At 65.7% G+C, this 56,546-nt stretch carries 57 protein-coding genes and 2 tRNA genes (1 of these 59 running past the window's edge); 22 read left to right on the top strand and 37 right to left on the bottom strand.

The features are described from left to right. Window positions 1-4,053: NosD domain-containing protein (locus tag VHK65_11250; GenBank protein HVS06724.1), on the bottom strand; the 4,053-nt coding region annotated here is incomplete at its 3' end. Window positions 4,054-4,221: 168 nt separating this feature from the next. After that, on the bottom strand, window positions 4,222-6,348 hold the full coding sequence (locus tag VHK65_11255; protein HVS06725.1) for an HD domain-containing phosphohydrolase: 2,127 nt from the start codon (window positions 6,346-6,348) through the stop codon (window positions 4,222-4,224). Window positions 6,349-6,468: 120 nt separating this feature from the next. Here VHK65_11255 and VHK65_11260 point away from each other — a divergent pair, with 120 nt between their 5' ends. After that, a complete protein-coding gene (locus VHK65_11260) occupies window positions 6,469-7,794 on the top strand; it encodes a ferritin-like domain-containing protein (GenBank protein HVS06726.1) in 1,326 nt (441 codons plus the stop codon). A gap of 4 nt (window positions 7,795-7,798) precedes the next feature. On the opposite strand, the gene VHK65_11265 is transcribed toward VHK65_11260, so the two are convergent. Next, window positions 7,799-8,320 carry a DinB family protein gene (locus VHK65_11265; GenBank protein HVS06727.1) on the bottom strand — a complete coding sequence of 174 codons (522 nt, stop codon included), beginning with the start codon at window positions 8,318-8,320 and terminating at the stop codon, window positions 7,799-7,801. A gap of 89 nt (window positions 8,321-8,409) precedes the next feature. Between VHK65_11265 and VHK65_11270 the strand changes: the two genes are divergently transcribed. Then, complete coding sequence (locus VHK65_11270) at window positions 8,410-9,216, top strand: ABC transporter ATP-binding protein (protein ID HVS06728.1); 807 nt, start codon at window positions 8,410-8,412, stop codon at window positions 9,214-9,216. After that, entirely contained in the window at window positions 9,213-10,919 is a 1,707-nt protein-coding gene (locus VHK65_11275; protein ID HVS06729.1) for a putative ABC exporter domain-containing protein, read from the top strand. Before VHK65_11270 ends, VHK65_11275 begins: the two co-directional genes overlap by 4 nt. An 18-nt stretch (window positions 10,920-10,937) precedes the next feature. Here the strand turns inward: VHK65_11275 and VHK65_11280 are convergent, their stop codons facing one another. Genes VHK65_11280 through VHK65_11310 form a run of 7 tightly spaced genes read right to left on the bottom strand, consistent with a single transcriptional unit; the run spans window position 10,938 to window position 16,979 of the window. After that, window positions 10,938-11,432, bottom strand: coding sequence for an SRPBCC domain-containing protein (locus tag VHK65_11280; GenBank protein HVS06730.1), 495 nt, complete (start codon window positions 11,430-11,432; stop codon window positions 10,938-10,940). Window position 11,433: 1 nt separating this feature from the next. After that, window positions 11,434-11,958 carry a VOC family protein gene (locus VHK65_11285; protein HVS06731.1) on the bottom strand — a complete coding sequence of 175 codons (525 nt, stop codon included), beginning with the start codon at window positions 11,956-11,958 and terminating at the stop codon, window positions 11,434-11,436. Then, window positions 11,955-12,293 carry a metalloregulator ArsR/SmtB family transcription factor gene (locus VHK65_11290; protein HVS06732.1) on the bottom strand — a complete coding sequence of 113 codons (339 nt, stop codon included), beginning with the start codon at window positions 12,291-12,293 and terminating at the stop codon, window positions 11,955-11,957. Before VHK65_11290 ends, VHK65_11285 begins: the two co-directional genes overlap by 4 nt. 52 nt (window positions 12,294-12,345) lie before the next feature. Beyond that, complete coding sequence (locus VHK65_11295) at window positions 12,346-13,500, bottom strand: crosslink repair DNA glycosylase YcaQ family protein (protein ID HVS06733.1); 1,155 nt, start codon at window positions 13,498-13,500, stop codon at window positions 12,346-12,348. A gap of 4 nt (window positions 13,501-13,504) precedes the next feature. Beyond that, window positions 13,505-14,101: an ATP-dependent endonuclease gene (locus VHK65_11300; GenBank protein ID HVS06734.1), complete on the bottom strand. Its 597-nt coding sequence runs from the start codon at window positions 14,099-14,101 to the stop codon at window positions 13,505-13,507. Window positions 14,102-14,124: 23 nt separating this feature from the next. Further along, complete coding sequence (locus VHK65_11305) at window positions 14,125-14,706, bottom strand: exosortase/archaeosortase family protein (GenBank protein HVS06735.1); 582 nt, start codon at window positions 14,704-14,706, stop codon at window positions 14,125-14,127. After that, window positions 14,703-16,979, bottom strand: coding sequence for a glycosyltransferase (locus VHK65_11310; GenBank protein ID HVS06736.1), 2,277 nt, complete (start codon window positions 16,977-16,979; stop codon window positions 14,703-14,705). Before VHK65_11310 ends, VHK65_11305 begins: the two co-directional genes overlap by 4 nt. Before the next feature lie 527 nt (window positions 16,980-17,506). Between VHK65_11310 and VHK65_11315 the strand changes: the two genes are divergently transcribed. Continuing rightward, window positions 17,507-17,974, top strand: a complete 468-nt coding sequence (locus tag VHK65_11315; GenBank protein HVS06737.1) for a hypothetical protein — start codon at window positions 17,507-17,509, stop codon at window positions 17,972-17,974. Between the two features lie 1,140 nt (window positions 17,975-19,114). On the opposite strand, the gene VHK65_11320 is transcribed toward VHK65_11315, so the two are convergent. From VHK65_11320 to cofD, 6 genes are all read right to left on the bottom strand, one after another. Next, a tRNA-Gly gene (locus tag VHK65_11320) sits at window positions 19,115-19,187 on the bottom strand. A gap of 40 nt (window positions 19,188-19,227) precedes the next feature. Then, complete coding sequence (locus tag VHK65_11325; protein HVS06738.1) at window positions 19,228-19,899, bottom strand: molybdenum cofactor biosynthesis protein MoaE; 672 nt, start codon at window positions 19,897-19,899, stop codon at window positions 19,228-19,230. Window positions 19,900-19,903: 4 nt separating this feature from the next. Beyond that, entirely contained in the window at window positions 19,904-20,389 is a 486-nt protein-coding gene (locus VHK65_11330; protein HVS06739.1) for a metallophosphoesterase family protein, read from the bottom strand. Then, entirely contained in the window at window positions 20,386-21,135 is a 750-nt protein-coding gene (gene cofE, locus VHK65_11335; GenBank protein ID HVS06740.1) for a coenzyme F420-0:L-glutamate ligase, read from the bottom strand. Before cofE ends, VHK65_11330 begins: the two co-directional genes overlap by 4 nt. Then, window positions 21,132-21,800, bottom strand: a complete 669-nt coding sequence (gene cofC / locus VHK65_11340; GenBank protein HVS06741.1) for a 2-phospho-L-lactate guanylyltransferase — start codon at window positions 21,798-21,800, stop codon at window positions 21,132-21,134. Before cofC ends, cofE begins: the two co-directional genes overlap by 4 nt. Continuing rightward, window positions 21,797-22,747 (bottom strand): 2-phospho-L-lactate transferase, encoded by a 951-nt coding sequence (gene cofD / locus VHK65_11345; GenBank protein HVS06742.1) that lies wholly within the window; start codon window positions 22,745-22,747, stop codon window positions 21,797-21,799. The genes cofC and cofD overlap by 4 nt, the downstream gene beginning before the upstream one ends. Window positions 22,748-22,766: 19 nt before the next feature. On the opposite strand from cofD, the gene VHK65_11350 reads away from it, so the two are divergent. From VHK65_11350 to VHK65_11365, 4 genes are read left to right on the top strand one after another with little or no spacing between them, the layout of a single operon-like run. Next, complete coding sequence (locus VHK65_11350) at window positions 22,767-23,609, top strand: undecaprenyl-diphosphate phosphatase (GenBank protein ID HVS06743.1); 843 nt, start codon at window positions 22,767-22,769, stop codon at window positions 23,607-23,609. Window positions 23,610-23,624: 15 nt separating this feature from the next. Further along, the gene (locus tag VHK65_11355) at window positions 23,625-23,879 is read left to right on the top strand and encodes a hypothetical protein (protein ID HVS06744.1); all 255 of its coding nucleotides are present in this window, start codon (window positions 23,625-23,627) and stop codon (window positions 23,877-23,879) included. A 16-nt stretch (window positions 23,880-23,895) separates the two neighbouring features. Continuing rightward, window positions 23,896-24,876, top strand: coding sequence for a TIGR03557 family F420-dependent LLM class oxidoreductase (locus VHK65_11360; GenBank protein HVS06745.1), 981 nt, complete (start codon window positions 23,896-23,898; stop codon window positions 24,874-24,876). A gap of 43 nt (window positions 24,877-24,919) precedes the next feature. Beyond that, a complete protein-coding gene (locus tag VHK65_11365; protein HVS06746.1) occupies window positions 24,920-25,648 on the top strand; it encodes a DNA alkylation repair protein in 729 nt (242 codons plus the stop codon). Here VHK65_11365 and VHK65_11370 read toward each other — a convergent pair. After that, on the bottom strand, window positions 25,536-26,417 hold the full coding sequence (locus VHK65_11370; GenBank protein HVS06747.1) for a class I SAM-dependent methyltransferase: 882 nt from the start codon (window positions 26,415-26,417) through the stop codon (window positions 25,536-25,538). The two genes, VHK65_11365 and VHK65_11370, sit on opposite strands and share 113 nt — an antisense overlap. 54 nt (window positions 26,418-26,471) lie before the next feature. On the opposite strand from VHK65_11370, the gene VHK65_11375 reads away from it, so the two are divergent. Further along, window positions 26,472-27,413, top strand: a complete 942-nt coding sequence (locus VHK65_11375) for an NAD(P)H-binding protein (GenBank protein HVS06748.1) — start codon at window positions 26,472-26,474, stop codon at window positions 27,411-27,413. 19 nt (window positions 27,414-27,432) lie between these two features. On the opposite strand, the gene VHK65_11380 is transcribed toward VHK65_11375, so the two are convergent. From VHK65_11380 to VHK65_11390, 3 genes are all read right to left on the bottom strand, one after another. Beyond that, on the bottom strand, window positions 27,433-29,424 hold the full coding sequence (locus tag VHK65_11380; GenBank protein ID HVS06749.1) for a VWA domain-containing protein: 1,992 nt from the start codon (window positions 29,422-29,424) through the stop codon (window positions 27,433-27,435). Beyond that, window positions 29,425-30,819: a magnesium chelatase gene (locus tag VHK65_11385; GenBank protein ID HVS06750.1), complete on the bottom strand. Its 1,395-nt coding sequence runs from the start codon at window positions 30,817-30,819 to the stop codon at window positions 29,425-29,427. Between the two features lie 84 nt (window positions 30,820-30,903). Further along, a complete protein-coding gene (locus VHK65_11390) occupies window positions 30,904-32,010 on the bottom strand; it encodes a DUF1786 domain-containing protein (GenBank protein ID HVS06751.1) in 1,107 nt (368 codons plus the stop codon). A gap of 62 nt (window positions 32,011-32,072) precedes the next feature. Between VHK65_11390 and VHK65_11395 the strand changes: the two genes are divergently transcribed. After that, window positions 32,073-33,566 carry a glycosyltransferase gene (locus VHK65_11395; protein HVS06752.1) on the top strand — a complete coding sequence of 498 codons (1,494 nt, stop codon included), beginning with the start codon at window positions 32,073-32,075 and terminating at the stop codon, window positions 33,564-33,566. Window positions 33,567-33,580: 14 nt separating this feature from the next. Here VHK65_11395 and VHK65_11400 read toward each other — a convergent pair whose 3' ends face one another. The 3 genes from VHK65_11400 to VHK65_11410 are packed head-to-tail and all read right to left on the bottom strand — an operon-like array spanning window position 33,581 to window position 35,904. Further along, a complete protein-coding gene (locus VHK65_11400) occupies window positions 33,581-34,054 on the bottom strand; it encodes a hypothetical protein (protein HVS06753.1) in 474 nt (157 codons plus the stop codon). After that, a complete protein-coding gene (locus VHK65_11405) occupies window positions 34,051-34,950 on the bottom strand; it encodes a diacylglycerol kinase family protein (GenBank protein HVS06754.1) in 900 nt (299 codons plus the stop codon). Before VHK65_11405 ends, VHK65_11400 begins: the two co-directional genes overlap by 4 nt. 3 nt (window positions 34,951-34,953) lie before the next feature. Beyond that, the gene (locus tag VHK65_11410; protein HVS06755.1) at window positions 34,954-35,904 is read right to left on the bottom strand and encodes a cation diffusion facilitator family transporter; all 951 of its coding nucleotides are present in this window, start codon (window positions 35,902-35,904) and stop codon (window positions 34,954-34,956) included. Between the two features lie 19 nt (window positions 35,905-35,923). On the opposite strand from VHK65_11410, the gene VHK65_11415 reads away from it, so the two are divergent. Then, window positions 35,924-36,904, top strand: a complete 981-nt coding sequence (locus VHK65_11415; protein ID HVS06756.1) for a phosphotransferase — start codon at window positions 35,924-35,926, stop codon at window positions 36,902-36,904. Here VHK65_11415 and xylB (VHK65_11420) read toward each other — a convergent pair. From xylB (VHK65_11420) to VHK65_11435, 4 genes are all read right to left on the bottom strand, one after another. Next, window positions 36,901-38,352 (bottom strand): xylulokinase, encoded by a 1,452-nt coding sequence (xylB, locus tag VHK65_11420; GenBank protein HVS06757.1) that lies wholly within the window; start codon window positions 38,350-38,352, stop codon window positions 36,901-36,903. The two genes, VHK65_11415 and xylB (VHK65_11420), sit on opposite strands and share 4 nt — an antisense overlap. After that, window positions 38,331-39,923 carry an alpha-amylase family glycosyl hydrolase gene (locus tag VHK65_11425; protein HVS06758.1) on the bottom strand — a complete coding sequence of 531 codons (1,593 nt, stop codon included), beginning with the start codon at window positions 39,921-39,923 and terminating at the stop codon, window positions 38,331-38,333. The genes xylB (VHK65_11420) and VHK65_11425 overlap by 22 nt, the downstream gene beginning before the upstream one ends. 66 nt (window positions 39,924-39,989) lie before the next feature. Next, entirely contained in the window at window positions 39,990-40,637 is a 648-nt protein-coding gene (locus tag VHK65_11430) for an ATP-dependent Clp protease proteolytic subunit (protein ID HVS06759.1), read from the bottom strand. A gap of 12 nt (window positions 40,638-40,649) precedes the next feature. Continuing rightward, a complete protein-coding gene (locus tag VHK65_11435) occupies window positions 40,650-41,078 on the bottom strand; it encodes a helix-turn-helix transcriptional regulator (GenBank protein ID HVS06760.1) in 429 nt (142 codons plus the stop codon). 46 nt (window positions 41,079-41,124) lie between these two features. Here VHK65_11435 and VHK65_11440 point away from each other — a divergent pair, with 46 nt between their 5' ends. The 5 genes from VHK65_11440 to VHK65_11460 all read left to right on the top strand — a co-directional run bounded on the left by VHK65_11440 (window position 41,125) and on the right by VHK65_11460 (window position 44,253). After that, a complete protein-coding gene (locus VHK65_11440; protein ID HVS06761.1) occupies window positions 41,125-41,364 on the top strand; it encodes a hypothetical protein in 240 nt (79 codons plus the stop codon). Between the two features lie 37 nt (window positions 41,365-41,401). Next, a complete protein-coding gene (locus tag VHK65_11445) occupies window positions 41,402-42,391 on the top strand; it encodes a YCF48-related protein (protein HVS06762.1) in 990 nt (329 codons plus the stop codon). Continuing rightward, a complete protein-coding gene (gene xylB / locus VHK65_11450; protein ID HVS06763.1) occupies window positions 42,392-43,867 on the top strand; it encodes a xylulokinase in 1,476 nt (491 codons plus the stop codon). Between the two features lie 11 nt (window positions 43,868-43,878). Continuing rightward, window positions 43,879-43,956, top strand: a tRNA-Pro gene (locus VHK65_11455). A gap of 21 nt (window positions 43,957-43,977) precedes the next feature. After that, window positions 43,978-44,253, top strand: coding sequence for a hypothetical protein (locus tag VHK65_11460; GenBank protein ID HVS06764.1), 276 nt, complete (start codon window positions 43,978-43,980; stop codon window positions 44,251-44,253). Here the strand turns inward: VHK65_11460 and VHK65_11465 are convergent. The 8 genes from VHK65_11465 to hemC form a co-directional block, all read right to left on the bottom strand. Beyond that, on the bottom strand, window positions 44,206-45,033 hold the full coding sequence (locus VHK65_11465) for a proline dehydrogenase family protein (protein ID HVS06765.1): 828 nt from the start codon (window positions 45,031-45,033) through the stop codon (window positions 44,206-44,208). The genes VHK65_11460 and VHK65_11465 overlap by 48 nt on opposite strands. Before the next feature lie 97 nt (window positions 45,034-45,130). Next, window positions 45,131-45,751 (bottom strand): non-canonical purine NTP pyrophosphatase, encoded by a 621-nt coding sequence (locus tag VHK65_11470; protein HVS06766.1) that lies wholly within the window; start codon window positions 45,749-45,751, stop codon window positions 45,131-45,133. Next, the gene (gene rph / locus VHK65_11475) at window positions 45,748-46,476 is read right to left on the bottom strand and encodes a ribonuclease PH (GenBank protein ID HVS06767.1); all 729 of its coding nucleotides are present in this window, start codon (window positions 46,474-46,476) and stop codon (window positions 45,748-45,750) included. Before rph ends, VHK65_11470 begins: the two co-directional genes overlap by 4 nt. A 6-nt stretch (window positions 46,477-46,482) precedes the next feature. Next, window positions 46,483-47,220: a twin-arginine translocase subunit TatC gene (gene tatC / locus VHK65_11480; GenBank protein ID HVS06768.1), complete on the bottom strand. Its 738-nt coding sequence runs from the start codon at window positions 47,218-47,220 to the stop codon at window positions 46,483-46,485. A gap of 28 nt (window positions 47,221-47,248) precedes the next feature. Next, window positions 47,249-47,515, bottom strand: coding sequence for a twin-arginine translocase TatA/TatE family subunit (locus VHK65_11485; protein HVS06769.1), 267 nt, complete (start codon window positions 47,513-47,515; stop codon window positions 47,249-47,251). A gap of 66 nt (window positions 47,516-47,581) precedes the next feature. Next, the gene (locus VHK65_11490; GenBank protein HVS06770.1) at window positions 47,582-48,283 is read right to left on the bottom strand and encodes a peptidylprolyl isomerase; all 702 of its coding nucleotides are present in this window, start codon (window positions 48,281-48,283) and stop codon (window positions 47,582-47,584) included. Beyond that, window positions 48,280-49,272, bottom strand: a complete 993-nt coding sequence (hemB, locus tag VHK65_11495; GenBank protein HVS06771.1) for a porphobilinogen synthase — start codon at window positions 49,270-49,272, stop codon at window positions 48,280-48,282. The genes VHK65_11490 and hemB overlap by 4 nt, the downstream gene beginning before the upstream one ends. Beyond that, complete coding sequence (gene hemC / locus VHK65_11500; GenBank protein ID HVS06772.1) at window positions 49,269-50,921, bottom strand: hydroxymethylbilane synthase; 1,653 nt, start codon at window positions 50,919-50,921, stop codon at window positions 49,269-49,271. The genes hemB and hemC overlap by 4 nt, the downstream gene beginning before the upstream one ends. 54 nt (window positions 50,922-50,975) lie before the next feature. On the opposite strand from hemC, the gene VHK65_11505 reads away from it, so the two are divergent. Then, entirely contained in the window at window positions 50,976-51,707 is a 732-nt protein-coding gene (locus VHK65_11505) for a methyltransferase domain-containing protein (GenBank protein HVS06773.1), read from the top strand. On the opposite strand, the gene VHK65_11510 is transcribed toward VHK65_11505, so the two are convergent. Beyond that, window positions 51,704-52,687: a polyprenyl synthetase family protein gene (locus VHK65_11510; protein HVS06774.1), complete on the bottom strand. Its 984-nt coding sequence runs from the start codon at window positions 52,685-52,687 to the stop codon at window positions 51,704-51,706. The genes VHK65_11505 and VHK65_11510 overlap by 4 nt on opposite strands. Further along, window positions 52,684-53,523, bottom strand: coding sequence for a glutamate racemase (gene murI, locus VHK65_11515; protein ID HVS06775.1), 840 nt, complete (start codon window positions 53,521-53,523; stop codon window positions 52,684-52,686). Before murI ends, VHK65_11510 begins: the two co-directional genes overlap by 4 nt. A gap of 29 nt (window positions 53,524-53,552) precedes the next feature. Between murI and VHK65_11520 the strand changes: the two genes are divergently transcribed. The 5 genes from VHK65_11520 to VHK65_11540 form a co-directional block, all read left to right on the top strand. Continuing rightward, window positions 53,553-53,750, top strand: a complete 198-nt coding sequence (locus VHK65_11520; GenBank protein HVS06776.1) for a hypothetical protein — start codon at window positions 53,553-53,555, stop codon at window positions 53,748-53,750. Window positions 53,751-54,034: 284 nt separating this feature from the next. Then, a complete protein-coding gene (locus tag VHK65_11525; GenBank protein HVS06777.1) occupies window positions 54,035-54,700 on the top strand; it encodes a C39 family peptidase in 666 nt (221 codons plus the stop codon). A gap of 459 nt (window positions 54,701-55,159) precedes the next feature. Then, entirely contained in the window at window positions 55,160-55,429 is a 270-nt protein-coding gene (locus tag VHK65_11530; GenBank protein HVS06778.1) for a hypothetical protein, read from the top strand. A gap of 110 nt (window positions 55,430-55,539) precedes the next feature. Then, window positions 55,540-55,812, top strand: a complete 273-nt coding sequence (locus tag VHK65_11535; GenBank protein ID HVS06779.1) for a YtxH domain-containing protein — start codon at window positions 55,540-55,542, stop codon at window positions 55,810-55,812. A gap of 9 nt (window positions 55,813-55,821) precedes the next feature. Next, window positions 55,822-56,546: the 5' portion of a thiolase family protein gene (locus VHK65_11540; GenBank protein ID HVS06780.1), read on the top strand. Its footprint extends 469 nt past the window's final position; 725 of the gene's 1,194 nt are visible here — the first part of the coding sequence; the start codon lies at window positions 55,822-55,824; its stop codon lies off the right edge, out of view.

Here is a 56,546-nt window from a genome sequence, read left to right on the forward strand (position 1 = left end):
GGCGCCCTGCCCAACCACCAGCTTTCCACCCTGGAGCGTCAGACCGCCGTCCAACAGGTACCCCAGGGCATGCGTCGAACCCGCGTTGCTCGGCGTGATCCATGTCAGGTCGGCCGTGACCTTACCGTCGAACACGAGGGCGTCCAGGCCGTTTCCGCTCCCCACGTTGCCGCGAATGTTGCCGGTGAAGTCACCCGATACCGCGGGCAGGTAGATGCCGGGGTAGCGATTTGCGCCGGCACTTGGGCCGCCGCCGCTACCGGCGACGTTGTTGTTCCGGAGGACCAATTGATCCGCATTGAGCAGCCGGATCCCATAGGTTCCGGCACCCTGAATCCGGTTATCCGTGATCCAGACCGGCTGTCCACCGAGCGCCTGGCCAAGGATGGCCTCGACGCTCGTGGACACGAACCGGTTGCCGCTGAGACGCAACGGCGTGCCGGGCATCGCACCGCTGAAGTCGACGCTGATGCCATGCGTGCCGCCGCTGAAGGAGGTGGTGGTAACCGAAATCGCCGTCGTCGCGGCAGTGATGCCGTCGGAGCCGGTCGGTCCGATGCTGCTCCCGGAGACGACAAGCCCGAAGACCGACGAACCGAATGTCGATGACGCTGCGCTCGTGATCTGGATGCCGGTGGTGGCGTACCGAACCGCGGCGTTGACCAGCGACCCGTTGGCGCCACTGCCGCTCAGAACGATGCCCGCCCAATCGCCAGGATGGGCCACGCCCGTGCAGCCGCTGACGACGGCCGAGTGACACGCCAGGACACCCACGCTGTCATCCGTCAGGCTGGTGAAGACCTTCTGGCTGCTGATCCCCGTATCGTCGGCCTTGAGGTTGACACCCTGCAGGTTGAGAAGACCGCCGTTGCCGACTTTCACGACATCGCCAGCATTGACCGTCAGGGTGTGCGGCGATTGCATCGTCAGCGTGTTGTCGAGGATGTAGCCGAGGAGGCTGGTCGGGTCACTGCTCGCATGGGCCGTCTGCCAGGTGAGGTCGTCGGTGACGGTGCCGTGGAAGGCGATCGCGTCCACACCGTTCAGGGCGCCCCGGTTGCCACTGATGTTCGCGAACAACCCGGAAAATCCGTTCAAGTAGATCGCCGGGAAGGTGGCTGCAGAATTGGTGACGGTGTTGTTCATCAGCGTGAGATGGTCGGCGTTGGTCAAGTTGATCCCGAAGGCACCCGAGCGATCGACGCTGGCATCCTGCAGCTGGACCGTGTGCCCACTGAGCGCAATGGCCAGGATGCCGTCCAGTCCGCTGCCGGCGACCACGGCGTGACCGCTGATGGTCAGGGGTTGGAACGCGCTCGGAGTGACGCCCGTCAAATCGACCTTGATGCCGCGCCCGCCGTTGCTGGTAAATGCGCCACCGTTGATCGAGACCGGAGAATGCGTACTCAGTCCATCAAACGACGTGTTTCTGATGTTGGTGCGGGTCATGGTCAGGTTCTGGAAGGTACGAGACCCGCTCGGGGCGCCCACCGAGATCCCCGTCACGGCATAACGGATTTCCGAGTCGGTCAACTGGTTCGCCCTGCCAGCGTCGAGCACCAGTCCGCCCCAGTCGCCCGGGGTCGGTGCCGGACAGACCCCGGATGCTTTCTGGACAAAGACCGAGCCACAGCTCGGAAGAACCGTCTGCTCCTTGAGGCTGGTCAGGGCGGCCCCGGTGGAGACCAGGGCGCCGCCTTGCAGCGTGATCGTGCCGCCCAGCACGGGGGCATAGTCACCGTTGACGAGCGTGAGATTGCCCGCGATGAGCAGGTTGCCATCGACGATGAAGCCCAGCTTGCCGCTGGTCCCGACGCTTTGCCAGCTGAGCGTCTTGGCATCGCCGTGGAAGGCGATCACGTTGAGGCCGTTGCCGGAGCCGGTATTGGCACTGATCGGACCGCTGAAGTCGGCATGGCTGACCCCGTCCAGCCAGATAGCGGGGTATAGCACATTTCCGGTGCCGCTCCCAACTACGTCGTTGCGCCGGAGGATCAGGTTGTCGGCTCCTTGCAGATAGATGCCGGCGCTGCCGCCGGACCCGGTCGCGCCCGCGTTTTGGATCGCATTGTTTTCGATATCGACCGGCTGGCGGGCGAGACCGAGCGCGCGGATCGCTTCGTTGACGCTGCCCTGGAACGTATTCTTGTCCGCCGGGTTCGGGCCGCCGATCTTCAGCCCAGTGGTCGACCCGGCATTGCTGAAGTCCGCGAGAATCCCATGGTTGCCGCTGCTGGGCCCGCTGCAAACGCCGACCGGGCAACCAAAGGTCGTCCCGCTCACCGCGAGGGCCGTGCCCTGGGCGAGCACGCCGTCGGCGAAGGTCGGGCCGATGGCGCTGCTCGTAACGGTCAGCGAGCTGCCATACAGAATGTGAACGCCGGTGGTCGCGTAGAGAATTGCGGCGTTGGTGATGGTGCCTGTGGTCGCGCTTCGGATCGTGGCATCCGTAGCCGAGCCAGTCAGGTTGATCCCGCCCCATTCTCCAGCTGGGAGCGGCGAGGGACACGACTGCACGAAGACAGAGGGACAGCTCGTGATGTTAACGTTGTCGCGGAGGCTGGTAAAGATCTTGGTGCCCGAGTTGGTGGTGTCACCGGCATCGAGCGCCGCCCCCGTTAAGTTGATCGCGCCCTTCGACTTCACCACGCTGCCACCCGGAACGACGAAGGTTCCGCTCGTGAGGTTCAGATCGCCGTCGAGGAGGTAGCCAAGTTGGTGTATCTCGCTCGTGGGGTCGTTCGTCGCGTTTTTCCAGGTCAGCTTTGGCTGGCTGAGGCCTGACGGGAAAACGATCGAGCCGTTGACCACGATGGCGTCCAGGCCGTCCTCGTGGCCGACATTGTTGGTGACGCTGTTCTCGAGGTCGACCGTCGCCTTGTTGAGGTAGACGGCGGAGTACTTGAGGCCGGTTCCAACGCAGGTTTCCTTTGGCTTCGGTGAACCGGTGCCGTTGCAGTCGAAGTTGTTGTTGATGATGACTGGTCGAAGGGCATTGTTCAGCTCGACGCCGAATGAGCCAGCCCGGTAGAAGCGGCTTTGATGGATCAACACCGGTGGTGGTGGCGGCGGCGGCGGATTCGGGCCCGGAAAGGTGGCGACGACGGCGTCATTGCCGATCGAGCCAGCCGAACACGGGACCTGGAGTGGCAAGCAGCCCGTCTCGGCAAACGGGACCGAACTGCCGAAGGTGACACTGTCGATCTCGAGCGCATTCGCGTTCGTTGCCAGCGGTAGCGCGGAGGTATCCCAGGTGAGCTTGATGCCCTGGGAGCCGATGTTGTTGACGGTCCCAAATTTGCCGTCGGCTCGTCCGGTCCCTGGATCCGCATGACCCCTGATCAGGACCGGCGTGTCGATGGTGTCGATCCCGTCAAAGTAGGACGGCCCGATCCCGCTGTTGACCAGCGCGAGCCCGAAGGGAAGCTGTGAGCTCGGGTTGGTCGGATCGGGAGTGGAGGTCGCGCCGCTGGTGATCGTGATCGAGTTGAGCGCGTGTTGAATGCTGGCGTAGGCCAACGAGGCGTTGCCCCGGTGGCTGGAGTCGCTGGCATTGACCGTGATGCCGATCCACGAGGCGACATCGGGTTCGGCGTCGAAGAGCACCGAGTTGGTCTCGCTGGCGCCCAGTACGAGCAGATGACCCCCGTCAACCTTGATGGCCGCGCCGTGCGAAAAGATTTGCACCGGGCCCTGGCTCGCATCGATCTTGAGCGTCACGTCGTGCGGCACCACGATCGCATCGCACGGCTGAACGGTTGGATCCGTGTTGTTCGTGGTGCTGACCGGCAAGTTGTAGGGGCTACCCGTGCCATAGGGGCTCTTGATCGCGGTCCAGGTGGCGGTGGTCGGGTCAGAAGCATCGGTGGCGATAGGTCCGCAGGGGACGGTGGTGGGCAAGACGTTGGTCGCCAGCGCGTGGCCATTCGGCTGAACACGATCGACACCGCCGGCCGTGAGCAGCACGGCGAGGATGCCCACGCCCAGCCCGAATTTCCAGCTGGTGCGCAGTAGAAAACCGGTTGGCGAGGCCGGTGGCTTGAGCCGGCGCACTACGTCTAGCCTCACACCCTCCCTCGGCACGGAGTCATTCCGCCCGTAGGCGGTCCCTCGGTTTCAGCGGCGAGTTTTGACGTTAGGGGACCAGTTTTGGACCGTCAAGCATATTGCGCGAAACTCCGAGCATCCTGCCCGTTCGGGCGCAGCGGTTTGCCCCAAACGTCAGGCGGCGACGTCGTCCGGCTTGCGGGCCAGCGATTTGAGCCCCGCGGCGAGCAGATCCTGAGCCGTCAGGGCGTCGCCGTGGTACTCGGCGGTACCCCATCGAATCGACACCCGGTCCGACTGCAGCGCCGCTTCGATGCGCTGGGCGAGGACGTCGGCCTGGGCGGAATAGAAGCCAGGGGCAAGGATGGCGAAGTTGTCACCGATCCAGCGGGACGCCACGTCGTCGCTGCGGATCGACGCTCGAATCGCCTTCGCGATCCGCTTGAGCACCGCGTCGCCGGCGCGGTGACCATAGGCGTCGTTCACGTCGCGGAGCTTCTCGACATCGAGCATCAGCAGGGTTCCCCACGACTGCGGGCGCAGCATCATCTTGTTGACCGCCTCCTCGAAGGCCGCGCGGTTCATCAGCCCGGTCAGCGCATCGATCGTCGCCGCCGAGGCGAGCCGATCGATCAGCCGCGCGTTCGCCATCGCCACCGCCGCCTGGTTGGCGAGGATCGTCAGCAAACGGAGCTGGTCCAACGAGTATTGATTCAACCCCAGCTTGATCACGACGATGACCGCCAGGATCTCGTCCTCGAAGACAACCGGCACCGCCAGCATCGATTCATCGATCATCTCGGTGCCGGGTACGTGCAGCGCTTTCGGATGATGCTCGGTATCGCCCAGGACGACGCCTCGTCGCGACTCCGCGACCCAGCCGGCGATGCCCTGCCCCACTTCGACCGCCGCATTTTCCATCGTGACGGCGCGATATTCTTCGCGGTCTTTGCCTTTCAGGTAGACGACCTCCAGTCGGGTTCGGTCGTCGTTCATCAACAGCACGCGGCACTGATCCTGCGGAACAAGCGACGCGATCGTCGCACCGATGCGATTGCAGATATCCTCGATGCTGGTAGCCCGCGCCAGTTGTTGCCCGAGGGCTTCCACCGTCTGCATGTGCTGGGCCCAACCGCGGGGACCTGACACCGACGCGTCCGGGATCGGCTGGCCCGACGCCTGGGCGGCGGCGGTGATATGCGGGGGTTCGTGCTCGATGACCTCGAGCATCACGTCGACGACTCGCGGGTCGAACTGGCGCCCGGTCTCTTTCTGGAACTCGGCGACGATCTCCGCCATGGGAAGCGCCTTGCGGTAGGCACGATCGGAGGCCATCGCGTGGAACGCGTCGCAGGCGTGGATGATGCGCGCCTCGATCGGAATCTCTTCCCCCTTGAGACCGTCAGGGTATCCGCTCCCGTTCCATCGCTCATGCTCCGCCCGAACGATCGGACCGAGTGGGGCAAGGAACGGCACGGAGGCGAGGATGCGCTCGCCGATCACCGGATGCTCGCGCATGATCGCAAATTCTTCGGGGGTCAGCGCCCCGGGCTTCTGGAGGATGTAGCCGGGGATACCGATCTTGCCGATGTCGTGAAGCAGCGCTCCGTATTCCAGCAGGCGCAGCTGATCGGGCGGCAAATGAAGGCGCTTTCCCACGCTGACCGCGAGCTCGGCGGTTTCCCGCGAGTGCGCCTCCGTGTACCGGTCTTTTGCGTCCAATGCGGCTGCCAGCGCTCCGATCGTCGCCACGTAACTCTCTTCCTGCTGCCGGCGCCGGGTCTCGTACTCGTTGAGCAGCGACTGCCGGACGCGGGCCGAGATGTAGGCGCACAGCATCGTCGCCACCGCCAGCACCACCAGGGTTCGGCCGTAGTAACTGTCCCAACCGTTGATGAAGAGCGGCAGGGTCGCCGTCGCCGCCGTCAACAGCGCGATCGCAGCTCCCGTCCGGAATCCGTACGCCGCCGCCATGAACACGGCCGGCGCGATGAAGATCGGCAGGATGTGTGAGTGAATACCGCCGGTGGCCATCAGCATGAAGCCGAGCAGTACCAGGCCGGGCATGACGATGACCACCAGGAATCGCTCCACCGGCAGACGGTGCCAGGGGAAGAACCAGCTGACCGCAGCCCCCACATAAGAGAGGATGCCGATGATCCAGATGCCGGTGAAGTCGAATTGCGGCCCTCCGATAAAGCTGCTGCCGACGTTGACCGTCGCCGACGTCACAAAGGCAATCGCGGCGATGCGAAACATGGCCTTGTGGAAGTCGGCCGGAATTCGCTCGTTTTCTGCCATAACCGCGCCCAATACAACGTGTATTCCGGCGCCTTCCAGCGACCCCGGGCTCCTACCCGGCTCTCCCCCAGAGCGTGAGGGAGCATTGCCTAGGCGCCAGCGCCCAGCCAGAATGCCGGTATGGCCAATTCCCGGCCGCCGAACGGAGCCGTCGCGGAACCGCCGCTGCGGGTCGAGAGCCGGGAAGAGCTGGTCTACCTGCTGGGGGAAGGTTGCGAACTTGAGCACGGGCTGCTCTGCGAGTACCTGTATGCCCAGTTTTCGCTGAAGCGGAGTGTCGAGGAAGGCCTCACGGCGGAGCAGCTGGCCCGGATCCAGGCCTGGGAGCTCACCCTCATCGACGTGATCAAGCAGGAGATGCTCCACCTGGCGTTGGCGACGAACATCTTCAGCGCGGTCGGGGCGGCACCCCATTTCGAGCGACCCAATTTCCCGATCCTCTCGCGCTGGTACCCACCGGATGTCCAGATCGCCCTCGTCCCCTTTGGGGAGCGCGCCCTTCGCCACTTCATGTTCCTCGAGCGGCCGGAGGGCATGCCACTCAAGGATGCGGCAGGCTTTGGCTCATTCGGGATGATGCAGCCGCTGACGGTGGACGATCCGCAGATCACCGCCGGTCCCGAGGAGTGGCACACGGTTGGCCATCTCTACCGGGGGATCGAGAGGGGACTCGCCCACCTGGTCGAGCGCTTCGGCGAGGCTGCCGTCTTCATCGGGCCCGCCAAGGCGCAGGCGACGACCCAGGTCTTCGAGTGGTCGGACTTGACGGCCGTCACCGACCTCGCGTCGGCGAGCGCCGCGATCGAGGTCATCGTCGAACAGGGCGAAGGCGCCCGGGGCGATTGGGTGAGGTCGCATTTCGGCAAGTTCGTCGGCATCCTCGAGGACTTTCTCTCGCTCCGAGCCCTTGATCCCACCTTCGAGCCGGCCCGACCGGTCTTGCCGGTCTATCTGCGGCAACCCCCCGACGTCGACCGGGTGACGCTCGTCCGAGATCCGCTGACACGACGGGTGGCCGACCTGTTCAACGCCGTCTACGAGGTGACCCTCCAGGTCCAGAGCCGGTATTTCGTGCATCATGGCGAGACGCCCGAGGAGCTCGAGACGCTGGCCAAGACGGCGAAGCACCTGATGAACTGGGTGATGCGCAATTTGGGTCCGGTGCTGACGGCGCTGCCGGTCGGCCCCGAATTTCCCGGCCGAACGGCGGGCCCCGCCTTCGAGATCGTTCGCCCGGCGTTCTTCGTCCTCCCACACCGGGAGGCGGCCTGGAAGATCCTGCACGAGCGCCTCGAGACGCTGGCCGGTGTTTGCGCGAGCCTGGGGCGCGAAACGAGCCCCGACGTCATGACGAAGATGGAAGGCAAATTGCGCGGCATGGCCGGCGACCTGGATCAGCATCTCAAGGCCCGGGCGCACTCGACGGAGTCGGCGCCGAGTAGCTAGCCCGCTACTGCCCGATCGCCCCGTCGGTTAGTTCGCGCAGGATGTCCGCGTGACCGGCATGGCGGGCGGTCTCTTCGATCATGTGCACCATGATCCACCGCAGGGTCCGGTCACCCCTTTTCTGGTCCTTCGCGAGATCGTCGAGCGATGCGGCGGCGACGATCTCACGCGATCGAGCGCACTCTTGCTCGTAGAGAGCGCGGATACCCTCGATCGTGTCGGTCGCCGTGACGCGAAAATCGATGTCCTCGTCAGGCTCGTCCTCGGGCCAGGGGAAGATCACCGGGTCGCCCGCAAAGTTCATTTGAAACCACCAGCGCTCGACATACGCCAGGTGCTTCACGATCCCCAGTAGCGTGGTGGGCGAAGGCACGAGGCGCGCCGACGCCTGCTCCTTCGACAGACCGTCGAGCTTCCAGACCATCGTTTCGCGATAGCGGTCGAGGAAGGCGCTGAGCATGTTCTTCTCATCGCCCACGAGTGGCACGTCGAGCCGGCGATGGGGGACGACGTGGGCGGGTATCACCCGGACATTGTAGGAAGCGGGAGTCGGCGTCAGCTGAGACGTTGGATTGTTACTTGCCCGGTTCGCTTCCTTGCGGTAGCGTGAAGTCGATGGAGCAGCGGGGGGCGTCGGAGCCGCCAGCGCCTGCCGCGCCGGCGAGGCCCCAGCCAAGGCCCGAGTTCGAGGTCGTCCGCCAGCCGGTCGCCCAGACCGGGGGCCTGACCGTCGACGGCCTGGTCAAGAGCTTCGATCAGGTCACCGCGGTCGACCGCCTCTCGATGACGGTGCGGCCTGGAGAGATCCTTGCCCTACTGGGCCCGAACGGGGCGGGCAAGACAACCACCTTGCTGTGCCTGGCCGGGCTGCTCCGGCCCGACGCCGGGACGATCGCCTGGGAGGGCCGGCGGCTGGGTTTCGAACGCACCCGCCAGATGGCGCTCATCCCGGAGACGCCCGAGGTCTACGAGATGCTGACCGTCTGGGAGCATCTGGTCTTCGTCGCTCGCAGTTGCAAGGTCGATGCCTCCTGGCGTGCCAACGGCGAGCGCCTGCTCGAGCGGCTGGACCTGGCCGACAAGCGCGATGCGCTGGGCGACGCCCTTTCCAAGGGGATGCGCCAGAAGCTGCTGATTGCCTGCGCCGTGCTGGCGAGGACGCCTGTCCTCCTCCTGGATGAGCCCATGATCGGTCTCGACCCGAGAGGCCAGCGAGAGCTCCACGACATCCTGGTCGAGATCCGCGGGCAGGGTGGCGCGATCGTCGTCTCGACTCACCTTCTCGAGTACATCGACACGCTCTGCGATCGGATCGTCATCCTCAAGAAGGGGCGCGCCATCCTCAGTGGCGGCCTCGACGAGATCCGCCACCAGCGCGACAACCGCAACCTCGAGGACATCTTCCTCGAGGTCACCAGGTGATCGCCGCCGACCGGACGATCACACCCGCGTCGGCGCTGCGCACGCTTCTCTACCTCGATGCGCACATCCTTCTCAACCGGATGCGGACGGCAGCGCGAAACCCGCTGCGCTTGATCTTCTGGCTGATTTTTATCCTGGTGATCCTGTCGTCCATCCAGGCGCGCACGATGATGAACGACGCGATCCGGTCGCGACCCGCGCCGCCCCCGAGCGCCGGGCCGTTGCCGACGATCATCGATCCAAGACCGTGGCTGCACGTCGCCGCCACCTTCATCCCGGGCATCGTCCTGATCATCTACGGAATCTTCACGATCGCTTCGTCCCGGCAGCCGCTACCCGCGTTCCGATCGGCGGCGGATGCCCGATTCCTGATCGGCTCGGCGCTGCCGCCCCGCCTGGTGGTGCTCTGGCTCGTCGTCCGCGTCATCCTCTCGCTGAGCTGGAGGATTCCGATGATGCTGTATTTCTTCATCTTCATCCTCCCGGCGTCGTTCGGTGCGTCCGCCGCCAGCGGGCTCGGCGCATTCTTCTCGCTGCTTCTCCTCACGGCCACGGTGGCGCTCAACCTTCCGATCTTCATCAGCCGCAAGCGTCGGATCGGACCGAATCCCGCACTCCTCGGGTGGCTCCTTGTGTTGACGGGACTGGCCTCCGTCGTCGTGATCTTCGTCGCGCTCTCCCCGGGGCCGCCCAGCCTGGTCTCAACGCTGCAGCCGGTGGCCGCCACCTTGCCGCCGGGTAGCTGGCTCGTCGGTGCCTTCGAAGGCAACGGCCCGGGACTCATCGCCCTGGCTGCCCTCGCGACGGGATCGCTGTTGCTGACCTGGCTGGTTGCAGGCGATGTCTATCCCGAATTGTGGTCGTCCTCGGCTCGCATGATCGTTCTTCGCCGCGCCGTCCGCCGCCGAGGGCCTTTTATGACGCGGAGCGATCAGCGGCAGCTGCTAAGCCAAGCGGGAATCGCCCAACCCATCCACCGGCGACAGACGGCGGCCCCCTCCAGCCAGGGGCGCTGGGTGCCGTCCGGCGCATGGACGATCCTTTGGAAGGAGTGGCTCGCAACCCGACGAGTGGCGGGCGGCATGCGGTTGCCGGCGATCGCGCTCCTGGTTGCCGTTGTGGTCGGCGCGGCGCTCGGCACGCTGAGTCGCAACCGTCCCGCAGTCGCAGGCGCCCTGCTCGGGCCGCTGTCTTATGCCGTCGTGATGATCAGCCTCTTTACCGCGTACCGCCTGGGCAACGATCTGCGCAAGCCGATCTGGTGGCTCTCGGCGTCCACCTTGCGGGCTCGACTCGCGGTGCTGCTGGTCGCGCGGACACTGCGGCTCGCGATTCCGATCTCGGCTGGATTACTGACGGCAGGCGTGGCCGGCGGCAATGCCGCCTTCCTCCTGGCGGGGGCGCCCATCGTCGTTGCCGCGACCTGGGCGATCAATTCCATGGCGCTTGGGACGTACGCGATCCTCCCGGGGTCTTCCGATATGCGCGGCCCCGGTGGATGCCTGCGAGTCATCGTGCTCTTCGTCATGGTGATCCCGATCGGGATCGCGGGCATCGTCGGCGGCATCGCAACCGAGAGCGGCACGGGGAGCCTCGTGGCGGCGGTCATCACGGCGCTGGGCGAGGGATGGCTGCTGGTGCTGTTCGCGGCGTCGCAGCTCGATGGCAATGGCCTGGCGTTCGCCCAGGCCGAACGCCGCTAGCCTCGCTCGCGCATCGCCTTAGGCTCGCTTCAGAAGGTCGGCGAGCTTACCGAGTTCGCTCTCCCAGCCCATGACCATCATGTTCGTCCAGTACTCATCGTGCATGGCATCGAGCGTCATGACCAACCTCACGCCCTCTTGCTGCGTATCGAAGTCGACGGTCATCGCCAGCGCGTACGGTTTGACGTTCGGAATGAAATCGGCCATTTGCGTGAAGGCGAGTCGCTGGCGCGGCACGACCTCGGTGTAGGTGACGAGAGACTCCGTGGTCAGCGGCATCCCGGCCTTCTTCAGGAAGTCGATCTGGTCCGCAGCGACCGCGGTCATCGCATAGAGGAGCTCGCCGCCGCGGCGGACGTCGAGCCTGCGCACTCTCACCTCGAATCCTGGTGGGCCCCACCAGGATTCGATGCCGTCCTTCGTCGTCCAGAGCTCCCAGACCTCGTCGATCGATGCGTTGAAGCTTCGCTCGATCGTGACTCTCCGGCGCGCCGGTTGGGTCTGCGAGGTCAAGCTACGCGCCGCTCCGGTAGGCGTGCTCCAGTTTCGAGATGTCGAGCTTGCGCATCTTCAACAGGGCCTCCATCAGTTTTGCCGGGTTCCCCGATTTCGGGTCGCCCATCATCTTCCCCAGAGCCGAGGGGACGACCTGCCACGACACGCCGAATCGATCCTTGAGCCAGCCGCATGGTCCTTCCTCTCCGCCCTCTGTGAGCCGCGCCCAGACCTGATCGAGCTCTTGCTGAGTTTCGCAGGTCGCCACAAACGAGAACGCTTCCGTGAACGTAAAGGCCTGGCCACCATCGAACGCCGTGTATTCCTGTCCGTCGAGCTGGAAACTAGCGTGCAGCACGCTCCCTTCCGGAAGAGGACCGTTCGCCTCGGCGCGCAGCAGGCTCAGGACCTTGGAATTCGGAAACAGCGAAACGTAGAAATTGACCGCTTGTTCGGCGCCCTCCTTGAATGTCAAGCATGGTCTGACGCTTTGCACCTTTGTCTTGTTGGCCACCGCCGTCGTCTGCGTACCCACTTGCGTCACTTTTCTTCCTCCTTGTTTTTCGGTCGGGTCCTGCCCCGCCGGTCGAGTTCTGCCGCAAACCGATCGAGTCGGCCCTCCCACATCGCGCGATATCCCATCATCCATTCGTCCAGTTCGCGAAACGGCTCCGGTCGCAAGGCGTAGAGCCTCCGCCGGCCCTCCGGGCGGACGACAACGAACTGCGCGTCCTGCAAAATGGCGAGCTGTCGCGAAACACCAGGCTGACCGATGTCCACGACGGCGACCAGCTCGCTCACGGAGCGCTCCCCGCTCCGCAGCTCCTCGATGAGCCGGCGGCGGGTGGGATCGGCCAGGATCTGGAACGCGTCGGGCATGGCGATACATTACTACATCGACATATGTCTTGTCAACAATATATCGTAGGTGTTACCGTCTGACGCCCACGCCGAGGAACGACGCCAGCTCGCGGAGGGCCTGCGTCGTCGGACGAACGGGCCGGCGCCGACCGTCCCAGCCCGCCTCCCATCGCTCCCCTACCACCTTGAGCACCCCCTCAAGCCGATCGACGGCCAGGTCGAACCTGGCACAGATGCGGTCGCCATGCAGCAGAGGCATCACGAAGTAGCCCCAGCGCGTGCTCCTGGGAACGTAAATCTCGAGCCGGAAGTCAAAACCCCACAGCGCCAGCGTCCGGTCGCGATCGCAGATCAGGTTGTCGAAGGGCGACAGCAGGGTCGTTCGCGGCTCGAACGCGCCCGACTCGATCTCGTCGAGCAGCGGAAGGTCGTCCGCGTGGACGTACCAGTCGCCTTTGAGCCCGATATCCACCGGGACGATCGTTCCACTGGCTTCGAGGTCCTTCCAGACGGGCGCGAGCCCCTGGTAGCGGCGTCGGATGAAGTGTTTCTTGACTTGCTGCTGGGTGGCGACGCCCAGCGCCCGCAAGGAGCGGACCGCGGCCCGGCGCAGGGCGACCGGGCGCTCGGGAATCGGGCCAGGCGGCGTTCGGAACCAGGTGTCCGCCAGCGCCCACCGACGCCCGCTCCCGACACGGCCGGCCGGTACGATCTGGCCCTGAAGCCAGAGGAGTGCCAGCGTGTCCGTGATCGGGCTGCGCTGTCCCCAGCCGGATTCGTACTTCTCGGCATGTTGGTCGAAGTCCGCGGCGCGGACTGAGACACTGCCCGCGAGCCGTTCGAGGACGACTTCGCTGAACTGGCCCCGCGTCGTCATCCAGGACGCCGTGGTGCTTTGGTCGGTCCAGGGCGGCGGTAAGGCGAGGTGCAGTGCCCGATCTTCCGCCGGGACGATCGAGGCCTGGTGCGCCCAATACTCGTAAAGGCGGCGCTGGTCCCAGAGGAGGATGTCGACCATCTTCGGGTCGTACGGTCCGAGGCGGCTGAAAAGGACCAGCAGGTGGTTGCGGGCGACGATGGCGGTCGGGTCGAGCTGCAGGCAGCCGATCGCGTGAACCAGGGCGTGGATGTCGTCCGTCGTGACCGGTTTGGGTCGGGGTCCGCTGAGCCGCTGGCGAGCCACCGTCAGCCGCCGAGCATGCTCGATCCGGAGCTTCCGACGCAAGGCCCTATCCCGTTGCGGGATCTACTGAATAGACAAGGTCCTCTAGAACGCGGTCGAGCGGCCGGGGCACCCGATTGAGATCCAGCGCCCCAACCAGCACCGCCGCGGACTGGATCTTTCGGCCCCCCTTCGTGCCGAAGAAGCGCCGCAGCTGGTCCTCGGTGGTTCGTCCGCGCCACTCAGGCTGGTGCTGGAAGATGCGGAAGGCTTCGAGCTCACCCTGCGCGTCGAGAACCTGCTCCACGACGGCGGCCCCGAGGGCACGAATCAGCTCGTCCTCCAGGTCGGCGACGCAGACATAGAAACCGAGTTGCTCCATCTCGGTGCGCGTCAGGTTGGCGCCGAGGCCGGCGCGCTCGAGACCGTGCTGGAAGTCGCCCTCTTCAGCGGCGTCACACAGACCCGCCAGTCTGAGGCCCATCCCTTGAGGGCCGAATCGTTTCAAGAAGGTTCCAATGTTCGTCGCGCCGCCGATGGCCACGATCGAAATGCCTCGAGCGTTGAGATGGTGACCGCGGCGGGTGGCGAGCGCGTCGAGCGCGAGCTGGTCGCTAGTCCCCTCAACGAGGATGACGGCCTGAGCTTCGGGCGTCGCCTCCATGGCCGACACTGTACCGCCGAGGTTCAGGACCGTGGCACGAGCGCAAGCGCGGGGTCGGGTGCCAGCCAACGATAGACGAGCAGCCAGAAGGTGAAAAGCCAGCCAACCAGCAGGAGCGTGCCGCCGTAGTCATGGAAGAGAATCGCGGGCAGATAGCCCGCCAGGGCGGCCAGTAAGCAGACCGCCGTGATGCGGGCGATGTTGACCAGCACGGTGCCAAGCACGCCCAGCGCGATCACTTCGACGCGTGTCGACAACGGCATCGGACCACGAAGTCCGACCATCAAGCTCAGGCCAAGCAGGATCAAGCTCTGCCAGCCGACGCAGTTCCATGAAATGAAGAGGGTTTGCGGTGCGCCGCTCGCGTTCCAGACAACGAGCTGATTCCCCGCGGCCCCGGCGTGAATCCCCAACAGGCCGAGCATGACCACCGTGACCCGGACTTCCGCCGGCACGATCCACTGCAACGGCGCCGCGATGCCCAGCTTCATGCCGATGACGGTCAACAGATCGTCAAAGGTCGAGACGAAAGGCAAGACGACCAGCAGGATGGCGGTTAGCGCAAGGAGCATCGCAAAAACTGGCGTCGTCCGAGGTTGCGTCATCGGGCTCTCCGCTTTGCCCACAGCGGCCGCCGGATCAGTTGCGCCGCCGCGAGCGGAAGGAGAAGCGCCAGACCGATAAGGGGACTGCCATGCTCGGGCACGACGATCGCCGGGGTCGCGATCGAGGTTTGCTGGTGGTTGCCGTCGTAGCGGAGGTCGAGACCTCCGTTGGTCACGGTGACGACCGTGATCTGCCAGCAGAGATATGAATTGATCGGAACGGTCACCGCCGGCATGGTCGTCGAGGTATCGGAGTTGCCGTTGTCCAGCACAGCCGTCCACGAGGCAATCGGGGCGATGACGGCACACGAGGCGGTTGCGCTGTAACCAAAGGTCAGGAGGGCAGTCACCTCGCCGTCTCCGTGTCCCGTCGTCCAGTAGGTGAAGATGTAGCTGCCCGCAGGGATGGTCTGCGCGGCGTACGTCGTGGTGGATGCCCAGGTCTGCGTCGCCCCCGGGTTCTCCATCAGGAATTTTGCCGGCGAGCTGCCCGACTGAGTGTTGTCGATGGTGTAGGCGGCGCCCGGATGGTGGAGGTAGTAGATATTGGCCGCGAGCACCGTCGGTGCGGTTGCCGCGCCAACGCCCAGGATGGTCAGCACAAGGATCGGGGCGGCGATGCAGATCAGCCGAAAGGTCCGACCGGCGCGCCGGCCACTCTGGAAGCGTGCCTGGCTGGCAAACGGCCTGGTCTCGGTTTGACGCAGCCAGCGGTTGATGCTCTTCTTCTGCGGCAAGTGCTCGACGCGGTCCGTGACCCGGCCGGTCTTCGGGGTGCGAAACCACCCGCCCTCCTTGCGTTCGAACAGGCCTTTGACCGACGCCCAGGCCTGGAAGGGCACGAGGAGGAAAGACAGTGCGACCGCACCCAGAACGCCCTGGTAGTCGCGGCGCGGGGAGCCCTCCAGTAGCAGCCCACCAAGGTTCATAAGGGGCAGCGCGAAGAGGTTGGAGAAGAGAAGCGACCAACCAAGCAGCGCGGTCCACTCCGGGATGTGCACGTGCAGGACGATCTCCGAGACCAGCCAGGCAGCTGAGCCCAGCATGAAGAGGGCGGACTGCAAGTAGTAGAAGCCGTAATAGATGAACTCGGCCTTTTCCAGCAGACTCAAGTTGCGTGACCGAAGGATGGTGAGGAACCATTTGTTGACGTTGTAGCTGTGACCCTCCGCCCAGCGCATGCGCTGGCGCGCCAGCCGTCCGAATGTCGCGACGCATTCGGCGGGGGTCTCCGCGTAAGGGGTGTAGACGACCTTGTAGCCCTTGGCGTAAAGGCGCAGGGTCAGCTCCCAGTCCTCAGTGAGACTGCGGCCCCATCCCAACTCCCTCAACAATCCCGCCTTGATCATGTAGGCGGTGCCGGCGATCATCTTCATCGAGCCGAGCACCTGCTGGAACGGACGCTCGATCATGTAGCTGCCGGCGTACTCGGTGCGCACGGCCGCCGTCAGCCAGCTCTCGCTCTTGTTCAGGACGTGCCATTGATAACTCTGCACGGCGCCGATCTCGGGGATGAGGCGAGGCCGAGGGTTTCCCTGGCTGTAGAAGTGATAAAGCAGATCCCTGAGGACGTCCGGGAAGGGAACGGCGTCGGCATCGAAGATGGCGACGAATTCCGTTCGGGGGTCCATCGCTTTCAGGGCATACGTGAGTGCGCCGCCTTTGAAGCCATCCCTGGTGTCGCGGTGAATGATGGTGAAGCGATCGACCTGCCGCCAGGCTTCGAGGACCTCCATCGACCCATCCGTCGAGTCGTCGACGAGGATGACTTCGTAGTTGGAATAGTTGAGCTTCGAGCAGGCCTCGAGAAGGCGGCCGATAACCCCCTTTTCGTTGTAGGTTGCGATGTGAATCGAGACAAACGGCTCGTACCCGAGCGGCAGCCACTTGGTGCGATTGCCATTGGAATGCTGACGCGCGACCCAGCCGCGACGCGTGATGCGCGCCAGACCGCTGAGATGTCCCCGCTTTTCCCCGGTGCCGTTGCCGTTATGGCCGGGACCGAAGAAGGCGAGCAGGAGCATGGTCGCCGTGGCCAGGTAATACTTGAGGGAATAGGCAAAGAAGAAGGCGCCCATGCCGAGGGCGACCAGCGCCAGTTCGAGGCCGAGCCAGGTGATGAGGCTCGCGTTGCCCGCCCGCGCGAGGGCGATGCCGGCCGAGGTACCGCGGACGATGGCAAAGATGGGGAGCGCGGCGACGAGGATGGTGACGAAGACGAGCAGTCCAATCAGCACGCTCCATAGCCGTTCGCTCAGCGGCCGAGGGGGCACGGCCTTACGGGAGCCGCTTGAATTGTCGTCTGGATGCGTATTGCGCATAGCGAGGCCCACGCACCCACGCTATTGCGGCCGAATTACGGGGTTGCTAGCACCCGTCCGAAAGTTGCAACCGCCTTGTTACAGACCGTCGACAGGCTCGCTAGCATCGATCTGTTGAAAGCCAAGTCCGGCGGCAAGCTTGCTCGACCTCCAAAGCGAGGAAGACGGTGGACGTCTTTTGTCGCCGACGATGCATTCCCAGGAAGGCAAGCTCGCGCGCTCCACGAGGAGGCGAACCCCTCCCACCGCCTGCGCGTCGAGCACGACGCCTACACGATGCTCATCCATTTGAGCGACGAAGACGGGAGGAGCTGGACGACGATCGCGATGGATCGGGCGACGCGAATCTGCGCCGTCGTTCATGGACACACGCAATCCGACAGCGCGCGCCGCGCCTATGAGTCCCACTACAGGGCTGTCACTCCGTCCGCGCGGAAGAGATCGCGGGATGGCGTCACCTAGACCGCTACCATCTGCCCATGGCGGTCAGACCCTCCGACGTTCTTGGGCGGATGGACTTGGTAATCGCTCTTGCCCAGAGCGAACTCGCTGCTCAGGTAACTCAAGAATCTGGTCTTGACACCAAAGCGACTGGTCTGGCTGGCCTTGCCGGAACAGTCGTCATAGCGGTACTTGCCACCCGGAGCAGCTTTGGACCTGCCTGGTGGGTTCCCTTCGGTGGCTTCCTCTTGGCAACCATCCTCGCTCTCGTTACTCTGTTTACAGATCCCCTCAGCGTTGGTCCTCTTTTCCCCGACTTCTATGACGGAATTAAGACCGACCCGGAGGAGACCGCCAAACGCAAGGCGATTGAAGATTTATCTGCCGACATTGAGAACAACACTCGGCTCTTGAACGTCAAGCGGGCCCTCCTTCAGCGGACCCTGTATCTATACGCGGCTACCTTGGTGATCTCGACAGTAGTACTGCTAGCAACAAGGGGGTAGACTCGTTATATGGCCGTGGACATCAAAGAGAAAGCCGCCACTGAGCCCGCCGTCAAGGTTTCGCCCCTGCCTGATTTGCAACCTTCTGACAGGCCTCAGCTTGTGATTGAGGTTGGCCTAATTCCGCTGCCAGCCGAATTTAAGAAATGGCTGTACCGCAAATTCGGTGGGCCGGCTAAGCGTGGAATTCGGCCAGCCTAGCCCCCGAGCGTCCTCCTAGCCCGTTGCACATCGGTCGGGCGCGACCCGCTTACGGTCTCCTAGCCTTCGCCTAGCTCAGGCGCTCAGTTCCCGCCTCGAGCGGCTGCGAAACGGAGCTTTCCATTCGCCAGACTCCAGTGACCGAAATCCATCTCGAGACGAGCACGTTGCGGCAAGCCATCCGCGGGCTGCGCTTGCGCCCGACTTCGGTGGGCTCGTAGCAGTGGAGAGTGGGAGACGGGACCCTAACCCGCTCGGGAACCAAATAATCTGCGGATCGGGAATCCCGACGGCGCTCCGATTTTGGCAGCCATTCCCTGAGGGCGCCGGACCACGCTAGACCACTGAAACGCAGCTCGTGTCGTCGCGCCGCAACACCTCCAGTCTGAACACCGGTCGGAGCCTTCTGCGGGCCTCAGGCGCGGCGCATGTGTCAGGGGGCCTCGGCGTTGAACGGGGTCATCGACCGGATCGACGGGTTACCAGTCCCATGCTGTCCTCATCTATAGCCGCCGACTGACGATCCGTACACGTACGTATCGCACCAACACAATGAGCAAGAAGAACAGAGCGCTCATGATGAGGCGTTGTCCGAGAGGAGTTGAGCGGGTTCGCTGCCGGTCCAAACGGAGCCGCTGCCTCCGGAGCCGTCGGAGTCGATGTCCCGCCAGGGTCGAAAAGGACGCTCTGACTAGAGAGCAACACCAGCACTTTCCCGTTCGAGAGGCGAACGGCCGGGATCCCGAATGCCGAACCAGCGCTGATCACGCTCGGGCCCGCGCTCCAGCGGTCGGCGGTCGGGTCATAAAACATGGCAACCATCGGACTGGTCGGAGAGTCGCCGAAGGTCCTCGGCTGAGAAGCAGCGCTCGGCCGTCTTTGAGCGCTTCGAGCACTTCAATCACAGTGCTCCTTAAAGGGAGCGGAAGGATTCTGGAGAGCGGGAGACGGGACTCGAACCCGCGACCATGTACTTGGAAGGCACACGCTCTACCAGCTGAGCTACTCCCGCGTGGCGATCGCTATTCTAGCCCGCGAGCCCGCCGCCAACCTTACGGGCGATCGTCGATCCAGGCCTCGCCTTCGGTGTAGACCTCTTTCTTCCAGATCGGCACGGTGTGCTTCAGTTCGTCGATCAGCCACTCGCAGGCGTCGAACGCCTCACCGCGGTGCGATGCCGCTACGGCGATGACCACGCTGACCTCCCCCACTCGCAGCGTGCCGGTCCGATGCACGATGGCGAGGTCTGCGATCGGCCAGCGGCGACGGGCCTCCTCCGCGAGGTCCTCCATCTGCTTCTGCGCCATCGACCCGTAGGCCTCATAGACCAGCGCCCGAACCTGCTTGCCACGCGAATGCTGGCGGACGATGCCCTGGAACAACACGAGCGCTCCGTCAGCGTCGCTGCGGATCCCATCCCCGATCGCTGTGGGATCGAGCGGCTCCTCGCGCAGGGCCACGACGCCGCGCCGCTCGCCGATCGCGCCGCCACTCACCGGAGGGATGACGGCCAGCTCGTCACCGTCCTTGAGTTGGTCATCCCACCCCGCGTACTCCGAGTTGACAGCGCACCGGAAGGAGCGCGGAAGCGGGCCCAGGTCGTAGCGCGTGCTGAGCTGACTCCAGGCGTCGGCCGCGGTCGCCCCCGCAGGCAGCGCCAGATCGACATTGGGCTGCCCGACCAGCTCGCGAGGCTTGGCGAAGAGCACGACCCGCACATTCATGGCGTCATGATATCGCCGCTCGTTTGGGGAACTTCGGAACCAATAGCTTCTCCACTCGCAGTTCGCCTTCGAAAGCCAGCCGGGCCATCGTCCGCTCTGTGCCACCGAACTGCGGACGGGTCGCCGTTCCGGGGTTGATGAAGCGGGTTCGCCCGATCACCTCATCTCGCCATCGATGGGTGTGCCCGTGGATGAGGACGTCGTACCCGGCCGCCCACCGTGCCCGCTGTTTGTCGAGGTTGTGGACCATTCCGACACGCCAGCGCCCGATGGTGCCCTCGATCGTCGTGGGGTACCGCGAGTCGCTGGGCGCATTCCCGTTGACGACCACCACCCGCCCCAACCGGCGCAATCCCTCGAGGACGTCCTCGCTGCCCCAATCCCCGGCGTGCCAGATCTCGTCGACTCCGGCGAATTCCTTGCCGACGAACTCCAGGAGCGCCTCGACGTCGAAGCTCCCCTGCGTGTCAGCGAGCAAGCCGATCTTCATCGAAAGAGGTCGGTCGCCGGATCCCGCAGCAGTGTCTGCACGCGGCCGTCGCCGGCCACCGTCGCACCCCGGATCAGCGCAACCGGGACCCGATCCAGCTTGCCCATCACCAACTCAGCCGCCGAGGCGATCTCATCGACAACCGCTAGCTCCGTGCCCTGTAATTCATACCCGTCCGGGTCCTTGAGGCCCCGGTAATCGCGCAATGCCACCACACCGGCCGCACCGATCGCCACGTTGACCTGCCCTTCCCGCCAGGGCCGGCCGAAGCTGTCGGAGATCACCACACCGACCGAGACTCCAGATAGGGCGCGAAACGTCTCCCGCAATCGGCGAGCCGACTCATCGGGGTGCTCGGGTAGCAAGACCACGATCTCCTTGCCCCCCGTGTTCGATCGGTCGACACCGCTGTTGGCACAGATAAAGCCGTGCCGCGTTTCCGTGATCAGCACCCGGGGCGCCTCGCGAACGACCCGTACCGACTCAGAAAGTATGACCTCTACATGGCGCGGGTCGAAGCCGATTCGCTGGCCGATCTCCGTCGCCCGCGCGGAGGGGTGCACCCGGTCGAGCTGCACCAACCGCCCCTCGGCCTTCGAGACCACCTTCTGCGTGATGACGACAAGATCCCCCGCCTCGAGGGACATGCCGAGCCGCCCGAGGCCGTCCATGATGAGCTCCGGCAGCGCAGCGCCCTTGACGATCTCCGGGAGGCCGGCGACGGGATAGATCGAGACCGCACTCAAGCGCGCGGCGGCAGACCGGCGAGGGCCCGGTCGGCGACGTCGAGCTCTTCCAGCAGGCGCCGCGTAGCGGTATCACGCGGCAGCCGAAGGAAGGCGACGACGTCGTCGGGCCGGTCGAGATCGTATCGGAGGCCCTCCACTTCTTTAACTTCGAAGCTGCGGTTGGCACGCCGCGCTTCGTCGTGGTGCAGGCTGAAGCTATCCTCCCCGAAGCGGAGCGTGATGGCGTGGGGCGGCACCAGCCGCAGCCCATTGGTCCCAAGGCGCTCGCGATCGGGTGCCAGCAGCACCTCGATTTCCGGGCGGTATTCCGCCATCCCCGCCAGTTCTTCAGACGTCACGGCCGGCACATCGCCCGGGATAGTGAGCGCGGCTGTGTAGCCCCGCTCCCAGGCGGCCGCGAACCCCTGCCGGACGGCGGCACTCTGACCCTGGGCGACCCGATCCGTCAGAGGTTCGAGGCCGAAGCGACGGGCCTCTTCCAGGATTTCGGGGTCGTCGGAAACAACGAACCGCCCGTAGCTGGTGAGCGCCGCAACCGCGGTGAAGACCTCACGAGCCATCACCAGCGCAAGCCGCTCGCGTTCGTCTTCATTCAAGACAGGCTCGAGCCGGTGCTTCGCGCGGCGCGGTGATTTGACGGGCACGACGATGGCGAGCGTCATGCGGCAGCCGGTTCGTGCAGCAGATCCAGGGCCGCGGAGGCGACCTCGCGAGCCGAATCGAGGTCGTCGAGCATGGTCGGACGCACGCTGATTCGGTAGCCGAGGTCCGCGATCGCCGGCGCTAGTGCCGCGTCGGCCGTGTCTAGGACGAAGCCGGCGGCGAGGTCCTGGTAGCGCTCCGCCACGCCGAGCGCGTCCGGCCGTCCTCCTTCGGCGCGCATCAACTCGACGGTCGGGCCCTTGACCGCGCGGCCGCCGATCAGTGGCGAGACGGCGACGGTCCGGCCGCGCGCGGCGCAGAGCAGGGCCCGCATCCCGGGCACCCGCAGAATCGGTCCGATGCTGATGCTCGGATTGCTGGGTGCGATCAGCACCAGGCGAGCCGCATCGAGCGCCTGGGCAATCCCGGGCGCAGGGCTCGCCTCCTCGAGCCCAGTCCAGTAGATCTCCTGGACGGTCGGGCGACAGCGTTCTCGCACGAAGTACTCCTGGAAATGCAGGTCGCCGCCATCGGTCTTGAGGCGCGTCTCAACCGGCGCGTCGCTCATCGGAAGGATCCGGCTACGGACGCCGAGTCGCTCCGCGATTTCCGCCGTCACGCGATGGAGCGGGACGCCGTCGGCCAGTCGCCCGGTCCGATACAGATGGGTCGCCAGGTCGCGGTCGCCGAGTTGGAACCACGACCGGTCCGTCAGCTGGGCGAGGGCTTCCTGGGCGGTAAACGTGTCGCCTTGGAGTCCCCAACCACGCGACTCATCTGCCACGCCGGCAAGCCAGTAGGTGACCGTGTCGAGATCGGGGGCGATGTAGAGCCCGTGCCACCACATGTCGTCGCCGGTGTTCCCGATCACGAAGATCTCCTCCGGCGGCACCACCCGAACGAGGCCTCGTAGGAATCGCGCCGCGCCGACGCCGCCCGCCAGGACGACGACGGGCCTCGCACTCATTCAAGCATCATAGGAAACGATGTCGCTTTTCCAGGCCCTCGTATTGGCATTGCTCCAGGGCGTCACCGAGTTATTCCCGGTGAGCAGCCTCGGACATACCGTGATCCTGCCCAAGCTGCTGGGTTGGAATATTAACCAGGCGGATCCAACCTTCCTGGCGTTTGTGGTCCTGCTCCACGTCGGGACCGCCATCGCCCTGGCGATCTATTTCTGGCGCGACTGGCTGGCCATCATCCGGGCGGTGTTCCGCAGCGTGATCGACGGACGGATGCACGGCACGGCCGACGAAAAACTCGGCTGGCGGCTGATCGCGGGTACGATCCCGGCCGGGCTCGTCGGCGTCCTGCTCCAAAAGCAGGTGCAGAGCCTGTTTGCCAACCCGCGTGCGGCGGCCGGCTTCTTGATCGTGAACGGCGCCATCATGTTCGTGGGCGAGCGCATTCGCCGGCGCGCCGTCGCGTTCGATGACGGGCGGACGCAGCTCGACGCCCTCCCGGTGCGTACCGCGGTCGGCATCGGCTCGGCGCAGATCCTGGCGCTGCTGCCCGGCATCTCCCGCTCCGGGAGCACGATGGTGGCCGGCCTGCTCGCTAACCTGACGCACGAGGCCGCCGCCCGCTTCGCATTCCTGCTCGCGACGCCCATCATTTTGGGCGCCGGCGTTCTCAAAATCCCGGACCTTTTCACCCCGGTCGCTTTGCCACATCTCCCCGTCTACCTGACCGGAGGCGTGGTGGCCGGCGTTGCGGCGTTCCTGAGCGTCGCCTACCTCATGCGATACTTTCGGGTGGGACGGCTTGATCCATTTGCCTACTATTGCGCGGCGTTCGGGATCGTTTCCCTGATCCTGCTGAGCCGCTGACCTTCAGGAGGACTCATGCAAGACAACGCGCTGCAGAACAATCCGCTTGCCTTCTTCGCCGGTCTCGTGCTCTTCTTTGCCGGCCTCCTGGTCGCACTCTTCTACCTCGTCGTCCGCACCGCCACCGAGAGCACCATCCTGCCCGGACAACATTTCCGGCTCAAGCATTTCATTCTGGCGCTGGTCGTCGCGGCGGCCGGCGTCGTACTCGCCTCCTTCGCCCGTCCGCGCCGCGCCGCCCTCTCCGAGCGGACCCCTTTCAACCGCTAAGGCGGAGAATTAGCCCATGGCGCAGATCGGCTATGCGGCCATGCTGGAGCAGTTTCATCCGCGCGAGCTGATCGGTTTCTGCGAGAAGGCGGAAGCCGCCGGGTTCTCGGGCGTGATGGCGGCGGATCACGTCCAGCCCTGGACCCCGCAGCAGGGCAACGCCGCCTTCGTCTGGGCGTTCATGGCAGCGGCCGCCGAGCACACGCGTGGTGACATCGGCCCGGGGGTGACCTGTCCGTCGTTCCGCACGCATCCGGCGATCATCGCCCAGGCCGCGGCCACCATGAGCGCCATGTACCCTGGCCGTTTCTGGCTCGGCCTCGGATCCGGCGAGGCGCTCAACGAGCACATCGTCGCCGGCTACTGGCCTGAGGTCGCCGAGCGCATCAACCGGATGTTCGAATCGATCGAGATCATCAGGAAACTCTTCACCGGGAAGGACGTCAAGCACACGGGCGAGTACTACAAGATGGAGACGATGCGGCTCTGGACCATGCCGGAGCAACCTCCGCCCATCTACATCGCCACCGCCGGGCTCGTGACGGCCGAAAGGACCGGGCGGTTCTGCGACGGCCTGATCACCGTGGGCGCGCCGGAGGAAAAGATTGGAGGCGTCTTCGAGCGCTTCGAGAAGGGGTGTATGGAGGCCGGGAAAGATCCGTCGACGCTGCCCAGGATCCTCCAGCTCCATCTCTCCTGGGCGCGCACGGACGAGGAAGCGATGCGCAACGCGCTGACGGAGTGGCCGAACGGCGGGATGAAATTCCCCAAGGCCGACATCCGCTCGCCGAACGACTTCGCGCAAATGGCCAAGCTCGTTCGGCCCGAAGACTTCGAGGGCCGCATGCTCATCTCCGCCGATCCGGACGCGCACTGTCGCGAGATCCAGAGGTTCATCGACCTCGGCTTTGACCGCGTCTACCTGCACAATGTTGGCCGCAACCAGCTCGAGTGGATTGACGTCTTCGGCAAGCAGGTCCTCCCCAAGCTCCACTAAGGCCGGGCTGCCTCGCCCGGCGGCCATCGCCACGGCTATCGACGTGGAGCTTCGCCGCCATCGCAATCCCGCGCGCGCCCCGGCGGAGAAGGCCTACCTGAAGAGTGATCTCGAGTTCCTCGGCGTTGGACTGCCGGCGATGCGGCAAATCGTTCGGGGGGTCAAGCGGCGGCATGGCGGGCTCGATCGCCAGCGTCTGGTGGCGCTGATCAGCATCCTCTGGAAAACGCCCGTCTTCGAGCGGCGGATGGTGGCCGTCCTCCTCCTGGAAGCGTTCGAGCCGCTTCTTCAGCCCGTCGATATCGCGCTGCTCGAGCGGTTGATCCGCCAGTCGAAGACGTGGGCCTTTGTCGATGAGCTAGCCATCGTCATTACCGGTCCGCTGGTGGAGCGTTCGCCCGAACTGCGGCGAGTGCTCGACCGCTGGGCGCGCGAGGACGACTTCTGGATACGCCGCTCCGCGATGCTGGCGCTGCTCCGGCCCTTGCGACGCGGCAAGGGTGACTTTCAGCGTTTCGCGCGCTACGCCGACCGGATGCTCGAGGAGCGGGAGTTCTTCATCCGCAAATCGATCGGCTGGGTGCTGCGCGAGACCGGCAAGCCGCAGCCGGATACGGTCTATGCCTGGCTGCTACCGCGCGCCGCCCGCGCCTCTGGTGTCACCGTCCGCGAGGCCGTGAAGTACCTTTCTTCGGCGCAGCGCGCCGCGGTGCTCGCTGCCCATCAGTCGGCAAAGCACCCGGGACGAGCTTCCGGCCGCGGACCTCGATGAAGGCTGGGAACAGGGTATCGAGATGGGCATCGGAGCCAGGCTCCGTCTCGTCGTCGTCATCGCCGGGGGAGAACTCCCAGATCCCGTCCACCACCATTCCCGCGGCGGCCATCCCGTTGACGATGGTCTCGAAGCGATGCCCGAACTCGATGGTCGGCGCGACCAGCTTCTTGTTACCCAGGGTCCAAGTCATTCCCCACTCATCGGTGTACGGCACCGCCTTGTCTTCGAAATAGGTGATCTTCGGGCTCCAGCCCCCGTCCTTGTAGCTGCCGTACAGTCGGAGCGTCGTGGGGTGCATGGTCGACAAGAGGTAGGTGCCACCCGGCGCCATCACCCGACCGACCTCCTTGAGCACGCGAACCGCGTCATCGACGAAGACCAGCGAGTGGCAATGCCAGACGAGGTCAAACGACGCATCCTTGAACACGGAGAGGTCTTTCATATTGCCGCGGACCAGCCGGATCTTGACGCGCTGCCGCGCCGCCAGCTCTCGCACGGTCTTGAGCTGGGTCGGCGAGATGTCGAAGACGGTCGTTTCGGCCCCCAGCTTGGCGAAGATGACGGGGTCCCAGCCACCGCCCGCCGCTAGCCCGAGGACGCGAGCGCCTGCCAATCGCACTCCCTTTAGGCGCCCACGCGGATCCATGAATCGCCGCATGCCCGCCCGGGTCTTGGGCGGCCGGCCGAAGGGGCGGGTGTAGTTCATAGCGGCCTTTGCCAGCCGCTCCCACATGTCCTTGTTGTGCTCGGCGATCCGATCCTTCACCGAATCGGGATCGTACCGAATCGCTCGATGTCACCGTACCTAGACTGAGCGACGGTGAACAACATCGACGTCGTGACGGGCGCCTTCAGCTACAGCGGTCGGTTCATTGCCGCGCAGTTGCTGGAGCGCGGTCGGGCTCTGCGGACCCTCACCAACCATCCGAAGCCCGATGATCCGCTGGCGCCACGGATTCCGACGTATCCGCTGAATTTCGAGGACCCTGATGCCCTCGTTACCGCGCTGAAGGGCACCGACACCCTCTACAACACGTACTGGGTGCGCGCGCCGCACGGCAGCGTGACTCACGGCGCCGCGGTTGAGAACACCAAGCGGTTAATCGAGTCGGCTCGACGAGCCGGCGTGCGTCGAATCGTCCAGACCAGCATTGCCAACCCGACCGCCTCGACCACCAGCTACTACCGGGGCAAGGCGGCGCTCGAGGACGCGGTGCGGTCCTCGGGACTGTCGTATGCCATCGTGCGGCCGACGCTTCTGTTTGGCGAAGGGGACGTTCTGATCAACAACATCGCTTGGCTGCTGCGGCATCTCCCTGTCTTTGGGATTCCTGGTGACGGCCGTTACCGACTCCAGCCGATGCACGTCAAGGACCACGCGGGTCTGCTCGTCGAGGTTGGCTCACAACAGGCGGATGTTGTCGTCGACTCGGCCGGACCAGACATCTTCACCTTTGACGAACTGGTTCGTCTCCTTCGCCGGGCGATGAAGCTCGACACGCTCCTCCTGCACCTGCCGCCAGTCGTGGCCATGGCCGGTGCAACGGTGGCAGGCCGGCTGGTCGGCGACATGCTGCTCACGCGTGACGAGCTCGACGACCTGATGCACGACATCCTGGTTTCGCGCGAGCCGCCGCGCGGGACGACGCGCCTCACCGATTGGCTGCGATTGCACCGTCACGAAGTCGGACGCCGGTATGCGTCCGAAATGGATCGGCACTACCCGCGACCCGGACCCGTCCTGGGAGATTCCGTCCGCTGAAGGCCCGATCCGGAATTGATCAGTGGCTGGCTTTGCGCTTGCGGTCGACGTAGTCGAGCAATACGTAATCGCCCAAACGGTCGGCGCTGGCGAAGAAGGCCCGGCCGCCGTTCATGCGGGTCATCTGCTTGACGAACGACACCAGATGATAGTCGTTGTCGAGCATGAAGGTATTGATCACGATGTGTTCACGCGTACAGCGCTGCACCTCGAGCAACGTCTTCTGAAACGTTTCCGGTAGGGGCGGATAGAAGAAGACCGCGTGCTGGCCTTCCATGTGCGCCGTCGGTTCGCCGTCGGTGACGATGATGACCTGCTTGTTGCCGGTCTTGTGCCGGTTCAGGAACTGACGGGCCAGCATCAGGCCGTGCTGGATGTTGGTCCCGTAGATCGACTCGTTGTAGGTCAGCTCCGCAAGCTGGTGGGACTTGACCGGCCGGGCGTAGTCACTGAAGGCGATCACCTGCAGGTAGTCGCGAGGAAACTGACTGCGGATCAGGGCATCGAGGGCGAGGGCGACCTTCTTGGCAGCATAGAAGTAGCCGCGCAAGGGCATCGACCGGCTCATGTCGATCATCAACACCGTTGCCGACTGAGCGCTGAACTCTGATCGGAAGACCTCGAAGTCGTCGGTCTTGAGCTGGATCGGCTGCTGCGGCCCCTCGCGCCGCAGCGCGTTCATCAGCGTCTGCTCGACGTGCAGGTTGAAGGCGTCACCGAACTCGTAGACCTTCGTCTCGTCCGAGCGCTCCGAGCCGAGCCCGCGGACGCTGATCGGGTGGTCGCCGAAGCGATCGCGCTTCAGCCGCGTGTACAGGTCGCGCAGGGCCTTCTGACCGATGCGACGCATGCCCCGCGGCGTCAGCTCCATGCCGCGCTTGCCGCGCTGGACATAACCCTTCTTCTCCAGCTGCGCGGCGAGCTCGCTCATCTGGTCCGCGGCCTGACGGGCGTCGGGCCCCAGGAGTTGCTGAAGCTGCTGAGACTGCTCAGGTGTCAGCTGCCGGCCCTGGTATCCCTCGCGCAGTGCCGCCTCCAGGTCCTCGATGCCCTGCAGCCGCTCCATCAACGAGAGCGCCTCCTGCAGCGGAAGCGACTCCGAGCCGTAGAACGCGTAGCGGCTGCCGAGCCCTGGGCGGGGTGAGAGCAACTCGAGCTGGGCGGCGAGCTCGGCCATCTGTTCCTGTAGCTCGGGGTCGTTCAGGGTCGAGGCTAGCAAGTCCTGCATCTGCCGCTGCATCTCCGGCGACAGCGACTGCATGAGCGACTCCATCTGCGCCATCTGCCGCTCGAGATGCTGGATCAGCTCATCGAGCGTTTTCGGCGGGTCCGGGCCGAAGAAGTGGCCGAAGCGCGCCATAAACTGCTCGAACTTGGGCGGCTTTCCCTCCAGCCGATCGCGCAGCATCTGGTTGAGCGCTTTCATCATCTCTTTGATCTCGCCCAGGTGTTCGGGACGCAACTGCTGCATGGTGCGCGTCATGTTCTTGAAGTAGGTCTGCGAAACCTGTTGCTTGAGCTCCTCCATGAGCTTCTGGAAGGCCTGCGAGGCACCTTCGTCCATGAACTCGTAGTCGTTGAGCTGGCGGATCATGCCACCCACGTCTTCCGGCAGTTGATCCAGTTCCTGCAGCTTCTTCTTCGTGATCTTCTGCAGCACGCGCTTGGCGCTCTCCGGTGCCTGCTCAAGGCGGTCGTTGATGCCCTGCCGCTCGCGCCGAAGGATGTCGTTCAGCTTTTCTCGAATGTTGCCGAAGACATCGTTGAGGTTGTAGCGCTTCAACTGTTGTAGGCGCTTCTGACGCAGCCGCTCCAGCATCTCCTCGAAACCCGGAAGCCGGCGCCCCTGCTTGTCCCGCCAGCCGCGGCTCATCAATCGGTGGAGCGCGTAATCGAAGTCGCCGCCCTGGAACAGGTCCTCGGCGAGCCGGTCGAACAGGTCCTCGGCGTCGCGACCGAACGGCTCCTGGGACCCATCCCAGCGCTCGTAGCGGTTCGAGCGGGAGATCATCTAGCCGGCGTAGATCGCCGCTCCGTCCATTTCCGTCTTGTTAATCCGCTTGCTCAAGTGCAGCCCCTCGAGGACGAACTCCATCCCCGAGGCCGCGAGCGCGGGCCGCTTGTCCAATCCGAGACTCTTCAGCGCCTTCTCCATCCCGGGCAGCTCGCGCAGCATGGTCGCGTAGCGCTCCGCGGCCTGCCCTTCGGAAACCTCGAAGGTGAGGCCGGCGTCGAAGCGCTGCACGAGCTCGTTGAACTGACTGGCTTCGAAGTGCCGCCGGAAGACGTTGAGCACCGCGGTCTTGATGATCTTCTCCAGCACCGTCTGGTCGTCGCCCTCTTCCCAGGTTTCCATCTCCAGCTTGCCGGCGCTGGAGGGAATGATCGCGGGCAGGTCGGTGATGCGCGGCACCGCCTCCGTCTCGCCCGTCCGCAGCGCACGCCGCGAGGCGTTTGACGCCAGGTTCTCGTAATTCGTGATCGAGATGCGGACGCTGACACCGGAGCGCTGGTTGATCTTGGGGCTGCGACGCGCCAGCTGGGTCACCTCGGCCACGATCTCCTTCATGAAGTCCGGCATCACCACCGAGAGCTCGCGATCCTGGAACGATGTGCGCTCCTGCTCCACGATGCGAATTTCGTCCTCGACATTACGCGGGTAGTGCGTCCGGATCTGCGCGCCGAAACGGTCCTTCAGCGGCGTGATGATGCGCCCGCGGTTGGTGTAGTCCTCGGGATTCGCGCTGGCCACCACGTAGACATCGATCGGCAGCCGCAGCTTGAATCCGCGGATCTGCACATCGCGCTCCTCGATCAGGTTGAGCAAGCCGACCTGGATCCGCTCGGCGAGGTCGGGGAGCTCGTTGATCGCGAAGATACCGCGATTGGTGCGCGGGACCAGTCCGTAATGGATGGTGAGCTCGTCGGCCAGGTACTTGCCCTCGGCGACCCGGATCGGGTCGACTTCGCCGATCAAGTCGGCAATCGAGGTGTCGGGAGTCGCCAGCTTCTCGCTGTAGCGCTGGTCCGGACCGATCCAGCGGACCGTCACCCGATCGCCCTGGGCGGCCACGCGGTCACGGCAGGCGCGACAGATGGGAGCGTACGGGTTGTCGTTGATCTCACAGCCCTCGATCACCGGGACCTGCTCATCCAGCAGCGCGATCAGCGATCGGATCAGACGGCTCTTTGCCTGGCCGCGCTCACCGAGGAAGACGATGTCCTGGCCGGAGAGGATCGCGTTTTCCACCTGCGGAATGACCGATCCCTCGAAGCCGATGATGCCGGGGAACAGCTCCTCGTTGGCCTTGATCTTGCGCACCAGGTTTTTGCGCATCTCCTCCTTGACGGGAAGGACGCGGTACTCGCTCTGTCGCAACTGGGCGATGGTCGTGGGATGCTCCAATGGAAACCTCTTAGGAATGGTGGTGACGCCGCTTCGATTCTACGGGGCCGCTGTGCGTTCAGCTGGATTCAAATCCGCTTCGTCTCAGTGCGAGCGCGCGGGAACACCCAACTGGTCCTCGACAACCGGTGCGAACGCGGGGAGTCGCGCCGCCAGGGCCCGGAGGAGCCCAAAACATCCAGCGAGCATCATGTCGCCATGCGGCACGGCGAGGTGCGGACTGAGCCGCGAGCCGTCGAGCAGACCGCGGCGCGGTCCGGTAACGGCTAGCCGCTGCGGCGGTGATGCGTTGACGCCGAGCTCCAGCGCCCCATGTCCCATGTCGTCGAACACCTGGTCGTTGGAGAGAGATCCGGCGGCGAGCGCGTCGAGGTACTGCTCCAGCTTCGGCCGGGTTAGCTCGCCGGTGTGATGCTCGAACAGACCGGCGATGCGCCGTTCGTGCAGCAGCGCGGCGATGGTGTGGAAGTTCCCCAGGTTGAGCACCAGGACGGGATCCGACGTCGCCACGACGGCATCGTCGAGCGCGCCAAGTATCGCCGCCGGCCCGGTGTCCATCAGGAACAGGGGTTCGGGACCTGACCAGTTGCGGGCGACGGCCTGCATGCGGGTCATCCGCGCCGTGATCTCCGCGGCCAGAAAGCCGAAGCCCTCCAGGCCGACGCCACGCTCGACCTGACCTCGCAAGTAGTCGAAGCGAAATCGGCGGTCGCTGACGCCCGGTGGAGCCGCGCCGTGGTCGAAGACCGCCACGGCGACCGCATCGAAGACGGTGCTGACGCCGAATGCCCGCAGCGCCTCCATCAACTCCGCGAGATAGAAGTCACGCAGCTCGAGCCGGCGCGTCCCGTTCGTGGCGGCCGGCGAGTCGACAATCCGGATGCCCATCGCCGTCACGCGGTCCAGGTCGTCGTCGAAGGTCCGGGCAGCGTCCGGGGTGGCGTAGACCTTGAGCCCCGCCTCGAGGTGCGCCTCCACCGCCCAGTGGTCGGGGCCGCCACCCATGGTGACGCCGGTCAAGAGAAGGTCGACGCGGTCCTGCGTCGCCTGCTTCACCCGCTCGGCCAGCAGCGCCGTCGGCGACGGCATGATCAACTGGACGGCGTTTTCGATCACGCTGCCGCCCTCCAGGATCAGGATGTCCTGAGTGCCGGTACCGACGTCGATCGCCAGGATTCGCGGGCGCCTCACTGACGCCTCCCCGGTCCGTCCAAAGCAAGCTCGGATCTCACTTTCCGTTCATTCGGTAGCCCATGCCGATTCCGCATAGCCTGGTCTGCCCCAAATGCCACGGACCGTTAACTACTGACGCGGAGCTCGAACTTCGTTGCGTTCGGGATGGGATCCGGTATCCGCTGGTTGATGGCATCCCGTCCTTCATCATCCCCGGCGCCGACGCGGTTGCGCTACCGGGATGCGCCCTGAGCCTGGTCCTCCCGGCGCTGAACGAAGGGGAAAACCTTGACCGGGTCCTCCCCGAGCTGAAGAAGGCCCTGGTGGCCCTGGGGCCGACGTTCGAGATCATCGTGGTCGATGGCGGCTCAAACGACAACACGCAAGAGATGGTACGCAAGCACGGGGTGCGGATGGTCAGCCAGAGGCTCCCCGGATTCGGCGGAGCCTACCGGGCCGGCTTCGAGCAGGCGCGCGGCGAGTACGTCATCACGCTCGACGCGGATGGGTCGCATGATCCCGCGTTCCTCAAAGACCTGTGGGCCGCGCGCACCAAGGGCGATGTGGTGATCGCCTCCCGGTACGTGGAGGGTGGCGCTGCGGAAATGCCGGTCACCCGGCGCGTGATGAGCCGGATCCTGAACATCACCTTTGGTCGCGGACTCTCGTTGCCGGTCCACGATCTTTCCAGTGGCTACCGCCTGTACCGCAGCGCGATCCTGCGGGAACTCGAGCTGAAGGCGACCGACTTCGATGTCCTCGAGGAAATCCTGATTCGCGCGCTGGCGGCGGGCTACCGCGTCCATGAAGTCCCCTTCCGATACCGGGCACGGGTCGCCGGCCAGAGTCACGCCCGGCTCTTGCGGTTCGCCGTCTCCTATCTGCGAACCTTCGTGGCGATGTGGCGACTGCGCAACTCGATCGCATCATCGGACTACGACGGGCGCGCCTATGACAGCATCATCCCGCTGCAGCGCTACTGGCAGCGGGGGCGGTACCAGGCCGTCACGCGACTGGCGAGCGGCTACCGCCGGGTCCTCGATGTTGGCTGTGGATCGAGCCGCATCATCGGCGCCATTCCTGGCATGGTCGGCCTCGATATCCAGCTTCATAAGTTGCGCTACGCGCGGCGCTACGGCAACACGCTCGTCCACGGCTCCATCTTCGAGCTGCCCTTCGCCGATGGAAGTTTCGATTGCGTCATTTGCTCCGAGGTCATCGAACACATCCCCGCGCAGGAGAAGCCCTTCGATGAGCTGTCGCGGGTCCTCACGACCGGCGGCCGGCTCATCCTCGGCACACCCGATTACGACCGCTGGCGATGGCGGGCGCTGGAGTGGCTCTACGGACGCCTCTCACCCGGCGGCTATGCGGACGAGCACATCACGCACTACACCCAGGCGAATCTCGGCCCCTATCTCCAGGGAAAGGGCTTCGAGATCGAGGGCGTCGAGTACGTCGGCGGTTCGGAGATGATCTTCAGCCTGAAAAAGCTCGCTCCGATGGTCTCGCCGGTTTCCGCCCGCCCGGTGCGGACGGCGCTTCGCGCCGAGCGCTCAGTACCGGCAGCGTAAAAGGTCCCCCAACGCTACCCTCCCCCAGAGGGAGAGGGAAATTGCGGCGCGAGATGCCGCTCGAACATCTGCCGAATCTCCTCGGGAGAGGCAGTCATCTGGTCGACGAAGTAGCCACCGTCGAAGTCGAGCCCTTTGGCACGCAGGAAGCCTGATCCGGGATGTCGCTTCATCACCGCCACGCCCGGCTTGAGCCGGTAGGCGAGCACCGTCCGGCCGCTGGCTTTTACCAGGGCGACGGCGGCGATCTCATCCCAGGGCAGCAGCGGGCTCTTTCCGGATCTGCGAAAGATCACGCCCTCTTCCATGAATTCGAAGCGCGGCCGCACAGGTCCGCGCATCGCGGCGAAGCCGATGACCGGCGCCAGGATCGCGGCCCAGCCGATGCCCCGGCCAGCGAGCAGGAGGATGATGCCGCCAAGCTCGGTCACGCCGGCAAGCGGCAGGAAAAGGGCCCAGGGCAGGCGGGCATTGACAGCGGTGGTCATACGACGACTTTGACGCCGCCCGCGACGATCTGAGCGCGCAGGACATTGCCCCGGTAGACTTCGCCATCGACCTCATTCCACTGGACGTCGGGCGCGATGATCTCCACGGATCGCGCCTTCCGCTGCAGCATGCTGTCGCCATCGGCTCGCTGCCGGAAGATCCTCCAGAGCACGCCGGCCCGATCCAGCGCCGTGCGTGGCCGGTAGACACAGACGTCCAGCCAACCGTCGTCGATCGCGATGTTCGGGCCGAAGCGGAAGGGCGCCGCGCCGAGCATGCCCGCGTTCACGATCAGCACGACCACCGCGGTGATCTTCATTTCTTCGCCGTCCGCGCGGATCGTGCACTCGAAGTGCGGCGCGCGCGGCAGCCACCAGGCCCCGGCCACGAAATAGGCGGCACGGCCGAACCAGTACTTGAGCGTGGCAGGCGTGTGGCGCATGACGGTCGCGTCGAAACCGATACCGGCGGCGAGCGCCATGTAGCCGTCGTTTACCCTGGCCAGGTCCACCGCACGAGTCGCGGGAAAGTGTTCGAGGACTCGCCGCGTCGCTCGGCGCCAACCCGCGGGGAGCCCCAATTCGCGGGCGACGATGTTCGCGGTACCGAGCGGTACGATGCCCATCGGCAGGCTGCGCTGGTGCGCGGCGGCCATCACTTCCGCCACCGTGCCGTCCCCGCCCGCGGCGAGCACCAAGTGAAACTCGCGCCGCGCGAGTGCCGCTCCAATCGCCTCGACATTGAGGCCGGCCTTGGTCTCCAGCACCATTGCCTCCCAGCCGAGCTCCCCGGCTAACTCGAGCAGTCGACGTCCGAAATCACTGCCGGTTCGTTGCAGCGCTGGGTTGACAACGAAGAGGGCGCGCCGCCGCTCGGCATCATCGGGTGGACCCACCAGCTAGCCGGCGGCTCGACGCGTCATCCGGTCATGGGCATCGTCGGTGTGCGGATGGCCCTCCGGCTGCACACAGAAGACATCGCCCGGCCGACAGACCAGGCTTTCGAACTGGATCGTCGTGTGCTCGATCTGGAATTCGTGCGCCAGCACCTCGCGGACTTCGGCCAGGATGTCCTGCGCCTGGGTAACCCGCTGGTCATCGATCAGCAGATGCGCACTCATCGCGCGGCTCTGGGCGCCCAGCGACCAGATGTGTAGGTCGTGCAGGTCGCGGACACCGGGGACGCGCTTCACCGAGGTGACCACGGATTCGGTCTGGAGGTCCGGCGGTGTCGATTCCATCAGGATGTCGAGCGCGGCCGCGAGCACGCGCCACGCGCTCCAGGCGATCAGAGCGGCGATGGCGATGCTGAGCAGAGGGTCGAGCGCGAGCCAGCCTGTCACCACGATCAGCAGCCCGGCAACGATGACGCCGCCCGATGCCCAGGCGTCGCCCAGGATGTGGACCAAGGCGCTCTTCACCGTCAGATCGCGCTGCATCGGTTGAAGCGACCGGGCGATGACCAGCGAGATCACCAAACCAACCACGGCCGCCGCGGCCATCAGGCCACCGTGCACCACGCCAGGGTCTTGCAGCCGGCGAAGGGCTTCGACGACGATGCCGGCGACGATCGCCGCCAGCAGCAGCGCATTCACGAGCGCCACGAGGATGCCCACTCGCTGATAACCGAAGGTGCGGCGGGCTGTGGCCGGACGATGCACCTGTCTGAGTGCGAATAGCGACAGGGCCAGCACGACCAGGTCGGTCACCACGTGCCCGGCATCGCTCAGCAGGGCGAGGCTATGCGCCCACAGCCCACCGACCACCTCGACCACCAGCACGACGGCGGTGAGGAGGAGGGCTACCCGAATCCGGGCGGCGGCGTTGGAGCTCACGGGGGCGAGCGGCATCGGCCTTATCTTATTGCCCATGACGGATCATCCTGACCATCCTGTCTTTACCCCGGCAACAGGGCAACGACTCCACTGGGGGGACCTTCCGAATCAGGTTCGGCACGCTCTCGAGGACCGGCTCGGGGCGGACGTCGTCGACGCGGCGACCCAACCGGGCGGCTTCTCGCCCGGGGTGGCTGCGCGGCTGACGTTAGCCGACGGCCGCCAGGTCTTCGTCAAGGCGGTCAGCGGCAGCATCAATCCCTATTCGCCCGGGATGCATCGCCGCGAGGCTCGTATCGCCGCCGCGCTGCCGGCGTCGGTTCCCACGCCGCGCTTCCTGGGTTTATATGACGACGGTGAGTGGATCGCCCTGATGTTCGAGGACATCGATGGAACCGCGCCGCAAACGCCGTGGCAGCAACCAGAACTCGATCGCGTCCTGGTCGCCGTTGCGGAGTTGAGCTCCGCCTTGACGCCCGCGCCAATCGCTGTGGAGCCCGTGAGCGAACTGATGCCCTATGTGTTTTCGGGCTGGCAACGGCTCGCGGCCAGCGCCGAGTCGCGCCAGGACGACCTTCGAGGTCTCGACCCCTGGGCGCAGCGGCACCTCGCCGAACTCGCGGCACTCGAGGCGGCTTCTCCGAATGCCGCCGCGGGAACGACGCTGCTGCATGCGGACCTGCGCGCGGACAATATCCTGCTCATGCCGTCGCGTGTCGTCTTCGTCGACTGGCCGTGGGCCAGCCGTGGCGCCGCATGGGTGGACCTGCTATTCATGTTGCCGAGCGTGGCCATGCAAGGCGGCCCGAGACCCTGGGAGATTTTCGATGTTCACCCTCTGGGACGGAGGGCACCCGCGGCGGCCGTGACGGCTGTCGCTGCGGCGGTGGCGGGATTCATGATCCGAGGGTCGCGCCTTCCGCCCCCACCCGGCCTCCCGACCGTTCGCGCCTTCCAGCGCGATCAGGGAGTGCCGGCGCTCGAATGGCTAAAGCGCCGCACCGGCTGGACTTAACCGGAAAGGGCCGCCGCGATCGGCAGATAGAGCTGCCGATAACGAAGGTAAGCGGCCTCATAGGCATCGGTCGCAGAACCCGGCGCGGCAACCAGCTCCGCGGGTGCCGCCAGCGCCGCGACGCGTTGCGCATTGGGCCAGGCGCCGAACCCGACACCGGCCAGAAGTGCGGCGCCGAGCGCCGACGCGGCCGTCGTTGCCGTCGCCAGCAGCGGTTGTTCGAGGACGTCAGCCAGCAGCTGTCGCCATCGGGGGTCAAAGGTGCCGCCACCGGCGAGCCGCAGCTCGGTTGCCGCCACGCCGGTCGCGAGCAATGCCTCCAGACCCTGCCGCACGGCAAACGCCACCCCTTCGAGCGCCGCGCGCAACAGATGGCCGCGCGAATGGCTGAGTCGAAGGCCGACCCAGGCGCCTCGTGCCAGCGGGTCGAAGTAGGGTGTCCGCTCTCCCGTCAGGTACGGCAGGAAGACGAGGCCTTCCGCGCCGGGCGGGACTGCGAACGCCTCGAGATAGACCTCGTCCCAGGTCGCGCCCAGCGTGGTGCGGACCCACTCAAGGGCGATGCCCGCGTTTTGCATGGCCGCCATCGCGTACCAGCGGTCGGGCGCAGCCGCCCGGTAGAGATGGGTTCGCCCGGTGACATCGATGGCCAGCCGATCGCGCGGCGCGACCACCTGCGCTCCGCTGCCGATCGTCAGCAGCACTGGCCCCGGATCGAGTGCGCCCCCGGCGAGCGCGGCAGCGGCGGTATCGGCGGCACCGCCGACCACCGGGAGATTCGGGCGGATCCCGAGATGCGAGGCCGCCGCAGCCGCGACCACACCGCAGATCTCCACGGACTCGCGGATTGGTGCCAGGAAATCGATCCGGAGGTCGAGCTCGTCGATGATGTCCTTGGCCCAGTAGTCGCTGGTCAAATCGTAGAGCAGCGTGGCGGAGGCATCGCTCGGCTCGGTTGCCGCCTCGTGGATCAGGCGTAAGCGCAGCCAGTCCTTCGGCTGCAATGCCCAATGCGCCTGGCGGTAGAGCTTTCGCTCGTTATCCCGCAGCCAGAGCAGGGTTGGGCCCGCCATCCCGGTCGCGGGCGGGTTCGCCAGCTGGCGACGTCGCTCGGCGCGCAGCGCGTTGTAGGCTTCGAGCTGGCGGCGAGACCGACCATCGGCCCAGAGGATCGCCGGTCGGAGGGGGTCGCCGGCGTCATCGCTGAGCACGACACCGTGCATCTGGCCGCAGACGCCGATCGCCGCGATTTCTGATGCGTGCGGGCCGGCCGCTTCATGAACGGCGGTCCCGGCGGCCTCCCACCAGGCCTGCGGATCGGATTCGGCCCAACCAGGCTGGGGCGTTGTCATTGGATACTCGGCCGACCCGGTGCCGACGATCGACCCATCGACATCCATGACCAGCGCCTTGAGCGAACGGGTGCCTAGGTCGAGGCCGAGGAACATAGCGCTCCTTCCCAGGGGCTCAGCGCGACGCCGCCGTCGACCCGCTCGCCGTCACGCGAGCGGATGGTGCTGATCACGATGCTGCCGACGATCGTCGGGACCTTGACAGGTTCATCGGACATATTGAGGGCGATAACAGTGCCATCGCCTCGCTGCCACGCCCAGACGCCAGCCGGTGATGGCAACTGCTTGTACGACCCGCTGCGCAGGTCGGACCGCTGGCGACGGACGGCGATGAGGTCGCGGACGAAGTACAGGATCGATGATCGATCGCGCTGCTGGTCGGCGACATTGCGTGCGGTCACATCGCCGGTCGGCAGCCAGGGCCGCACGCCGACCTGGGTGAAACCGCCGCCCGGCGCGTTGCTCCACTGCATCGGCGTCCGCTCCGGATCGCGCCCGCGGGGTTCCGGCCAGAAGCGCTTGCCGAGCGGATCTTGCAGATCGGCTTTGCGGAGCCGGGTGTCGGGCATCCCGATCTCATCGCCGTAGTAGACGACCGGCGTCCCCCGCAAGGTCAGCAGGCTGAGGAGCGCGCAGCGAAGCTTTCGCTCGTCGCCTCCCGCCCACCGGCTCATGACGCGGGAGACGTCGTGATTGGAAACGGTCCACACGGGCCAGCCCATCGCCGGGATGATCACCTCGCTCTCGGCGACGACCCGGGCCAGCGCAGAAGCCTCGAACGGCGCGTGCACATAGGTGAAGTTGAACGCAAGGTGCAGCTCATCTCCTTGACCGTAATAAGCCGCCATGCTCCGCACGTCGAGGACGTAGGTTTCGCCCAAGAGGATCCGTGGCGGGTCGTAGGTGTCGGCGAGCGCCCGCCAGCGCCGCAGGACATCATGCACTTCAGGTCGCTCGACGTTGTGGACGGAGCGCTGGCCGTGGGCGCGGACGTGCGGTGGATCGTCCTTCGTCGCCAACGGGTTGTCGCGCAGCTCGCGGTCTTTGACGATGCCGTGCGCGACGTCTATCCGGAATCCGGCGATACCGCGATCGAACCAGAAGCGATAAATGTCGTCGAAAGCGTCGCGCACCGCGGGGTTCCACCAGTTGAGATCGGGTTGCTGGGCGAGGAAGTTATGCAGGTAGTACTGGCCCGTATGCGTGTCCAAGGTCCAGGCGGGCCCGCCGAAGGCGCTCAACCAGTTGTTCGGCGGACTGCCGTCAGGCTTGGGGTCGGCCCAGACATACCAATCGCGGTGTGCCGCGCTGCGAGATGACCGGGCATCGATGAACCAGGGGTGCCGATCGCTGCTGTGATTCGGCACGATGTCCAGCACGATCTTGATGTCGCGCTTTTTCGCTTCGGCGATCAACTGATCGACTGTACCGAGGTCACCAAAGAAGGGCTGCACGCCACAGTAGTCGGCGACGTCGTAGCCGACATCGGCGTCCGGCGAGACCGTGATGGGGTTCAGCCAGACGGCATCGACGCCCAACCACTGCAGATAGTCGAGGTGATCGATGACACCGCGCAGGTCACCGATGCCGTCGGCATTCGAGTCCTGGAATGAGCGCGGATAGAGCTGGTAGATGACGCCCTCGCGCCACCACTCGCCGGCGGACATCGCAAGCCATGCTACCGACTCCGGGCTTCACGCCGGTCAGCGTCCAATGGCTCGAGGGCGAAGTCCTTAGGGTTTCTTCGCGCTCGCCAGACCGTGGCCGTTCGGCGAATTGACAACCCCGAGGGACTTCACCGAGGGCTCGATGATGGCGTCGATGAGGCCGTAGTCCTTCGCCATCTCCGGTGTCATGAAGAAGTCGCGCTCGATGTCGCGCTCGACCTGCTCCGTGGAGCGGCCAGTGTGCTGCGCGTAGATGCCAACGATGATCTCGCGAAGCCGGAGAATCTCGCGGGCATGGATCTCGATGTCCGTGGCCTGCGAGGTCCGCATGCCGCCGCTCGGCTGATGCAGCACGATCGTGCAATGCGGCAAAGAGAAACGCTTTCCTGTGGTACCGCCGACCAGGATCAGGGAGGCGGCGCTGGCCGCCAAACCGGTACAGAGCGTGCTGACCGGCGCACGGACGTAGCGCATCGTGTCGTAGATCGCGAGTCCCGCGGAGAGTGAGCCGCCCGGGCTGTTGATGTAGATGCTGATCTCCTTGTCAGGGTCCTCGCTGTCGAGGAAGAGCAGCTGCGCGATGATCAGGTTCGCGGTATCGTCATCGATCTCGGTGCCGAGAAAGATGATGCGGTCGCGCAGCAGACGGGAGTAGATGTCGTAAGCGCGCTCGCCGCGCGCCGTGGTCTCGACGACGTTGGGTATCAGTGCCATTTGGGGTCCTCCTTAACGGTCCACGGTGAATCCGATCCGTCGCCTAGGCGACGTGGCCTGGGTGGATGCCAGATATAAGCTGAAATGCGCAACACTACGCAGAGCTTGCGGACGAAGGCTCGCGGTCGCGATCCGAAGCTGCATCCGGGGATCGTCGGGCCAGCTCCGCCGCTGTTCCACCGCCTCCTGGCTTCCCAGGGATCGCGCCAGGTCGAGATACAGGTCGGCAACCGGGACCTCCAGGGCGCGGGCGATCGCCAGCAGCCGCTCGGAGGAGACGTCCTTGAGTCCCCGTTCCAGCTCGGAGAGGTAGGCGGGTGACAGTTCGGCGGCCTCTGCCAGCTCGCTCAGGGAGCGCTCGGCTTCCTCACGCCGCCGGCGGAGCAGGATGCCAAGGGCGACGCGGATCGAACTCGCATCTTCGCTGTGAGCGTAAGTCATATGCCGTGAGCGTATGGTACCACTTTTTGGCCGGCGCGCACGGTGCATGCCCGGGGCTCCGGCCCCGTCCTATATACGTGAGAGGAGGGACTCATTCTCGAGGGATCGGCCACGCCTGGGCGGTCCTCGCCATCGCGCTCGTCATGGCCGGCTGCACCCCGACGGCGGCGGTGAGGCCGCCGACATCGACGCCGAGCGCGTCTCCTTCCCCGACCACGTCGCCGACGCCATCAGCCAGCGACTCGCCAACGCCGACGCCGGTACCGACCCCGACACCTTCCGGTGAGGATCCCGCCTTCGTTCCGTCGTTGGCTGCAATTCAGATGGTCGGGCCGCGCCTCGGCTGGGCCGCCGGATCCCATGCGATCTACGTGACGGCCGATGGCACGCACTGGACGAAACAGTACGCGTCGACGCAGGACTACGTCGGCGTCGACTTCATCAGTGCCTCGACCGGATGGGTCGTCGGGCTCCATGAGCTGCTCGGGACGACGGACGCCGGCCGCAGCTGGCACGCGCTGGCCGAAGCGCCGGGCTGGCTGCGATCGGTGCATTTCGATAGCGCGACGCAGGGTTGGGGCATCGCCGGAGGGTCGTTTCCGGAGCCGAACCATGGCACCCTGATGGTGCAGATCGGCGCGACCTTGGTCGCGACCAATGATGGCGGTCATTCCTGGAGCAGCGTGAATAGCCCGGCCGACCCGCAAACGGTCTGCTTCAGCGATCCCGGGCACGGATGGCTTGCCACGACGGCAGGCATCGTCTACCGCAGTCCAGACGCCGGGCAAACCTGGATCAAGGCGCTCGAAATGCTCCAGGCCGGCGCCGGGCCCGGCCGGATGACGCTGCTCCAGTGCGCCGGCCCGTCCGCACTCTGGGTGTTGATGACGCTCCAGAACGGTGCCGCGGGACATCTGCCCTATGTTGCGTACGCCACCCAGGACGGCCACACCTGGCGGACGGTGTTCGCGGAGCCGGGTACCTCGGGCGCTATGCTACCCGGCGTGCCGGCTGGACCCGACACCCACCCGGGGAGCATCAGCGTCGTCGATCCCGCCGATGCGGTCTTCATCGGCGACGGACCGGCCACCAACGTCGCGCAATGCGTCATTGCCAGCAATGGCGGCGCGACCCTTCGCCGCACCGGCCGCATCGACAACGCCGCCGAAACCTTCGGCGCCGCCTTCGTCAGCGTCACGGCGGGTTGGATTCTGACCCGGAACGGCGGCGGTGACTATGTCATCGACGCGACAAGCGACGGCGGCTATCACTGGTCGCAGCAGCTGGCCGTGCCACCAACCTCCGCCGGCTAAGTGCTGCTGCTCGGTCTCGACATCGGGACCGACGCCGCCCACGCCGTCGCCATCGATGAGACCGGGGCCGTCGTCGCATCGGCGTCTCGCGAATATGCGACCCGCTCCCCGCGACCCGGTTGGATCGAAGGAGACCCCGCGGATTGGTGGCGCGCCGCGCTGCAGGTGCTGAGCCGTGTTGCCGCCGACGAGCGTGGACAGATCGGCGCCGTCGGATTGGCCGGACACCACGGCTCCGTCTTCGTCGATGCCGCTGGTGCGCCGGTTCGGCCGGCGATCCTCGGCGGCGACCGGCGCGCCGCTTCGCAGGCGGGGCGGATCCGCGAACGCATCGGCGCCCAGCGCGTGATCGAGATCACCGGCAGCCCGGCACTCGCCGACCACCAGGCGGCCATCATCCTCTGGCTGCGCGATGTCGAGCCGGTGCAGTTCCGGCACACCCGGCGGGTGCTGCTGCCAAAGGATCATGCCCGGTTGATGCTGACCGGCGAGGCGGCCACCGATGTCAGTGACGCGGCCGGGACACTGCTCATGGATTTCCGCCGCCGGACCTGGGCGCACGAGATGCTCGACTCGCTCGAGATCCCGCCCGAGTGGATGCCCCTCGTCCACTCAAGCCTCGAGATTGCCGGCGGCCTGCGCCCCTCCATTGCTCGTGAACTCGGCCTTCCGCCCGGACTTCCCGTGGCCGCCGGGGCGAGTGAGACCGCTGCGGCAGCAGTCAGCAAGGGCATCGTGACGACCGGGCTCATCGGCTCCTCGATCGACAGCAGCGGCTTGCTGATCGCCCCGACGGCCGACGCGATCATCGATCCGGGTGGCCAGCTGCAGACCGCCTGCGATCCATCGCCGCAGCGCTATGACCTGATGGGGACGGTCCCGTCCGCCGGCGCCTCGCTGCGCTGGTGGCGCGACGTCCTCGGGCAGCGCCTCGACTATGAAGAGCTTTGCGCCCAGGCCGAGACGGTCCCCGCCGGCGCGGACGGTCTCTTTTTCGTCCCACATATCGATGGCAAGGGCGCGGCGCGCCACGATGCCGTCGCGCGCGGCGCATTCGTCGGACTGCGGGCGCATCACACGCCGGCCGATCTTACGCGAGGGCTGATGGAAGGCGTGATCTTCAGGCTTCGAGATCGGCTCGATGTCATGCGTGGGCTCGGGATCGAAGCGCAGCAGGTTCGCGCCACGGGCGGCGGGGCCCGCAGCCGGCTCTGGCGGCAGATGCAGGCCGATATCTTCGCGGTCCCGGTCGCAGCGATGGCCTCGGTGCCGAATCCGGCGGTGGGTGCGGCCCTGCTCGCCGGCGTCGCCACCGGAGTATTCGCCGATGTGGCGGCCGCCGGCGCAACCGTCGCACGGCTCGGCAGCGTGCTCGAGCCCGATCCCGAGCGGACAGCGCGCTACGAACAGCTCTACCGTACGTTCTGGGCGCTCGACCCGGCCATCAGGGAACCAGCCGCGCCGCGGCCAACGTAGAATCCAGCACGCGGGGCGTAGCGTAGCCTGGCTAACGCGCATGCTTTGGGAGCATGAGATCCCGGGTTCGAATCCCGGCGCCCCGACCAGATTTCAGGAAGGATTAGCGAATGCTCCCCGTCCTCGTGATCATCGCCGTCATCACCGCCGGGGCGGTGCTGGCCTTCCGCTGGTTCGAGCGCTACCGCTACACGGATGCCTGGCGGACGAGCGAGTTCCGCGGAGTCGCGTTTGGTTTCTTGATGTGGTTCGGCGGCATTTTCGGCCACCGGGTTCCACCTCCCCCACAAGCCAAGATGGAACTCACGACGCGGGCCGGCGAGCCCGAGCCACCGGGGTCAGGCGGCCCGGCGCTCCCGGATCAGGCTGCGGACGATAAACAGTAGGTTGGCCGGACGTTCCGCCAGCCGCCGCATCAGGTACGGATACCACTCGGTCCCGTACGGCACATAAATCCGGACGCGATACCCTTCCCGCAACAGCCGGTCCTGTAGATCCCGACGGATGCCGTAGAGCATCTGGAACTCGAAGCGGTCCATGGCAATCTCACGCTCGCGCGCGAATTGCGTAGTCGCCTCGATCAATCGGTCGTCGTGAGTGGCGATCGCGGGATAGACACCATGGAGGAGCAACTGCTGCATCTCGGTCGCAAATTTCGCGTCGACATCGGCCTTCTTCGCAAACGCCACCTCGGCCGGCTCCTTGTAGGCACCCTTGACCAGCCGCACTCGGACCTTCGCCGCATTCACCCGGGCGATGTCGTCCACGGTGCGATAGAGGTAGCTCTGCAGCACGACGCCGCAGTTGGGATAGCGCTCGTGCAGCGCCAGCACCAGGTCGAGCGTGCGCTGCGTGTAGGCGGAGCCTTCCATGTCGATCCGGACGAAGTTGTCGAGTTGCTGCGCACGCTCGAGGATCCGTAACAGGAGCTCCCGACACAGGTCGGCCGAGATGTCGAGCCCGAGTTGCGTGAGCTTGACCGAAACGTTTGCGTTCAGCCGTGCTGTCGCGATCCGTTCGAAGGCCGCGAGGTAATCCTCGGTCGCCACGCGAGCGGCTTTCTCTTCCGTGACGTTCTCGCCGAGATGATCGAGGCTCGCCGACCAGCCGCGACGGTTGATGTCGGTCACCACGCGGACGGCGTCGTCCAGATGATCCCCCGCCACGAAGCGATAGGCCAGTGAAGCAGTGAGCCGCTGGCGCGTAACGAATCGTTGCAGGCCGCGCCGACGGGATAGATATTGAAAAGAGGCCCTCAGCACCTCAACGGGGTCCTGGCGCAGACAGCGCTGCGTCGAACGCGCCGTGCACCTCCAGCGCGCTCAACGCCCGTGCGCGATGGCTCAAAAGGTTTTTTTCGTCGGTCGACAGTTCTGCCAGCCGGCGACCGTCCGGTAGCTGGAAGATCGGGTCGAAGCCAAAGCCGTGCGTGCCGCGCGGCTCGGCGGCAATCGTGCCGGCGAGGACGCCTTCGCCGGTAAAGACCCTCCCGTCGGGCAGCGCGAGCACGGCCGCGCTGCGGAAGTACGCCGGCGGCGAGGTGGTCGCCGCCCTTCCGAGGGCTTTCAGCAACGCGGCGACGAGGGCGGGACCGTCGCCCTTGTGGTCGGCGCCGGCGAAATATGCCGAGTCGACGCCCGGCCGACCATCGAGCAGGGGAACCTCCAATCCTGAATCGTCTGCCAGGGTTGGGAGCCCGCTCAGGCGCCGGCCCGCCTCGGCTTTCTTTTGGGCGTTCTCGAGGTAGCTGGCGCCGTCCTCCGCGACATCGAGGGTGATCCCGGCCTCAGCGGGTGTGACCAGCTCCATCGGGAGTTCGGCCAGCAGCGCGCGAAGTTCTTTGAGCTTTCCTTCGTTGGTCGTGGCGAGCAGCAGCCGGTTCAGCGCAGTTTCAGCGCCTTCTTCTGGGCCTCGACCAGCTCGGCGGCGCCCTTGATCGCGAGCTTGAGCATCTGGTCCATCTCTTCCGGTTTGAAGGGCTCCTGCTCGGCGGTGCCCTGGATCTCGATGAAGCGGCCATCCTCCGCGAGCACACAGTTCATGTCGGTCTGGGCGGCGAAGTCTTCGAGGTAATTGAGGTCCAACCGAGGCTGGCCCTGGACGATCCCGACGCTGACCGCCGAGACGAACTGACGGATTGGAAGGACGCGCAGCAGATTGCGCTCGACCGCCTTCTGTAGCGCGAGGTGAAGGGCGACGAATCCCCCCGTAATCGAGGCGGTCCGCGTCCCACCGTCGGCCTGCAGCACATCGCAGTCCACGACGATGGTGCGTTCGCCCATCAGCGGCATGTCGATCGCGGCTCTCAGCGCGCGGCCGATCAGGCGCTGGATCTCCTGGCTGCGCCCGTCGACCCGTCCGGTCCGCGCTTCGCGCGCGGTCCGTGTCTGCGTCGCCCGCGGCAACATTGAGTACTCGGCGGTGACCCAGCCTTCACCGGTCCCCTTCTTGTGCGGTGGCGGCTTGTCGTCCCAGCTCGCGGTGCAGAGCACGCGCGTGTCGCCCATGTTGATGAGCGCCGAGCCTTCGGCATAGAGGTTGACGCCGGTCTCGATCTTTACCGGCCGGAGTTGATCCACCCTCCGGCCGTCAGGTCGCGTCTGAGCCAATGTGCTCTATCTTCGCAGAGCGCGGATGACGAGAATGCTGATTTCGAAAAGGATGATCAGCGGAAGGGTGAGCAGCAGCGGAGTGAAGGGATCGACCCCTGGCGTCACCATGTTCGCCCCGACGAAGATCCCGAGCCAGAACTTGAGGCGGTTGCGCTTCAGGAACGCGGTGCTGACGATCCCGGTGAGGCCGAGCATCGTCATCGCGAGCGGCAGCTCGAAGGTGACGCCGAAAATGGCGATGAGGATCAGCACGAAGTTGACGTACTTGTCGGCAAAGGGCAGGTACTGGAGCTCGGAACTGCCGATCCCGGTCAAGAACCTCAGGGCGATGGGCAGGGCGAAGAAGGCGAAGCCGATGCCCATCGCGAAGAGCACGACCGCCGAGCCCACGAAGCCCACGGCGAAGCGCCGCTCGTTGCGATGAAGGCCAGGAGCCACAAAGGTCCATACCTGCCAGATGATGATCGGACTGCTCAAGATGAACCCGGTGAAGATTCCGATCTTGAAGAAGAGCAGGAACCCGTCGATCGGACCCGGGTAGATCAGCCTCTGGTTGCCGATCACCTTGTGCACCGGTCCCAGCAGGATCCCGAGCACCGGCTGAGAGATCGCGAACCCGATCGCGGTGGCGACGCCCCAGGCGATCAGCGAGATGATCAGGACGCGCCGCAGTTCCTCGAGGTGCTCGATGACCGTCATCCGCCGCTCTTCTTCCGCCGGAACGATGCTGGGCTTGGCCATGGCTGCCCCTATCGGCGCCGGACCGAGGTCAGACCTTGCTGTCGGTCGGCGACTTTACGTCGGTGGCCGGTTTGACGTCAGGGGCCGGCCCGCCCGTGGCGTGCGGTTCAGTGGTCGAGTCCGGCGTCGCGCTCTTCTTGAACTCTTCCTGGATGTCGCTCGAGGTCTTGCGGAATTCACGCATCGCCTTCCCAATTGCGCCTCCAACCTCGGGGAGCTTTCCAGGTCCGTAGACGATCAGCACGATCACCAGGATGAGAACGAGGATGTACCAGTGACCGAAAAGTCCAGGCATTCAGATTCCTTCTCGCGGCCCATTATACGCCCGCTTTGTAACGGTCTCCTGAGAGGCCAATGAGGACTAGCCGGTCTCTTCCTGGACGGTGACGGACGTCATTGTGTCGCCGACCGCGATCTTGAGGACGACGTCCATGCCGGTTTGCACGTAGCCGAACAGGTTGTAGCTTTTGGCGAGCTTTTTGGAGTCGTCGACGGTGCAGATGAAGAACTGGCTGCCGTTCGTGTTCGCCCCGGAATTGGCCATCGCCACGGCGCCGGCGGTGTACTCGCCGATCACGGGCTCATCGGCGAATTTGTAACCCGGGCCACCGGCGCCTGTACCCAGCGGGTCGCCACCCTGGATGACAAAGCTGGCTTCGACACGGTGGAACTTCAGGCCGTCGTAAAACTGGTTGCGGGTCAAGAACACGAAGTTGTTGACCGTGTTGGGGGCGAGTTTGGGGTCGAGACAGAGGGCGATCGTCCCTTTGGTGGTAATTATCGTGACGAGGTAGTGGTGGGCGGTGTTGATCGTCAGGGGCGGCGCCGCGCTATAGGTGTGCTTGCCGGCGTTGCCGGCCATCGCGGTCAGCGCGGGTCCGAAGTTCAACGAACCGCAGGCGGCCGCGGCCGCGCTCACGCTCGGGCTCGGCGTCGGCGTCGGGTTGGTGCCTGGGCTGCCGCCGGCATTGCGTCCCACATAGACAGAGAACGCAATCATAGCGACCGCGAGGATGGCCAGCGTCGCCAGCAGTTGCGGGACCCGCCGTGGAACCTGGCTCATCCCATCTCGTCCCAGCACGGAATGTCGGCTGCCACTTGCTTCGCGTGGTAGGTGAGGATCATCTGCGCACCGGCGCGCCGGATCCCGAGCAGGATCTCCCTCAGCACGCGACGTTCGTCGATCCAGCCGTTTGCCGCGGCGGCCTTGACCATGCTGTATTCGCCGCTGACGTTGTAGGCGGCGACGGGGACCTCGGTTGCGTCCGCGACCGCGCGGATGACGTCGAGGTACGCAAGCGCGGGCTTGACCATCACGACGTCGGCGCCCTCTCCGACATCTAGGCGCGCCTCGCGGACGGCCTCGCGCGCATTGGCGGGGTCCATCTGATAGCCGCGCCGGTCGCCCACGCGGGGCGCCGATCCGGCCGCCTCGCGGAACGGCCCGTAGAACGCCGAGGCGTACTTAGCGGCATAGGCGAGGATCGCCCGGTCGGGAAAGCCCCCGTGGTCGAGGGCCGATCGGACCGCCGCGACCTGGCCGTCCATCATGCCGGAGGGGGCAATCACGTCAGCGCCGGCAGCCGCCTGGGCGAGCGCGATCCGCTGGTAGAGCTCGAGCGTCGGATCATTGGCGACGGTCTCCCCCTCGAGCACGCCGCAATGCCCGTGGTCGGTGTACTCGCACAGACAGAGGTCCGCAATCAGCAGCACGTCCGCACCGAAGGCATCCCGTAGCTGGCGCAGCCCGCGCTGGCTGATGCCGTCCTCCGCCCATGCCTGCGAGCCCTGCGCATCCTTCTGCGCCGGGATGCCAAAGAGCACGAAGCTGCGCACGCCAACCTTGAGCGCAGCCTCCGCCTCGCGCGTCAGGGACTCGAGCGTGTGCTGATAATGTCCAGGCATCGCCTCGATCGGGCGCGGCTCGTCGATCGCGTCGCGCACGAACAGTGGATAGATCAGATCATCCGGCGCGATTCGGGTCTCCCGGGCGAGCCGGCGAAGCGCTGGCCTCGACCGCAATCGGCGGGGACGTTGCGTAGGAAAGGTCATGCTGGAATTGGAGTCCGGCTGCGCACGATGGCGTCGACAAGTCCGCGCGTCGTGTACTCCTGCGCGATGATATCAACCCGCAGCCCGAGATCGCGGGCGGTCTGCGCCGTGATCGGACCGATGCAAGCGATCCTGACTTCGTCGGACAAGGCTCCCGGCATCGCATCGACGAAGTGGCGCACGGTCGAGGAGCTCGTAAAGGTGATCATGTCGACGCCCGGCAAGCAGGCGGCGAGCCGTGGTCCCACGCCCGCGGGTGGGACCGCCCGATAGGTCTCGAGGACATCGATCTGTGCGCCGCGGGCGCGGAGCTGCTCGGGAAGGACGTCTCGTGCACCGGCCGCTCGTGCCAGCAGGATGCGGGCGCCGGGTGCGGTCGCAGCGGCGAGAGCATCCGCGAGATCTTCCGCGATGAACCGGGGCGGCACAAGCGCCGCCGTCATACCGGCCTCCGCGGCGCGCGCCGCCGTTTCAGGTCCGATCGCTGCCACCTTCATCTGCGCAGGAAAATCGCGACCGGCCTCGCGCAGCAGCTCGCGGAACCGGTCCACCCCGTTGGCGCTGGTCAGCACGAGCCAGTCGTAGCGACCGAGATCCTGGAGCAACGCTGGGTCCACCGCGATCGGCCCGATCGCGATCACGGGGCACATGACCGCCTCCGCACCATACGCCGTCAGCGCGTCCGCCAGTGCCGCCGCCTGGTGATCAGCGCGGGTCACCATGATGCGCAACCCCGCGAGCGAACCTTCCGGGCGCGTCAGGAGTCGGGCGGCGCCCTGCGCCTCGAGGCGGCCCGCCACCTCGTCGACGACACCGGCATCGTCCCGGCCACGAGCTCGTGCCCTGATGACCGTGTGGCCGGCCGCGTCGAGCACCACCGCCTCGAGCGCAAGCTCGTCGCCCTCGACGAGCGCGTACGCACCCACTGCCGACAGGCATCCGCCGCCGAGTCGACGCAGCAGTGCCCGCTCGGCTTCGACCGCGCGCCGGGTCGGCGCATCGTCGATATCCTGGGCGAGCCTGTCCGCCTCGCTGCCGTGGATGGCCTGCAAAACCAGGGCCCCTTGACCGGGGGCGGGCAACATGACGTCGAAAGACAACAGCTCGTGCGCCTCGCCCAGCCGGCCCAGCCGTTCCAGGCCCGCCACCGCGAGAATCAGCGCGTCGACGGCGCCTTCGCCCAGCCGGCGGAGGCGCGTGTCGACGTTGCCGCGGATCTCGACCGCTCGCAGATCCGGACGGACGGCGGCGATCTGCGCGGCTCGGCGCGGGCTCCCCGTACCGATCCGCGACCCCGGTGCGAGCTCGGAGAGCGTCGCCGGCGCGCGGGCGATCAGGGCGTCACGAGCGTCCACGCGGGGGAGAAAGGCAGCGAGCACCAACCCCGGCGTCGCCAGCGTCGGGAGGTCCTTCGCCGAATGGACCGCGAGCTCCGCCCGACCATCGAGTAGCGCCTGCTCCAACTCCTTCACGAACACGCCCTCCCGCGGTGAGTCACTGAGCCGCATCGATGGGTGACGATCGCCATGGGTCGTCAGCGGTGCCAGCACGAACTCGTGCTCGGGGTAGCGTTGGACGAGCGCATCCGCCGCGAAGCGCGCCTGGATCATCGCCAGCGTGCTCCCTCTCGTCGCCAGCCGCAGTCTCATCTGATGGCCAACCTAGCACACGACCTTCAGATCAAACCCGTAGGCTTGCGTTCCGTGGACGAGACCCCGTTGGACGCGAGCTGGGAACGTGAGGCGGAAAACTGGGTGCGCTGGGTGCGCCGACCGGGCCACGATTCCTACTGGTACTACCGGTCGTCGTTCTTCGACGAGATCGTGCCATCGCCAGGGCGGCGGACCCTCGAGATTGGTTGCGGCGAGGGTCGTGTGGCCCGCGACTTAAAGGCTCGCGGGCACCGGGGCGTGGCGATCGATAGCTCGCCCACGCTGCTGCGCTACGCCAGGGAAGCCGACCCCGACGGCACCTACGAGCTGGCCGACGCCGCCCACTTGCCGTTTGCCGACACCAGCTTCGACCTCGTGGTCGCCTACAACGTGCTGATGGACATCGCCGATATGCGGGGGGCGGTTCGCGAGGCCGCTCGTGTGCTGGAGCCTGGTGGACATCTATGTATCAGCGTCACGCATCCGCTGAACGACGCCGGCACCTTCGAGTCCGAAGAGCCGGACGCGCCCTTCGTCATCCGCGGCTCGTATTTTGGCCGCCGGCCATTCGAGGGTCACTTCGAGCGAGATGGCCTCCAGATGACATTCCGCGGATGGATGTACGCATTCGAGGACTACTGGCGCGCGCTCGAGGCCGCCGGTTTCGTCGTCGAGCGCCTCCGTGAGCCCATCGCGACCGATGACGCGGTTGACAGGCAGCCAGCGTATCGCCGCTGGACGCGCCTGCCCCTGTTCTTGCAGCTCCGAGCCGAAAAACCCTAGCTGCGGCGCCGGATCACGTAGTGCGTGAGCGATTCGAAGGCATCGCGATACGGGGAAGGCGGGAAGGCTTGCAACTCGGCCCGCGCCTTGTCGCCGAAGGCCTTCGCATAGCCGTACGACTCCTCGATGCCGCGCGATCCGCGCACGATCCGGACCACCTCGGCGTAGTCGGCGTCCTGCAGCGTCGCTTTCTCCAGAATGGCGTCCAGCCGGCCATCGACGGCGGGATCATGACGGGCGAGCATCAGCGGGAGCGTCACCGTCCCCTGCTTCAGGTCGTTGCCAACCGGTTTGCCGACCTCCTCTTCAGTTGCGAGGTAATCCAACACGTCGTCGGCGATCTGGAACGACATCCCGAGCAGATGACCGAAGCGCCGCATCGCCTCCACCTGCGCCTCCTCGAGGCCACCGAGCACAGCGCCACAGTAGGTCGACGCCGCCAGCAGCACCGCCGTCTTCCGTTCGATCTTGGCGTAGTACTCCTCAAGCGATTGGTCGTAACGGCGCTGGCTGGTGAGCTGCAGCATCTCACCGAAGCAGATCGTCATCACCGTCTGCGAGAGCAAGGCGTCGATGCTGGGGTTGCCGATCTGCGACATCAGGTTCGCGCCCTTGGCAAAGTAGTAGTCGCCGATGATGATCGCCGGATTCGGGCCGAGCGATTCGTGGATCGTCCGCAGCCCCCGGCGGGTCGGCGCGCCGTCGATCAAGTCGTCGTGGATCAGCGTGGCATTGTGAATGAACTCGATCGCCATCGCCGCCCGAAACACGTCGTTCAGGCCCTTGGGACGGCCAAAACCGGCCGCCAGGAAGACCAGCGCGGGCCGCAGCCGCTTGCCGCCGGCCTCGAGGATCTGCTCCATCGCGTCGGCAACCGGGCCGAGATCGGCGCGGACGGTGTCGTGCAGCCGCCGCTCGAAATCCTCGAGCTCGGTGCGGATCGGTGTGATGAAGTCGGTCCCGGTCATGGTGGCACTCACGCTGCCCCCTCCCGGCCGCTGATTTCTTCGACGAGCTCGAGCCGGACCGTCGTGATCGGCGGGAGGTCCTGCCCGAACAGGACGCGCGCCACGGCCGCAAACCGGTCAGGCGAGCCGGTGACGTAGATCTGGTGCCGGGCGGTCTCGCCCGGGGCCGAGTCGAGCCCGTTCTTACCGAGCACGCGCTTGACACGCGCCGCCGTTGTCTCGGCGGAATCGACCACGGTCATCCTATCCCCCGTGATTTTGCGGATCAGTGGTTTGAGCATCGGATAGTGCGTGCACCCGAGGATCAGCGTGTCGGCGTGGTAGTCGAGGATGTCGCTCAGGGCCTCGCGCAGCACGGTCTCGGTCTCGGGAGCATCGGCCTTGCCCGCTTCCACCAGGTCGACGAGCTGCGGGGCGGCCTTGGGCAGGACGCCGATGGTGGGGTTCGCCTCGCGGATCGCGTGCAGATACTCCTGGCTCTGCATCGTGCCCTCCGTCGAGATCACGCCCACGCGCTTGTTCTTTGTCGCGGCAACCGCGGCTTCGGCGCCCGGGGTGATGACGCCGATGATCGGGATGTCGAAGACCTCGCGGGCAGTGTTCAGCGCCGCGGCGGTGGCGGTGTTGCAGGCGATCACGACCAGCTTGACGTCGAGCTTTTCTAGAAAGCGAATGATGTTCAGGGCAAAGGTCCGCACCTGCGCCTGGTAGCGGGGCCCGTAGGGAAAATGGCCGAGATCCGCGAAATAAATCGTGGATTCATTCGGTAGCTGCCGCTGCAGCTCGCGCAGCACCGTGAGGCCGCCGACGCCTGAGTCGAAGACGCCGATGGGCCGCGGGTCACTCATGTGCGCCACCCCATCTTAACAATCCCTAATTGAATTGGACCGCAACCAGCTACGAATGGCAATCGGGCCGCGAATTGATCCCGGCGCCGAAATCACAGCAAGTGAACGCCTCCCCCTCGGTTGTACCGGCGATGAAGCCCCACGTCCGGCGCGGTCGCGCCGCCAAAGAGAAGCGTATCCAGCGCGCCAAAGCCCGCCTGGGTGCCCCCAAGAAGCAGGCCGCGTAGCCCTCGCTCGCCGGAAAACCCCCAACGAGCGCTAGGCCCTTCGCGCTCCGATCTTGTTTGGTCCTTTACCGACGACCAATAGCGATTAGCACCCCGCGTCCAGAACCCGTTACATCGGTCGGCGGCGGCGGTCGATGCATCCCGCTTTTTCCACCCAGGGGTGGCTGACGGATATAGGGCCTGCTCGCCCGGCCACCTTGGATCACCGTCGTCGTTTGTTTACGCCTGGGACGCCCCGCAAGATGGGCGGCGTTTTGCTGCTGTGCAGACGAGGTTCCGACGTCGTGAGATTCGCTGGCCCGACGTTCGGCCTGCGTGCGCTGGTGCTTGCGGGAGGAATCGCGCTCGCGACTGCCTTCGGCAACCAGGTTGGTGCCTCGGCCGATAGCGTGATGAGCATCCCGGTCATGGGTCAGCAGGAGTCCGGCTGGGCGAGCACGAACCTTGGCACATCACCCGCGTCCATCGGCTCGGACGGCTGTGCGATCACAGCCGTGGCGATGATGCTGCGTTACTACGGCATCGACACCGATCCCGGAGCCCTCAATGCCTGGCTGACGGCGAACGGCGGCTACGCCTACGATGACCAGCTGATCTGGGACGCCGTCAGCAACTACTCGGCCGGTCAGGTCGCATTCTCCGCATGGCTTGGTCCCGATCTGAATGCCATCCAGGCTGAGCTCGATGCCGGGCGGCCGGTGGTGGCCGAGGTCCGCCTCGGCGGCAACCAGCACTTTGTTTTGCTGACGGGCTACGCGATCGAAGGCGGGTTGTTGATCAACGATCCCTGGTTTGCTGACCATGTGCGATTCAGTGACCGCTATGGCGATCCCGTCGCCGGTATCGTCTCGATTCGGACGTTCATACCGGCCGACCCGGGCGGCGCGCGCGGCCAGGGCCGCGTGAGCTGGCTCGCCAATGCCGTAGCCGCCGTACATCTATCGCAATAACGAGCGCGTCCGGCGCAAGCGGCATGGTCGTTCGGTACTGAGGGTATTTTTTTCTCAACGCCGTGATGGCCCGCTGATGCTCGGCGCCGTGGTCGATGACGCGCGCCTTCCCACTCAGTAGCACGTACCAGAGTCGCCGCCAATCCTCGACATAGTGATCGATCAGCAGTGACGCCCTCGGATTCGCCCGCACATTTCTGACGCGGCGCAATTGGCCTGGATTGACTGACTTCTGCTTGCCGTCGATCGCCTGGTAGATCGTCTCCCCTATCAGGACGAAACAGACCGGCACCAGCGAGGGGGTGCTGCCATCCGACGTCGCCAGATGCCCGACCCGTGCCCGGGTGATGCGCCGTCGCAAGCCTGCATCGATCACGGCGATGTCAAGATTAGCCGCGTCTTCTTCCGCAAGTGGGATTGACTTTTATTGATATTTGGTCTATATCATTTGTTACAGCGATGACTGTCAGCGACTGGTTGAAGGCGCGGGGCATCGAATTGGGTGCCTCCATCTGCACGGCCGCAGTCCTGATCGGCGGGCTCGCCATCGGCGTGCCCTTCCTGCTGGAGCGCATCCCCGAAGTGTTTCTGTACAGCTTCTGCTGCGTCGCGGCCGTCCTGCTTCGCGCGGTGATCGACCTGGGAGTGCGCGCCACCATACTCGTGGCAGGCGGCACTCGGCCCGCGCCGGCGCCGTCCGCGATCCGCCTCGAGCCGTCGAGCGCCTGATCTGGTGCCGCCCGGATTTGATATCGGCGCTATAAAGAAAACCGCGTCGGATGGTAAGATAGGCATCCGGGTCAGCCACGAGCGCATGGCCCGCCACCAAGGAGGAAACGATGGGGTATTTGCGAGGCATAGTGCATGGAGCGATCATCGGCGGGGCGGTGGCCTTGCTCTACGCGCCCAAGCCCGGCCGGCAGATGCGCGAGGAGCTTTCGGACCGCCTCGACCAGGTGCGTGGCCAGGTGCAGCCGGTGTTGGACCAGGCCCAGGGCGTCGTGGATTCGGCGCGCCCCCAGGTCGAACGCGGTATTTCGAAGGCCCAGCAGCAGGCGCAGCGAATCACGCGCATGGGCAGCGGCAGTGCCACCGGTCCGGCCCCAAACTAGAATCATCTTGTGACGCGTAACGGAGAGGGGATCGTCGTTGCGGGGGGCGTCCGTACCGCCATCGGCAAGTTTGCCGGCGCCTTCAAGGACACCCCGACGTCGGATCTGGGCGCGAACGCGATCCGCGCCGCCGTTGAACGCGCGGGAATCTCCCCCGACGTCGTCGACGAAGTCATCCTGGGCTGTGTCGGCCAGGTCGGCGAAGACGCGTTCAATGCCCGGCTCGCCTCGCTGAAGGCCGGCCTGCCGGAGAAGACCACGGCGTTCAACGTCAACCGGCTGTGCGGATCCGGACTGCAGGCGATCAACAGCGCCGTCCAGGAGCTGCGCACGGGTGAGGCACAGGTGGTCGTCGCCGGAGGCAACGAGAACATGTCGATCCAGCCGTACCTGTTGCCGCGGTCGCAGGTCGGGTGGCGCCTTGGTGAGGCAGCCTTGATCGACGGCACGCTCTCCCTGGTGACGGATCCGTTTGGCCGCTACCAGATGGGCGCCACGGCGGAGAAAGTCGCCGAGCGATACGGTGTCTCGCGCCAGGCGCAGGACGCCTTCGCCGCCGAAAGCCAGCGGCGGGCGACCGCCGCCATCGCCGAAGGCCGGTTCCACGACCAGATCGTGCCGGTCGCGATCCAGCAGAAAAAGGGTGATCCCGTGATCGCGCAGCTCGATGAGCATCCTCGCCCCGGCACGACGGTGGAGTCGCTCGGCCGCCTCAAGCCGGCCTTTCGTGAGGG

It is taken from the genome of Candidatus Dormiibacterota bacterium, assembly GCA_035544955.1.
Taxonomy (GTDB): domain Bacteria; phylum Chloroflexota; class Dormibacteria; order CF-121; family CF-121; genus CF-13.

Coding starts and splice junctions, on each gene's coding strand:
- VHK65_11255 (HVS06725.1), bottom strand. CDS start 6,348: ATGGCAGAAAACGAGCGAATTCCGGCCGACTTCCACAAGGCCATGTTT.
- VHK65_11260 (HVS06726.1), top strand. CDS start 6,469: ATGGCCAATTCCCGGCCGCCGAACGGAGCCGTCGCGGAACCGCCGCTG.
- VHK65_11270 (HVS06728.1), top strand. CDS start 8,410: ATGGAGCAGCGGGGGGCGTCGGAGCCGCCAGCGCCTGCCGCGCCGGCG.
- VHK65_11290 (HVS06732.1), bottom strand. CDS start 12,293: ATGCCCGACGCGTTCCAGATCCTGGCCGATCCCACCCGCCGCCGGCTC.
- VHK65_11300 (HVS06734.1), bottom strand. CDS start 14,101: ATGGAGGCGACGCCCGAAGCTCAGGCCGTCATCCTCGTTGAGGGGACT.
- VHK65_11305 (HVS06735.1), bottom strand. CDS start 14,706: ATGACGCAACCTCGGACGACGCCAGTTTTTGCGATGCTCCTTGCGCTA.
- VHK65_11315 (HVS06737.1), top strand. CDS start 17,507: ATGGCGGTCAGACCCTCCGACGTTCTTGGGCGGATGGACTTGGTAATC.
- VHK65_11325 (HVS06738.1), bottom strand. CDS start 19,899: ATGAATGTGCGGGTCGTGCTCTTCGCCAAGCCTCGCGAGCTGGTCGGG.
- VHK65_11330 (HVS06739.1), bottom strand. CDS start 20,389: ATGAAGATCGGCTTGCTCGCTGACACGCAGGGGAGCTTCGACGTCGAG.
- cofC (HVS06741.1), bottom strand. CDS start 21,800: ATGACGCTCGCCATCGTCGTGCCCGTCAAATCACCGCGCCGCGCGAAG.
- cofD (HVS06742.1), bottom strand. CDS start 22,747: ATGAGTGCGAGGCCCGTCGTCGTCCTGGCGGGCGGCGTCGGCGCGGCG.
- VHK65_11350 (HVS06743.1), top strand. CDS start 22,767: ATGTCGCTTTTCCAGGCCCTCGTATTGGCATTGCTCCAGGGCGTCACC.
- VHK65_11355 (HVS06744.1), top strand. CDS start 23,625: ATGCAAGACAACGCGCTGCAGAACAATCCGCTTGCCTTCTTCGCCGGT.
- VHK65_11360 (HVS06745.1), top strand. CDS start 23,896: ATGGCGCAGATCGGCTATGCGGCCATGCTGGAGCAGTTTCATCCGCGC.
- VHK65_11380 (HVS06749.1), bottom strand. CDS start 29,424: ATGATCTCCCGCTCGAACCGCTACGAGCGCTGGGATGGGTCCCAGGAG.
- VHK65_11395 (HVS06752.1), top strand. CDS start 32,073: ATGCCGATTCCGCATAGCCTGGTCTGCCCCAAATGCCACGGACCGTTA.
- VHK65_11400 (HVS06753.1), bottom strand. CDS start 34,054: ATGACCACCGCTGTCAATGCCCGCCTGCCCTGGGCCCTTTTCCTGCCG.
- VHK65_11410 (HVS06755.1), bottom strand. CDS start 35,904: ATGCCGCTCGCCCCCGTGAGCTCCAACGCCGCCGCCCGGATTCGGGTA.
- VHK65_11415 (HVS06756.1), top strand. CDS start 35,924: ATGACGGATCATCCTGACCATCCTGTCTTTACCCCGGCAACAGGGCAA.
- xylB (HVS06757.1), bottom strand. CDS start 38,352: ATGTTCCTCGGCCTCGACCTAGGCACCCGTTCGCTCAAGGCGCTGGTC.
- VHK65_11425 (HVS06758.1), bottom strand. CDS start 39,923: ATGTCCGCCGGCGAGTGGTGGCGCGAGGGCGTCATCTACCAGCTCTAT.
- VHK65_11430 (HVS06759.1), bottom strand. CDS start 40,637: ATGGCACTGATACCCAACGTCGTCGAGACCACGGCGCGCGGCGAGCGC.
- VHK65_11435 (HVS06760.1), bottom strand. CDS start 41,078: ATGACTTACGCTCACAGCGAAGATGCGAGTTCGATCCGCGTCGCCCTT.
- VHK65_11440 (HVS06761.1), top strand. CDS start 41,125: ATGCCCGGGGCTCCGGCCCCGTCCTATATACGTGAGAGGAGGGACTCA.
- VHK65_11445 (HVS06762.1), top strand. CDS start 41,402: ATGGTCGGGCCGCGCCTCGGCTGGGCCGCCGGATCCCATGCGATCTAC.
- VHK65_11460 (HVS06764.1), top strand. CDS start 43,978: ATGCTCCCCGTCCTCGTGATCATCGCCGTCATCACCGCCGGGGCGGTG.
- tatC (HVS06768.1), bottom strand. CDS start 47,220: ATGGCCAAGCCCAGCATCGTTCCGGCGGAAGAAGAGCGGCGGATGACG.
- VHK65_11485 (HVS06769.1), bottom strand. CDS start 47,515: ATGCCTGGACTTTTCGGTCACTGGTACATCCTCGTTCTCATCCTGGTG.
- VHK65_11490 (HVS06770.1), bottom strand. CDS start 48,283: ATGAGCCAGGTTCCACGGCGGGTCCCGCAACTGCTGGCGACGCTGGCC.
- hemB (HVS06771.1), bottom strand. CDS start 49,272: ATGACCTTTCCTACGCAACGTCCCCGCCGATTGCGGTCGAGGCCAGCG.
- hemC (HVS06772.1), bottom strand. CDS start 50,921: ATGAGACTGCGGCTGGCGACGAGAGGGAGCACGCTGGCGATGATCCAG.
- murI (HVS06775.1), bottom strand. CDS start 53,523: ATGAGTGACCCGCGGCCCATCGGCGTCTTCGACTCAGGCGTCGGCGGC.
- VHK65_11530 (HVS06778.1), top strand. CDS start 55,160: ATGACTGTCAGCGACTGGTTGAAGGCGCGGGGCATCGAATTGGGTGCC.
- VHK65_11535 (HVS06779.1), top strand. CDS start 55,540: ATGGGGTATTTGCGAGGCATAGTGCATGGAGCGATCATCGGCGGGGCG.